Here is a 54,956-nt window from a genome sequence, read left to right as displayed (position 1 = left end):
CGCATCCGACACGGCGCCGCAGAACGAACTCGGCGAGGACGAATACAAGAAGGAACGCCGCCTGAAGAAAGAGGCGGAAGGCAAGAAGGGCGGCTGGTTCGACTGGCTGCCGTCCCTGTAAGAACGGCCACGCGGCCCTGTTCGGGCGGCATGGCGCGGTTCAGTCGCGACGTTCCCTGAAAAAATCCTTCAGCAGCAGGGCCGCTTCGGTCTCGCCCATGCCCGGATAGATGTCGGGCGCATGGTGACAGGTCGGTGAGGCGAAGAAGCGTACGCCATTGACGACCGCACCGCCCTTTTCGTCGGCGGCGCCGAAGTAAAGCCGGCGCAACCTGGCGAAGGAAATGGCGCCGGCACACATCGCGCAAGGCTCCAGCGTCACATAGAGATCGTGGCCGGTCAGCCGCTCCGCCGAGAGTTTCCCACAGGCTTCGCGGATCACCAGCATCTCGGCGTGCGCCGTCGGATCGGCAAGCTCGCGGGTGCGGTTGCCGGCTTTTGCAACGACCGTGCTGCCGCTGGCGATGACGGCGCCGACCGGCACTTCGCCGCGCAAGGCTGCCGCTTCGGCCTCTTTTAGCGCCAGCGCCATGAAATCCGGCCGCTTCACGCTGTTTCCATTCCGATTATCTCCTCGCCACTTAGGCGTGATCCTGTTATGGAGCGCATCAACCCGAAAATCGGACTCGATTTTCGGAAATGATCATGCGCCAAATCAAAGTGCACCAGCGTTCGTTGCGCGCCCGAAGGGATGCGCCACGCTGTAGCAGCGCAAACGGACAAAGGCCACATGGACGACAACGACAAGAAATCTCCGCGCCAAAAAGGCCCGGGCAAGAAACCTGCGGCTCCGCGAGGCGGCGGCAAGCCATCCTTCGGCGCCAAGAAACCTTACGCGCCGCGCGGCGATCGGCCGATGGCCGCCGAGGGCGAGCGCCCGAAGCGCGACTTCAAGGGTGGCGACAAACCGTTCAGCAAGGGCCCACGCCCTGCGGGCAAGCCCTATGAGAAGCGCGAAGGACCGCGCAAGCCCTATGCTCCACGCGGCGACCGTCCGATGGCGGCCGAAGGCGAACGCAAGCCCTATGAAAAGCGCGAAGGACCGCGCAAGCCTTACGCGCCACGCGGTGACCGTCCGATGGCGGCCGAAGGCGAGCGTAAGCCCTATGAGAAGCGCGAAGGACCGCGCAAGCCCTATGCCCCACGCGGCGACCGTCCAATGGCGGCCGAAGGCGAACGCAAGCCCTATGAAAAGCGTGAAGGACCGCGAAAGCCTTACGCTCCACGCGGTGACCGTCCGATGGCGGCTGAAGGCGAACGCAAGCCCTACGAGAAGCGCGAAGGGCCGCGCAAACCCTATGCACCGCGTGGCGACCGTCCGGCGGCCGCCTCGGCAGAGGGCGGCGAAAAACGCTTCGACCGTCCCAAGCGTGATTTCGGCGATCGTCCGACGCGTGACTTTTCTGATCGTCCCAAGCGCGACTTCAGCGATCGTCCCAAGCGTGACTTTGGTGATCGGCCGCAAGGGGCATCGGGCAGCAGCTTCAAGCCACGCCCGCGTCCCGCGGAGGCCACGGAAGAGGCCGGCGAGCGCATCGCCAAGCGGCTGGCGCGCGCCGGGCTCGCCTCGCGCCGCGACGCCGAGGAATTGATCGCCGCCGGCCGCGTCAAGGTCAACGGTCGCGCTCTGACTTCGCCGGCTTTCAATGTCATGCCTGGCGACATCATCCATCTCGACGGCATGGAAATCCCGCCGATCGAACGCACGCGCCTGTTCCTGTTCCACAAGCCGGCCGGCGTCGTCACCACCAACCGCGATCCCGAGGGCCGCAAGACCGTCTTCGACGTGCTGCCGGCCGAATTGCCGCGGCTGATGACCATTGGCCGGCTCGACATCAACACCGAAGGCCTGCTGCTGCTCACCAATGATGGTGGGCTGTCGCGCGTGCTCGAACTGCCTGCCACCGGCTGGCTGCGCCGCTACCGCGTGCGCGTCCACGGCAAGGTCGAGGAAAGCGCGCTCGCCGGCCTGCGCGAAGGCATTGCCGTCGACGGCGTCTTCTATGGCGCCATCGAAGCGAGCCTCGACCGTGAGCAGGGCTCCAATGCCTGGCTGACGATCGGTCTGCGCGAAGGCAAGAACCGTGAGGTCAGGAACATCCTCGGCGCGCTCGGCCTCGACGTGACGCGGCTGATCCGCATCTCCTACGGCCCGTTCCAGCTCGAGGATCTTCCCGAAGGCCATGTGCTGGAGATCAAGGGCCGCGTGCTGCGCGACCAGCTGGGCGAGCGCCTGGTGGAGGAATCTGGCGCCAATTTCGACGCCGAGATAACAAAGCCGTTTTCCAACAAGCCGGTGCGGCGCACTGAAGTTCGCGAGCCGGAGCCCGAGCGGCCGAAATTCGTCCGTGACGGCGAACGCCGGCCGATCGGCGAGGGCGGGCTGATCAAGAACCGCAAGCGACGCGAAGGCAGCCGCGACGAAGCGCTCGGCAAACTGTCGACCAGTCCCGACAGGGGCGAGCGGCCGGAAAAGAGCTTCGGCGAACGCGGCCCGAGGCCCGAACGCGGCGGCTTTGGCGACAAGCCACGTGGCAGTTTCGGCGACAAGCCACGCGGCAGCTTCGGCGACAAGCCTCGTGGCGGCGGCAAGAAATCCGAGCGCGAGGAGCGGCCGATCGAGCCGCCCGGCCAGCGCAAGGCCAATGTCTGGATGGCGCCTGGGGCCAGGCCGATCGGCAAGGGCAGGGCGGAAGCCGACGCCGCCAAGGCGGCGGAGGCCAAGGCGCGCAAGGCCTCGTTCAAGCCATCTTATGGCAAGCCCGCTGGCAAACCAGGCGGCGCAAAGCCGTTCGGCAAGCCGCGTGGCGAGCGTTCCGGCGGCGCCGGTGGCGGTGAGCGGCCGCGCGGCGGTCCCAAGGGTCCCCGCACAAGATGAGAATCGTCGGCGGTGAGTTTCGCGGGCGTCCGCTGGCGACGCCCCGCAGCAGCGCCATCCGTCCGACGACCGACCGCACCCGCGAGGCCGTCTTCAACGTGCTGGCGCATCGCTTTGCCGAACAACTGGACGGCGCGCGCGTGCTGGATCTGTTTGCCGGCACCGGCGCGCTTGGTCTGGAAGCGCTGTCGCGCGGCGCCTCCTATGGTGTCTTCATCGAGGAATCGGCCGAAGGCCGTGGCCTGATCCGCGACAATGTCGAGGCCTTCGGCCTGACCGGCCGCACCAAGATTTTTCGCCGTGACGCTACCGGCCTTGGCGAGGCGGGCACGCTGGCGCCGTTCGGCCTCGTCTTCGCCGACCCGCCCTATGGCAAGGGCCTGGGCGAGCGCGCCTTGCAGTCGGCGAAGGCCGGCGGCTGGCTGCGGCCCGGCGCGCTCTGCGTGGTCGAGGAGACCGCGGCGGTTCCCTTCGAGCCGGGCCCAGGCTTTGCCGTGCTGGATGAGCGCAACTATGGCGAGACCATCATCCGTTTCATCGAAGCTGCCTGATACGCCTGCGTTGCGGCGGCCTCTTTGCCGCCGCCTTTGCCGGCAACAACAATTCACTTTGCTTGTCGCCATCACCTTGCCCTATCGTCGTACCCAAGCAATTCCAGGAAAAGTGCTATGCGGTTTTCCGTCCGGAATTGCGTCAGAACAAGAGATAGAGCAGTTCAGCGTTTCCGTGAAACGATGAACTGCTCTACGAACCGGAGCCATTGATGACATTTCAGGCTGAATGGCTGCGCGCAACACTGCTGGCAACGTCGCTGGCCTTCACGCTCAACGGCTCCGCGCTGGCCGACAGCGCCGTGCCGCCCAACACCAAGCCGGCCGAGTTCAAGGTGACGGATTTCCTGCTCGACAACGGCATGGAGGTGGTCGTCATCCCCGACCATCGCGCGCCGATCGTCACCCATATGGTCTGGTACAAGATCGGCAGTGCCGATGAGCCGCCCGGCAAATCCGGCATCGCCCATTTCTTCGAGCATCTGATGTTCAAGGCGACGACACATCACGCGGCCGGCGAGTTCGATCGCGCCGTCTCCGACATTGGCGGCTCCAACAACGCCTTCACCTCCTACGACTACACCGCTTTCCACGAGACGGTGGCGCCGTCGGCACTCGAGCAGATGATGGGTTTTGAAGCCGACCGGATGCGCAACCTCATCCTCACCGACGACGTGATCAAGACCGAGCGCGATGTCATCTTGGAAGAGCGCCGCTCGCGCATCGACAACAATCCGCAGGCGGTGCTCGACGAGGAGGTCGATGCGACGCTTTGGCAAAACCAGCCCTATCGCATCCCGGTCATCGGCTGGATGCAGGAGATGGAGCAGTTGAACCGCGTCGATGCCACCGCCTTCTATGACAAATACTACCGCCCCAACAACGCCGTGCTGATCGTGGCCGGCGATGTCGAACCCGACATGGTCAAGGCGCTGGCCGAAAAAACCTATGGCAAGGTGGCGCGCGGGCCGGACCTGCCGCCGCGCATCCGCCCGGTCGAGCCGGAGCAGAACACCAAGCGCACCGTCACGCTCACCGACGCCCGCGTCAGCGTGCCGAGTTTCTCGACGCAATGGGTGGTGCCGTCCTACCATACCGGCAAGCCGGGCGAGGCCGAGGCGCTTGATCTGCTGGCCGAAATCCTCGGTGGCGGCAACCGCAGCCGGCTCTACCAGGCGCTGGTGGTCCAGCAAGGCATCGCTTCCAGCGCCGGCGCGTATTTCCAGGGCACGATGCTCGACGACACCAATTTCACCGTCTATGGCGCGCCGCGCGGCGACGCCAAGCTGGCCGATGTCGAGGCCGCGGTCGATGCCGAGGTGGCGCGCATCGCCAGCGGCGGCGTCACCGCGGATGAACTAGAAAAAGCCAAGGACCGCTATGTCAGGTCGATGGTCTTTGCCCGCGACAAGCAGGATTCCATGGCGGAAATCTATGGCTCGACGCTGGCCACCGGCGGCAATGTGCAGGATGTCCAGCAATGGCCGGACCGTATCCGCAAGGTCACGGCGGACGAGGTCAAGGCCGTAGCCGCGCGCTATCTGGTGCTCGCCCGCTCGACCACCGGCTATCTCTTGCCGCAGCAACAGGCGGGGAATTGATGATGACGAACCAGCACCGCGTCTCTTTTCCTTCTCCCACAAGGGGAGAAGGAAAGTCCCTGCGCGCCCTCGCAACCCTCTTCCTCTCCATCCTCTTCCTGGTCCTGCCGGCACTTGCCGCCCGTGCCATGGACATCCAGCAGGTCACATCGCCAAAAGGCATCACCGCCTGGCTGGTCGAGGACTATTCGGTCCCGATCGTCGCCGTCCGCTTCGCCTTCGGTGGCGGCTCGACGCAGGATCCGGTGGGCAAGGAAGGGCTAGCCAATCTGATGACCGGCCTGTTCGATGAGGGCGCCGGGCCCCTCGATTCGGAAGCCTTCCAGATCAAGCTCGACGATGCCGGCGCCGAGATGAGTTTCGAGGAGACCCGTGACGGCATCTACGGCTCCATGCGCATGCTGGCCGAGCAGCGCGACGAGGCCTTCGATCTGCTGCGGCTGGCGGTCAACGAGCCGCGCTTCGACCAGGCGCCGATCGACCGCATCCGCGCCCAGATCCTGTCCGGCATCATCGCCAACGAGAATGACCCCGACACGGTGGCGCAGCACAAATGGGCCCGCGCCATCTATGGCGACCACCCCTATTCGCGCTCCGACCAGGGCACCAGGCAGAGCATCGCCGCCATCACGCAGGACGATCTGAAGGCCCTGCATAAGGCCGTGTTCGCGCGCGGCGGCCTGCATGTCGCCGTGGTCGGCGCCATCGATGCCGAGACCCTGAAGAAGAAGCTCGACATGGTGTTCGGCGACCTGCCGAAGGACCAGGCGCTCACCCCTGTCGCCGATGTCGAGCCGAAGTTGGCGCAGCGTCTCGAGGTCAATTACGATTTGCCGCAGACCTCGCTGCAGCTCGCCTGGCCGGGGGTTAAGCGCAAGTCGGCGGATTTCTTCCCCGCCGTGCTGATGAACGAGATCCTCGGCGGCGGCACCTTCACCTCGCGCCTGTACCAGGAGGTGCGCGAAAAGCGCGGGCTGGCCTATGGCGTCAACTCCTCGCTGGTCAACCAGGACCATGCCGACGCGCTGATCGTCACCACCGGCACGCGTTCCGACCGTGTGGCCGAGACACTCGGCATTGTCCGCGATGTCGCCAGGCAGCTGGCTGAGGACGGCCCCACCGAGGCGGAGCTCGCGGCAACCAAGAAATACCTGATCGGCGCCTATGCCATCGCCAATCTGGACTCGTCGAGTTCCATCGCCGCGACGCTGGTCGAATTGCAGCTCGACGACCTCGGCATCGACTACATGCAGCGCCGCGCCGGCTACATCAACGCGGTGACGCTCGACCAGGTCAAGGCGGTGGCGAAAAAGCTGCTGATCGCCGAGCCGACCATCATGGTGGTCGGGCCGCCGCTGGCCGGGGCCGGCAAGGGATGAGCCCGACCTTCGGCATAGCTTTCGGCGGCGGCGGTGCGCGCGGGCTGGCGCATATCCATGTCATCGAGGCGCTGGACGAGCTCGGCATCCGGCCGGTGGCGATAGCCGGCTCGTCGATCGGCGCCATCATGGGCGCCGGCATGGCCGCGGGCATGACCGGCAAGGACATCCACGACTATGCCCGCTCGATCCTCGGCCGCCGCGCCGAAGTGGCGAGCCGCATGTGGCGCGCCAGGCCGGGCACGATCGCCGAGGCCATGCAAAACGGCATCCGTGTCAGCCAGTTCAATGTCGAGCGCATCCTCAAGGCGTTTCTGCCCGAGGCAATTCCCGAAACCTTCGCCGAGCTGAAAATCCCGCTGAAGGTGACGGCGACCGACTATTTCGGCCACAAGCTCGCCGTGTTCGACGACGGCGACCTGCACTCCGCCCTGGCCGCCTCGGCCGCCATTCCCGCCGTGTTCCGCCCGGTGACGCGCGACGGCAGGCTGCTGATCGACGGCGGCATCTACAACCCCGTGCCCTTCGACCTGATCGAGAACGACGCCGACATCATCATCGGCGTCGACGTGGTCGGCGCGCCCGAAGAAGCCGACCGCAAGCACCCCACTTCCGTCGACCTTATGTTCGGCGCCACGCAGCTGATGATGCAGTCGATCATCGCCAATAAGCTGAAACAGTGCCGCCCCGACATTTTGGTCCGCCCGGCAGTGTCAAAATACCGCGTGCTCGATTTCCTGAAGATCGACGCCCTGATGAACGAGACGGCGGATATCAAGGATCAGCTGAAGCGCGAGGTGGAGCGGGTGGTTGAGGCGCGGAATGGCGCTGCCGTCAAGGGGAGGCGAGGGAAGAAGGCCGGTTGAGCATTGGTCACCGGCAGCGTCTTGTGTCGAGTTCTGCTGTCATCTATGCCTACGATTTCGCCGCCACCGGCGCATATTCCAGCGCAACAACGCCATTGCTGAACGGCGTGGCCGAAATCAGTTCGAGCGGCACCTGTTCACCCAGCGGAAACAGCGGCTTGCCCTGGCCCACGGCGCCGGGATAGCTGAGCAGCCTGACGCGGTCGACCAGCCCATGGCGTAGCAATTCCTGTGTGACGCTGAGGCTGCCATGCACATAGATGTTGCCGCCGCTGCCTTGCTTCAGCGCCCTCACTGCTTCTGGCATCGCACCCCTAAGGAGCTCGGCCGGTTTCCAGTCGAGCGCCTGTAAACTTGTCGAGGCGACGTATTTCGGCAGCGCGTTGAATCGGTCGGCAAAATCTCCAGTTTCCTTGGGCCATGAGCCAGCAAAAATCTCATAGGTCTTGCGCCCCAGAAGCATGGCGCCGCTGTCGGCAAGTTCATCCTCCTTGAACCTGTTCATCTCGTCATTCCAGGTCACGCCAGGCAATTTCTCGACCTCGGCAATGCCGTCGACGCTGATGAATTCGGTGACGATGAGTTTTCTCATGGCGTTCTCCTTTTGCGCTCAAAGGACGAACCGCATGGGTCTATTGCTACATGCCCTGGCAAAATAGCGTCATGCTTCGTTGTTTTAGCCGATGTCAGAGGCAAGCGTCGACCTCAGCCGACCTGATGCTCGGCGCCCTCGGCGTCGCTCATCGCGCGAAGCGGCGTTTGATGCGGTCAACCACCTTCCGGATGCGGGCGGACGCGCGCCGGGCCATCCGGGACATTCTGGCGTCCAGGCGGCCTGCCTTTCGCGTGCGCTCAATCTCCTCGGCCAGCCGGGCGTTGTCGGAGCGCAGGCGCTCCACTTCGGTACGGATTTCGCGCGAATGTACCTTGGCTATGTGCGACCATAGCTCGCGTTGCGAACGCTCCAGAAAAGCCACTCGGTCCAATCCATGGGGTTGGAGTTCATCCCGGACGGCGGACGCGAGCCTGCCGAGGCCCATCACGGCCACGGTGTCCGGAAGGAAGACCGTCTCATGCGCGACGCCGAGATGGTCAAGAAAGCGCTCCGCATTGATGATCGCGTCCGCGATCAGGTTGGCGTCGTGGAAGGAGATGATGCAGTCTGGTTTTGTAAGCTGCAAAACGCCGGCAAAATCGGAAAAACAGGCCCTGTTCGTGTGCTCCCCGTCAATGAACGCAAGCGTGGCTTTGGGCTCCACCGCCCCGGGAGGCACAGCGGAGACGTCACTGTCAAACGTGGTCAGTTTCGCCATTGCGGAAGGAGGAAGCCGTTCCGACAGCACCGCGATCATGCGAGCCGTTGAGTTCTCGGGATAGCGCATAAACTCGGCGCGTTCGTCGGGTAGCGCCGCAGGCCGTGGATCGACTGACACCGCCCCCTGGCAGGCCGGATCAATCAGGTGCGGGAACAGGCTTCCGCCGATATGCGAACCGACCTCGAGGTAGATGTAGCGGCCGAGCGCCGATCGGGCGAGGGTCTGAACCCGCAGGAAACTGGCGCGATCATTAAACGTGCTCTGCGTTTGGACCTGGAAAACGGCGATGTCGAGCGTGCCGATCATGCCCACCGCTTGGTCAGCGGTCAGCATCTGTGGGACTTCAGCGCGGAGTTTGTCCTGCATGCAGTGGCACCGCCCTTCGGCTTGATGTCTGCATCAGCATATTTCGGTTTGAAATGGAGGGGAAAGGCTGCGTGAGCAGGTTCTCCACAGATCCCCCCAAGCAAGGTCATTGCATGCGCGGCACCCAAACGGGGAACCTGGCGCAGACACCTCGAAACTCTCGCCCTCAGTCCTTCGCCCGCTCCACATACGACCCATCGGCCGTCATCACCACCACGCGGGTGCCGGGCGCGATGTGGGGCGGCACGGCGGTGCGCACGCCGTTGGAGAGCACGGCGGGCTTGTAGGAGGACGACGCCGTCTGGCCCTTGGTCGTCGGCTCGGTTTCGACCACTTCGAAGGTGGCTCGCTGCGGCAGGACCAGGGAGATCGCAATGCCGTTGAACTGCGAGACCTGCACCGGCATGCCTTCCTGCAGATAGGGGGCCGCGTCACCGACCACGGCTTCCGTCACCGCCACCTGGTCGTAGGTTTCCGGGTTCATGAAGTGATAGCCTTCGCCGTCGGCGTAGAGGAAAGTGTGCTCGCGCTCCTCGACATAGGCGCGCTCCACCTGCTCGGTGGTGCGGTAGCGCTCCGACACCTTCACCCCGTCGCCGATGCGGCGCATGTCGAGCTGCGTCACGGGCGTGCCCTTGCCTGGGTGGATGTTTTCGGCAAAGAGGATCACATAAAGCTTGCCGTCCTTGTCGACGACATTGCCTTTGCGGAGCGAACTGGCGATGACTTTCACCACGGTTTTTTATCCTGCGAGAGTTGACGGGCGTTTGCCGGCTTGTGGGGCGCTGGTAGCGCATCTTGGCGCGAACCGCCAGCCCCCCAGGGGCGCCAGCACGCCTTCAATCCGCCCATGACCGCCGCTTCGCCCTGGTGGACGCCGCATGTCCATGCCGATCGCCGCCCCCGCCTGATGCTGCGCAACAGCTTGACGGCCGCGCTGCGTGACTGGTTCGCGACCCGAGATTTCATCGAGGTGGAAACGGCGGCCCTGCAGGTCTCGCCCGGCAATGAGGCGCATCTGGCGGCTTTCGCCACGGAGGCGGTCGGGCCGGATGGCGCGCGCGCGCCGCTTTATCTCCACACCTCGCCGGAATTCGCCTGCAAGAAGCTGCTCGCCGCCGGCGAAGAGCGTATTTTCAGTATGGGTCCGGTGTACCGCAACCGCGAGCGCGGCCCCTTGCACCATCCCGAATTCACTATGCTCGAATGGTACCGGGTGGGCGAGACCTATGAGAGCCTGATGCGCGATTGCGCCGATCTGCTGGCGCTGGCCGCGACAAGGGCAGGGGCCAAGCGCTTTTCCTTCCGTGGCCGCGATTGCGATCCGCTCGCCGAACCGGAGAGGCTGACGGTGGCGGACGCCTTTACCCGTCATGCCGGCATCGACCTCCTGGCCACGGTCGCCGCCGATGGCGGCACCAACCGGGATGCGCTTTACGCCGCCTTGACCCACGCCGGCCTGCGCACGGCGCCCGATGACAGCTGGGCCGACCTGTTCAGCCGCGTGATGGTGGAAAAGATCGAACCCAATCTGGGCATCGGCCGCGCGACCATTCTTTGCGAATATCCGGTCGCCGAGGCGGCGCTCGCCCGGCCGAGTGCCGGGGATGCCCGCGTCGCCGAGCGTTTCGAGCTCTATTGTTGCGGCGTCGAGCTCGCCAACGGCTTTGGCGAACTGACCGATGCCGAGGAGCAGCGCCGGCGCTTCATCCTGGAGATGGACGAGAAACAGCGCATCTATGGCGAGCGCTACCCGCTGGACGAGGATTTCCTCGCCGCCCTTGCCATCATGCCGCAGGCCAGCGGCATCGCGCTCGGCTTCGATAGGCTGGTGATGCTGGCGACCGGCGCGCAAAGAATAGAAGACGTGATCTGGACGCCTGTGGCGGCGTCCTGAGACCACCAAACGCAGGCGCTGCCCTTCTTTTGCCGGTCTTGAGCCACAGGCAATCACGCTACTGATTCCGGCCTTCGCCATTGCACAAGCCGGACCGGGACAATAGATGGGTGGGCGCGGCCGCACGCTGGCCGCGACGAGCAGGATCACAGGCATGGCCGACACATCAGACGCTAAAAAATTGATCGACCGCGTCGCGGCGCTGGTCGAGGCCGCCAAAAAGGCAGGCGCCGATGCCGCCGACGCGGTGGCCGTGCGCGGCCGTTCGACGGGCGTGTCGGTGCGGCTCGGCAAGGTCGAGGCCACCGAATCGTCTGAGGCCGAGGATGTCTCGTTGCGCGTCTTCGTCGGCCAGCGCGTGGCAAGTGTCTCGGCCACCGCTGCATCCGATCCGGCGGCACTGGCCGAGCGCGCCGTTGCCATGGCGAAAGTCTCGCCTGAGGATCCCTATCAGGGTCTGGCCGATCCGGCGCTGCTGGCCAAGCAAACGCGCGATCTCGACCTTTTCGACGCCACCGAAGTGACGGCCGACCAGTTGAAGGAAGCGGCCCTTGCTGCGGAAGCGGCAGGGCTTGCCGTCAAGGGCGTGACCAATTCGGCTGGCGCCAGCGCCGGTGCCGGGCTGGGCGGGATGGTGCTGGCCACCTCGCACGGTTTCCTTGGCCACTATGTCGGCTCGCGTTTTTCGCGTTCGGCCAGCGTCATCGCCGGCGAGGGCACCGGCATGGAGCGCGACTATGAGTTCTCCTCGCGCCAGCATTTCGCCGATCTCGATGCGCCTGATGATATCGGCCGCAAGGCCGGCGAACGCGCCGTGCGCCGCCTCGGCGCGCGCAAGGCGGCGACCGGGCCGATCGACGTGGTTTTCGACCCGCGCGTGGCGCGCGGCATCGCCGGCCATATTGCCGGTGCCATCAATGGCGCCTCCGTTGCGCGCAAGACCTCGTTCCTGCGCGACATGATGGGCAAGCAGGTGGCCGCGTCCGCAATCACGGTCACCGACGAGCCGCTTAGGCCGCGTGGCCAGGCCTCGCGCCCGTTCGACGGCGAAGGCGTCGAGGGTGAGAAACTTCTCATGGTCGAAAAGGGCGTGCTCAACCACTGGTTCCTGTCGACCTCGGCCGCGCGGGAGCTGGGATTGATCACCAACGGGCGCGGATCGCGCAGCGGCTCCTCGGTTTCACCGTCCTCCACCAATCTCGCCATCGAGCCCGGCGAACGCTCGCCGGAGGATATGATCAAGTCGCTCAAGACCGGCTTCTATGTCACCGAAGTGTTCGGCCAGGGCGTCGACATGATCACCGGCGAGTACAGCCGCGGCGCTTCCGGTTTCTGGATCGAGAATGGCGAGCTGGCCTATCCGGTCGCCGAAGTCACCATCGCGTCGAACCTGAAGACGATGTTCCTCAACATGGTGCCGGCCAACGACCTCGACCGCAATTTCGGCACGGCCGCGCCAACTCTGCTGATCGAAGGTATGACCCTTGCCGGAGCATGAGCTGACCGCTGCCTCCTCGGGTGCTATCGGGGATCTGCCGCTGTTGCGCGATGCGGCCCGCGAGGCGGGTGTGATCGCCATGCGCTACTTCGGCAACAGCCCGCAGGTCTGGATGAAGGGCGGCACCTCGCCGGTCAGCGAAGCCGACCATGCGGCAGACGCCTATCTGCGCCGCACCTTGGTGGCGGCGCGGCCCGACTATGGCTGGCTGTCGGAAGAGACGGTCGACGACCCGGCGCGGCTTTCGGCGCGCCGAACCTTCGTGGTCGATCCGATCGACGGCACGCGCGGCTTCCTCGAAGGACAGCGAACCTGGTGCGTCAGCGTCGCCGTTGTCGAGCAGGGCCGTACGCTCGCCGGCGTGCTCGAATGCCCGGCGATGGACGAGATCTATTGGGCGCTGCCCGGCCAGGGCGCCTTCCGCAACGGCAAGCGCATTGCGGTGCGCACGCTTGGCGACAAGGCCGAGATTTCCGGGTTGAAGCAGTTGATCGACCTTGTGCCAGCCGGCTGGCAGAAGCGGCTGACACGGGCGCCCTACAGCCCCTCGCTTGCCTACCGCCTGGCGATGATCGCCAACGGCACGCTCGACGCCACCTTCGTCAAGCCGAATGCCCATGACTGGGACATTGCCGCTGCCGATCTCATCCTGCGCGAGGCCGGCGGCCAGTTGCTCGACCCGCATGGCCGCGCGCCGTTCTACGCGGGTGAAGTCACCCGCCACGGCGCGCTCGCCGCCGGCAGCGGTGAATTGCTGGCTGTGCTCGTCGATGTCATTGCCGGGCTGGATGCGTGAAAGCACATTCGCAGGTTCCAAAGTCGGCGGCTTTGGTCTAGACCTGTCACAAACTCACAATATGTGAAGGACCGACATGACCGCGGAAGACGGGAAGAAACAGCTTTTGCATCTGGTGTTCGGCGGCGAACTGAAGAAGCTTGGCGGCACCGAGTTCCGTGATCTCGACGGGCTAGACATTGTCGGTATCTATCCGGACTATCAATCCGCGCACACGGCGTGGAAAGCCAAGGCGCAAGCCAGCGTGGACAATGCCCATATGCGTTATTTCGTCGTTCATCTGCACCGTCTGCTGGATCCCGACAACAAGGCTGTCGGTTGACTTCGATGGAGCATGACCTGGCGAAAGGGCCAGCCAGCGAGGCCGCGCCGACGGGCAGGGGCGGCAGCCGCGCGACCAAGGCGTTCTGGCGCAAGGTGCGTGAACCGCTGGCGCAGTCGCGATTCGTCAAGAACGCCATTGCCAGCCTGCTTGCGCAGTTCGTGCGGCTGGTTCGCCTGACCAGCCCTCTGGTTGCCGGATCGGCACGCTTTTCGGGCGGCGCCTATGCCGAATTCGAGCCCGGCATCATCGCTCTATGGCACGGTCAGCATCTTTTGACGCCGGCCTATTATCCCAAGCGCAAACCGCTGGTCGCCATGGTGTCGCGCAGCGCCGATGCCGAACTCAACGCTTTGATGCTGGAGAAATTCGGTATCGAGGCGGTGCGCGGTTCCGGTGGGCGTGACAATGCCAGGCATCTCGACAAGGGTGGCGCCAAGGCCCTCATCGCCCTCAAAAAGTCGCTCACCGCAGGCAAGAACGTTGCCATGATCGCAGACATTCCGCACGGCACGCCGCGCGACGCAGGGCTCGGTATCGTCCTCCTGGCGCGGCTCTCGGGCCGGCCGCTGCTGCCTGTCGCCATCGCCACCAGCCGCCGCAAGGTGCTGGAGAAGAGCTGGGACAAGACCACCATCAATCTGCCGTTCGGCCGTTCCGCCGTGACCATCGGCCCGCCGATCTTTGTGGCGGCGGACGCCGACGACGCCGAAATGGAGCGCAAGCGCCAGGAGGTCACCACCGCGCTCAATGCCGCGACCGCCGAGGCCTACCGTCTCGTGGATGGCCGGCGATGAGCGGTCGCTGGGCGCGCGCCATGCTGACGGCATACCGTTTCGCCGGTGCCGCGGCCTATCCGCTGGTCGGGCCCTATGTCGCCTGGCGCACCTCGCGCGGCAAGGAGGACCGTAACCGCCGCCGCGAGCGCTACGGCGTCGCCGGCCGCCCGCGCCCCGAAGGGCCTGTGATCTGGATCCATGCCGCGAGCGTCGGCGAGACCATAGCCGTCGTGCCGCTGGTCGAAAGCATTCTCGACTATGGCGTCAACATCGTGCTGACGACCGGCACGGTGACGTCGGCCCAGGTTGCCGACGAGCGGCTCGGCGACCGCATCATCCACCAATACGTGCCGCTCGACCTGAAACCCGCCGTCAGCCGGTTCCTCGATCACTGGCGGCCGGACCTGGCGATCATCGCCGAATCCGAGATCTGGCCGATGACCATCCTCGAGCTTGGTGCGCGCCATGTGCCGCAGGTGCTGGTCAATGGCAGGCTGTCCGACCGCTCGTTCACCTCGTGGAAGAAGCGCGCCAACATCGCCGAGGCATTGTTCGAGAACCTCGCCCATGTCGTTGCCCAGTCCGATGTCGACGGCGAGCGTTTTCGCGCGCTCGGTGCTCGGCCGGTCACGGTGTCGGGCAACCTCAAGGTCGACACCAACCCGCCACCGGTCGACGAACGGGTATTGGCCACCTTGCAGCGGCAGATCGGCGGCCGCCCGACCTGGGCGGCGATCTCGACCCATGACGGTGAGGAAGTGGTCGCGGCGGAAGTCCACGCGACGCTGCACAAGCGTCACCATGGTCTGCTGACGATCGTCGTTCCGCGCCATCCCGATCGTGCGGAGGCCCTTGCCGCGCAGATTTCCGGCATGGGGCTGAAGGTTGCGCGGCGCAGCAAGGGCGACCGTATCGGGCCCGACACCGATATCCTGCTCGGCGATACGATCGGCGAGATGGGGCTCTATCTCCGGCTGACCGAAATCGCCTTCGTCGGCCGCTCGCTGACCTCCGAGGGCGGGCAGAACCCGCTCGAACCGGCCATGCTCGACACCGCGGTTCTCGCCGGCCGCAATGTGCAGAATTTTCGCGAAGCCTATCAGCGCCTGATCGACAGCGGCGGCGCCAAGCTGGTGCGCGACCGCGACATGCTGGCCGGCGCCGTCAATTTCCTTTTGACCAACGAAGTGGCGCGCCACGAGATGATGGCGGCGGGGATCGCGACCGTCGATGAGATGCGCGGCGCGCTGGCGCGCACGCTGAAATCGCTCGAACCCTATATCCAGCCGCTGGTCGTCAAGTCGCGCCTGAAGGGCGCCAACGGGCGCTAGCGTGGCCTCCGAAGCACCACCATTCTGGTGGGAAGAGCCGGACTGGAAAGTCCTGGCGCTGTCGCCGCTGTCGGCCGTCTATGCGCTTGTCGCCGGCCGCGGCATGCGGCGGGCTCGGCGCGAGAAGATCGAGGCGCCGGTTCTGTGCATCGGCAATTTCACCGTCGGCGGCACCGGCAAGACGCCGGTGGCCATAGCACTCGCGCAACAGGCCAAGCGCATGCAGCTGAAGCCGGGTTTCCTGTCGCGCGGCCATGGCGGATCCTTCGCCGAGCCGCATGTCGTCGATGCCTATCACGATGCCGCCAAACATGTCGGCGACGAGCCGCTGCTTTTGGCCGAACATGCCCCGGTGGCGGTGACGCCGAACCGCGCCGCCGGCGCCCGCCTGCTCATCGAAAAGCACGGCTGCGATTTCCTGATCATGGATGATGGTTTTCAGAGCGCGCACATCCACATCGACTATGCGCTGATCGTGGTCGACGCCCGCTATGGCGTCGGCAATGGCCGCGTCATTCCGGGCGGCCCGCTCAGGGCAAAAATCGTCGACCAGTTGGTCTTCACCAGCGGGCTTTTGAAGATAGGCGAGGGCACCGCCGCCGATGCCGTGGTGCGCCAGGCGGCGCGCGCCGGCCGGCCGATCTTCGAGGCCCATACGGAGCCAAGCAGCAAAACGGGGCTTGCCGGCAAGCGGTTCCTGGCCTTCGCCGGCATCGGCCATCCCGACAAATTCTTCGACACGGTGCGCGCGGCTGGCGGCGAGGTAGTTCTCTCAAAACCCTTTCCGGACCATCATTTCTATGCCGAGGACGAGCTTGCCGAACTGGCGGCGACGGCGCACGCCGAAGGCCTAGGGCTCATCACCACGGCCAAGGACGCCGCTCGGTTGCGCCATGGCGCCTCAAAGGACTTTCTCGACAGGCTCGAGGTGCTGGAAATCGACACGGTGTTCGAGCTCGACCACGTGCCCGAACGCATCATCGAGGAAACGCTTGATGCCTGGCGGCAGCGCAAGCTGAGGGGCTGATCGAAGCCCGGCGATCGGTCGCAATCGACGACTATTTACGGCGCCAACACGACTTGAAGCTCATGGCAGGGTTCCAGGAACGCGGCGCGAACAGCCAGGCAGCTCAAGCGAAATTTTTTTAGCGCACCGGTCCGTTTGCCTGCTCCGATTCGTCTTGGTGTCTAGGGATGTAGGTCAGCCGATCCGGCTGGTCGACAACCAGCGCCCCTGTTGCCAGAACCCTGGCGACCTTCTCGAGTAAAGCCGATACCGGAGCCCAATCATGGAAACCACTATTCGCGTCGATCGCGCCGTAACCACGCTCGTCAACATCTTCACGGTCGATCCCGACAGTCAGCCGAAGGTGCTCGCTCTCCTCCGCGAGGGCATTGAGACCCTATTCACCAAGATGCCAGGCTGGATCTCGTCCAACGTCCTTGAGAGCAGGGACGGGAGTCAGGTGATCGTCTATTCGCAATGGCAGGATGCCAGACATATCGATGCCTTTCGCCAGGATGCTCGGATGAGCCCCTATTTCCAGCGATTTGGCGCCTTGGCAAAGCACGAGTCTGCCATCTGCGACGTCTCCTGCAGCTTCCACGCGTGAGTTGAAGGGAAAACCATGGTCGTGCCGGCAAGCAGTTCCAACAGCACGTGGGTGCTCGTGCTCGCTTCGGCCGCGAACCTAATGGTGGGGCTCGACGCGTTGGTGGTCTCCACCGCCTTGACCGCGATCGGGCGCGACCTCGGAGCCTCGATCGAGGCACTGGAATGGACGGTCAACGCCTACACCCTCAGCTTCGCCGCCTTTCTGCTGACAGCCGCGGCCCTGGGCGATCGGTTCGGCCGCAGGCGCCTCTTCGTCGTCGGCCTGATGCTGTTCGTCGTCGCCTCGTGCGCCTGCGCGCTGGCATCCAGCGTTGGTTGGCTCATTGCCGCCCGCGCCGTTCAGGGTGTCGGCGCCGCCATCGTAATGCCACTCGCCCTGGCGCAGATCAGCACGGCGTTTCCGCCCGATCGCCGGGGCTGGGCGCTCGGCATCTACAGCAGCGTCGCCGGGCTCTCGACGGTGCTCGGGCCGATCGTCGGCGGCGTTGTCACGGAGGGCTTGGCGTGGCGGTGGATCTTCTGGGTGAACCTGCCGATTGGGTTGGTTGCCGCTGTGCTGGCGGTTGCGCAGCTGCGTGAGAGCTTCAGCGCAAAGAAGGAGGCCATCGATCTGCTCGGCCTGCTGCTGGCGACGGGCGCTGCCCTCGGCTTGGTCTGGGGCTTGGTTCGTGCCAACATTGCCGGCTGGGAAAGTTCCGAAGTTCTGTCATCATTGGCGGGCGGCGCATTGTCAGTCATGCTGCTCGTGGCTTGGGAGCTTCGTTCCGCCCAGCCGATGATCCCCATGCGCTTCTTCCGCCTTCGCGCCTTCGCGGCCGGCAATGCCGTGATGTTCTTCCTCAACGCGGCGTTCATGAGTGCGATCTTCTTCATGGCACAGTTCCAGCAGGTGGCCCTGGGCGCGGGCCCCCTGATCGCCGGCTTGAGACTACTGCCCTGGGGGGTAGCGGTCATACTCGGTGCGCGCTGCGCCGTCGGCTTCGCCAAACGGTTTGGTGACGCTTGCTTGATCGTGTTCGGCCTCGTGGTCCAGGCGGCGGGCCTGGCCTGGATTGCGCTCATCGCTGACCCGGGCATGGTCTATGCCGAAATGATCCTGCCGATGATCCTGACCGGCGCAGGCTTTGCGGTGGCAGTCACTATCGCGCAGAAGACTGTCATCGGCGCGGTTGCCATGCCCGACATCGGCAAAGCGTCGGGCACGCTCAGCACGATCCGCCAACTCGGCGGTGCCTTTGGCGTGGCTCTCACCGTGGCAGCCTTCGGCCGGGCCGGGAGCCACGCCACACCCATGGCGTTCAGCCAAGGCTTTGCTTTTGCCAGTGGCGTTTCCGCGATGCTGTCCCTTGCTGGCGCCGGGGCCGGGCTGTTTCTAGCCGGAATGCGCGACAAGACACACATTGCGCCGTCGTCTGGCCCGGTCCCTCTGTCGAACCCGGGCGACAAGAGATAGTCTCGAGGCCAATTCCATGGAGGATCGGCTTTGTCGGAAGGCACGATAGGCGATGCTCAATCCGAGGTGCCGCCAAAGCCCCTGCAGCAGCTTTTGGGCGAGCTGAGGCCGAGGCTGCATCGCTACTGCGCGCGGATGACCGGCTCGGTCATCGATGGCGAGGACGTCGTCCAGGAAACCATGCTGAAGGCGATGGAGGCGGCGCCAACGGCAGGGCCGATCGCCAATCCCGAGGGTTGGCTGTTTCGCATCGCCCACCATGCGGCCTTGGACTTCCTGCGCCGACGGATGCGCGAGGAAACCCATCATTCGAACGAGGATTTGGAGATGATCGCGGCCGCAAGGAACCCCGTCGAGGACCGCCTGATCGTGGCCGCCAGCCTCAGCACCTTCATGCGACTGCCGGTATCTCAACGCAGCAGCGTCATCTTGAGCGATGTGCTCGGTCATTCCCTGCGGGAGATTTGCGACATAGTTGGCGGCAGCGTCCCTGCCGCCAAGGCTGCGCTGCAGCGAGGACGGCTCCGCCTCCGCGCGCTCGCCGAGGAGGCCAATGATACGCCCGTTCCCGCGCTGGCCGAACCGGAGCGGACACGGCTCAAGACTTATGTCGAGCGGTTCAATGCGCATGATTTCGACGCGGTCAGGGCCATGCTGGCCGAAGACGTGCGCCTCGATATCGTCAACCGGGTTCGCCTCGACGGGAAGAAGAGGATGGCGCCCTATTTCGGCAACTATGCCACGCGGCCGCACTGGCGCTTCGTTCCAGGTTTCGTCGACCAACACCCGGCGATCCTGGTCCATGACGGTGATGACCCTGATGAGCGGCTGAAATACTTCATCCTCTTGGATTGGGCGGACGGGCAGGTTGTTGGCATCCGCGACTTCGTCTTCGCGCGTTACGCGATGGAAGGCGCCGAACTGGCGGCGATGGACTGAGCCCGGAGGCTGCCCGCTCAACGCCGGCTGCGCAGCTCCGGAAGCATCTCGATTTCGCGGCGCAGCGAGGCGGTGGCGTTGGCGTAAGGTTCCTGCCTGGCGACGCTCCAGTATTTCAGCTCGTCCAAGGGGATATTTTCCCCGGTCACCGCGCAGCGCACGAACGAGCCGGGGCTGGTGACCTGGAAATCGCCATCGAGATAGCGGATGCGGGCTTCCTTGCCGCCCGGGCCTTCGAAACGGTTCATCATGCGGTGGTGCCGAGGTTCATGCTGATTTCATCGCCACAAATCGCCGGCCAGGTCAAGCATGCGACAAGCCTCGGACAATGCTGAGGCACTAGGACAGGTGTGAAAAGCACTTTTATCGGGGGCATGATGGATATTTCTTCCGCCCGCCTGGCTTCCTTGCTCAAGGAGGCGATGACACCGCAACCCGTGCCGTTGGCGAAAGCCGATCCGGTCAGGACGGCGCTGGTCAGGGAACTGGTCCAGCCCGCCGCGCCCTCTCTATTCGCTCAACGCACGGCGCCCGCTCTGCTGGCGATGCCGGCGGCGCCGATGGCCGTCAAATCGCAGCAGATTGCTTCATCCGGCATCGTCGAGGCCTATCAGGCCCAGCTCGACACGCGCGACGAGGCGGTTTTGGCAACGGTCGTAGCGAGGAAAGCAGCGCCCGAAACCGAAACACAGCGCGGCGCCGTGCCGCCGCCTTCGGCGACGGCCAACGACAACGCGCCCGCCAGGCCTGCGGGGGTGTCCTTGCTGTCGTTTATCCCGCCGCAGCCTCCGGTCCCACAAAATGCCGCCCTGGCAACGCCGGCGGGACGGCATAGGCCCGCCAATCAATCCTACGGTGCGGCGCCGAATCCCGAACGTCTGTTGATGAAGATCGGCTTTGTTTCGATAACGTTCGGTTTATTGGGAATCTTGACCGTTGGCTTCGTTCTGCTGTTGCTTCGTTAATCTCTGAATCGACTGATCTTGGGTGGGGCCAGGAGGCCTATCGCTCCGCTTCGATGAATGCCTCGATCTTGTCCGGCGCCAATCCGGCCTGCTGCGCAATGCGGCGGGCAAGGTCGGCGGCGGCAGTGCGTGGCCGTCCCAGCGGCCGGTCGAGCCAGTAGGACACTGGATTGAGCGCGGTACGCTCGTCCACAGCGGTGATGCGGCCCGACTGCAGCTGATGTCCGGTCAGTGGCGGACGCGCCAGCGCGATGCCAAGCCCATAGGCGGCGGCATCCAGCACCAGATTATAGTCCTCGAAGCGCCGGTCCTGCGGGCGCGGGCGATAGTCCATGCCTTGCGCCGCGAACCAGGCACGCCAGCCGGAGGCATCGGAATCGTTGATCAGCGGGAATTTGAGCAGCCGGGCCGGGTCGCCGCGGCCGATCTCGCGTGCCAGTTCGGGCGAAGCGACCGGGAAGACATGCTCCTCGAACAACTGCACCGAGACACGGCCCGGAATGCCGCCGCGCCCGCAGCGGATCGACAGGTCGATGCCTTCATCGGCAAGGTCGGCTTGACGGATGTCGACATCGAGCACGATGCGCAGCTTGGTGGGATTGCTCTCGAGTGCCGCCATGCGGGGCATCAGCCAAAGTCCGCTGACTGAGGGGATCGAGGTCAGCCGCACCACCGCCGTGCCGCGCGGCTCGACCCAGCGGTCGGAATGGCTCGATATCAGCGCGAAAGCCTCCGACGTGCGCAGATGCAGCCGGTTGCCTTCGATCGTCAGCGTCACGCCGCGCGCGCCGCGATCGAACACTTTCAGGCCGAGCCAGTCCTCGAGCTTGGCGATCTGCCGGCTGATGGCGCCATGGGTGATGTTGAGCTTTTCGGCAGCCGCCGAAAAACTGCCGGTGCGCGCCGCCGCATCGAAGGCGCGCAGGGTTTCGAGCGGCACCATTGTCTCTGAGCTGTGATCCATAGTCACAGGTGATCCTCGATTTGGTCGTTTGTCAACGGGCTGGAAAAGGCGTTTTGTGGCTCTCAGGTTGGAAGAACACGAGGACAGTGAGATGAGCGCAATGACGAGCACGTTGAATCAGACACAGCGGATGGACACCACGGCCGCCATCGCCGTGGCGCTGACGGTGGTCGGCTGGGCGTCCGCCTTTCCGGCGATCCGTGCCGGCCTCGCCGCCTTTGGGCCACTGGAGCTGGGCGCCCTACGCTTTGCCATCGCCGCGGTGCCGGCGGCGATCTTTCTTGCCGTCAAGCGTCCGGCATTGCCCAGGCTCGACGAATTGTGGCGCCTCGCCTTTGGCGGCGCCATTTTCGTCGCGCTCTACACCGTCATGCTCAATTTCGGCGAACTGACCGTCTCGGCCGGTGCCGCCGGCTTCATCATCAATGTCAGCCCGATCTTCACCGCCATCATGGCGATGGCGCTTCTCGGCGAGCGTTTCTCAGGGTGGGCCTGGTTTGGCACGGCCATTTCTTTCGCGGGCATCGGCATCATCGCCGTGGCCGACGGGAATGGTCTGCACTTCAATGCCGGCGCGCTGCTGGTGCTTGGCTCCGCGCTCTGTTCGGCCGTCAACACGATCGTCCAGAAGCCGCTGTTTGCCCGCCATCATCCGCTGACCATCTCGGCCTCGAACATGATCCTTGGCGCACTTTGCCTGTCACCCTTTCTGCCAAGCGGCTTTGCACAGGCAGCGGTCGCCAACACAGCCGGCCTCGGCGCCGTGATCTTTCTCGGCATCGTGCCAAGCCTGATTGCCTATGCCGCCTGGGCAACCGCGCTGTCGCGTCTGCCGGCCGCCCGTGCCTCGAACTTCCTCTATCTGGTTTCGCCGATGTCTGCCCTGATCGGCTTCTTCTGGCTGGGCGAAGTGCCGACGCTGCTCGGCATCCTCGGTGGCGCACTGGCGCTCGGTGGCGTCATCGTGGTGAATTTGAAGAGGTAAAACAGAGGGTTGGAGGCGTTCCTTGACTCGAAAAGAGCCCCCCAAAGCGGCTCTTTTCGGACCCCCACCCGGACCTTCGGTCCGACCTCCCCACAAGGGGGAGGTAGGGAGCCCCGCTTTGCGGCATCTCCACAAGAGCGCTGTCGGGCGGGCAGTAGGGCGCTTCTTCACCCTCCCCCTTGTGGGGAGGGTCGCTGCGAAGCAGCGGGGTGGGGGTCTGCGCCCTACGGTCCTCCACTATCTTCGTCCGAACAGCCGCTCGATATCCGCCAGCTTCAATTCGATATAGGTCGGACGTCCATGGTTGCAGGTGCCAGATCCCGGCGTCGCTTCCATCTGGCGCAGCAGCGCGTTCATCTCCTCGGCCTTGAGCAGCCGGCCGGAACGCACCGAGCCATGGCAGGCCATGGTGGCGGCGATCTTGTCCAGCCTTTCCTTCAGTGTCTCGACAGTGTCGTTGTCGGCGATCTCGTCGGCGAGATCGCGCACCAGTTGCTGGACATTGGTTTCGCCCAGCATTGACGGCGTCTCGCGCACCGCGACGGCGCCCGGGCCGAAACGCTCGATGCCGAGGCCGAAGCGGGCGAGCGTTTCGGAGTGCATCGCCAGCCGCTCGGCGTCCTCTTCCGGCAGATCGACGATTTCGGGCAGAAGCAGAATCTGCGAAGGCACGGGGCGCGAATGCAGGGCGTTCTTCAAGGCTTCATAGACCAGCCGCTCATGCGCAGCGTGCTGGTCGACGATAACGAGCGAATCCTTGGTTTGCGCCACGATGTAGTTCTCATGCACCTGGGCGCGTGCAGCACCGAGCACCGTGCCGAGCAGCGTCTCGGCCGCCTCGCTCTGCCCGGCGCGCGCATCGGCGCTGGCAAGCGGGCCGGTGTCGAATGCCGCCTGGCCGGGTTCACCAAAGCCGCCATGCCTTGCGCCGGCGCGTTCGAAGCCCGAACCGAATTGCATGTCGAGCGGCCGCTGCGGCGAACGCAAGGGGTCGAAACCGGCTGAGCCGGACGCACGGTACGCCGCTTCGTAGCTGCGATGGCCGTTGGCAGGGCCGCCATGATCATAGGAGGCGGCACCCGGCCGGAACGCCGCCATCATGCCGGCGGCGCCTGTTGTGGCTGAGCGGATGCCGGCGTCGGCCAGTGCCTGGCGGATGGCGCCGACGATCAGCCCGCGCACCAGGCCCGGATCGCGGAAGCGCACATCGGCCTTGGCCGGGTGGACGTTGACGTCGACGATGGCCGGATCGAGCGAAAGAAACAGCACCGTCACTGCGTGGCGGTCGCGCGGCAGGACATCGGCGAAGGCGCCGCGGATGGCGCCGGCGATCAGCTTGTCGCGCACCGGCCGGCCATTGACATAGGCATATTGCTGCAGCGCGTTGGCGCGGGTGAAGGACGGGATCGACACATGGCCGGTCAGCTGCACGCCTTCGCGCATCGCGTCGATGGGAATCGAATTGTCGGGAAACTCGGCCCCCATCACCTGGGCGACGCGGCGCAGGCTGCCTTCCGGACTGTCGTCGGTCGCCGGCAATTCCAGCGTCGAGCGGTCGGAACCGGCCAGCGTGAAACGTACCGTCGGAAAGGCAATCGCGATGCGCTTGACGACATCGCTGGTCGCTGAGCTTTCGGCGCGCTCACCCTTCATGAATTTCAGCCGCGCCGGCGTGGCGAAAAACAGGTCGCGCACCTCGACCGTGGTGCCGCGGTTGGCTGCCGCCGGCCTGACGGGGAGCACGCGGCCGCCCTCAATGCCGATCTCGGCGGCGCCCTCGCCCGAGGCCGTGCGCGAGCGGATCGACAACCGAGACACCGAGCCGATCGACGGCAACGCTTCGCCGCGAAAGCCGAGCGAGCGGATGTCGTTGATATCCTCGGCGAGCTTGGAGGTGCAGTGGCGCGCGATCGCCAGCGAAAGCTCCGGTTCGGGGATGCCCGAGCCGTCATCGGTAACGCGGATCAGGTTCAGCCCGCCGCCCGACGTGACGATTTCGACGCGTGATGCGCCGGCATCGAGCGCGTTCTCGACGAGCTCCTTGACCACGCTCGCCGGACGCTCGATGACTTCGCCGGCGGCGATCTGGTTGATCATCGTTTCGGAAAGCTGGCGAATGGGCATGACGGCAGTATAGGCGGATTCGTGTCGTGCGGGCGAGGGCGAACTGCGGTGAACCGTGAAACGGTTTTATGCCTGCGCCGCCAGCCAATCCCTGACCTTGCGGGCATTCTCGCTCAGCTCCCGGTTCTTCGGCCAGACGATATAGAAGGCCTTGCCGGTCTTGAGCACGTGGTCCGTCACCTGCACCAGCAGTCCCGTCGCCAGCAGCCGTTCAGCGAGGTGCCGCCAGCCGAGTGCGATGCCTTGACCCTCCATCACGCCCTGGATCACCAGGCCGTAGTCGTTGATGCGCAGGCCGCGCGCAGTATCGCCGAGGTTGCCGCCGGCTGACTGGAACCATTCATCCCAGCTGGCCGCCTCGCGATACGGCTCCTCGAGATGGATAAGCCGGTGCGTGGCCAGGTCCCCGACCGTCCTCGGCATGCCGAACTTGGCCAGATAGCTGGCGCCGGCGACAGGGAATATCTCCTCATCGGCGAGCGGCAGCGAATGGTAATCCGGCCAGTCCCGCGGCTCGCCGCCGCGCACGGCGAGCGGGATGCCTTCGGCGATGATGTCGAGGTCGCGGTCGGCGGTCTGGATGCGCAGATCGATGCCCGGCAATTCGTCACGGAATTGCTGCAGGCGCGGCATCATCCAGAACGAGCCGAAAGCGGTCGACGCGGCAAGCGTCACATGGCCGCCGGTCGCCTGCAGGCGCAGATCCTCGGCCGACTTGCGGATGTGGGACAAGCCGAGCGAGACATCGGCGTGGAAGCGTTCGCCGGCTTCGGTCAGGCTGACCTGCCGATGGCGGCGCTGGAACAGCTTGGCGCCGAGCTGCTCTTCCAGCCCGCGCACCGCGTAGGAGACGGCTGCCTGCGTCATGCCGAGCTCACGCCCGGCGGCGGTGAAGCTCGACAGCCGGCCGGCCGCCTCGAAGACGATCAGGCTGCCGGCGGAGGGCAGGAGGTGGCGCAGGCTTCGCATAAATGCAGCTTATACAAGAGATCAGGATTTTCCAGCGTCACAGCTATATTTCGGGTCGCTAACGTGGGTGGCGGGAAGAAGGAGGCTCCATGAACGCACCAGCCGTCGAATTGACCGAACAGACCCACCGCCGCGGTGGTGGTCGTCTTGGCCGCAAGGCGCTCAGAAGCGCGCCGATCGCTTCCTTTCCGACCTTGGTGCGCAAGATCCCCGTCTATGAGATCGTGCCTGACGAGGCGGTGGAACTGATCCACGAGGAATCACTCAAGATCCTCGAGGAGGTGGGCTGCGAATTCCGCGACGACGGCGCGATCGAGCTCTGGAAGGCTGCCGGCGCCGATGTCAGGGAGACGCGTGTCCGCATCGACCGCGCGCTGCTGATGGAGCTCGTCTCGAAGGTTCCGTCGGAGTTCACGCTCCATGCGCGCAACCCCGAGCGTACGGTGCGCGTCGGCGGCAAGAACTCGATTTTCGTGCCGATGTATGGCGCGCCCTACGTCCGCGATCTCGACAACAATCGCCGCTACGGCACGCTCGCCGACCTCAACAATTTCCACAAAATGGCCTACATGGCGCCGGCGCTGCATTCCTCGAGTTCGGTCATCTGCGAGCCAATGGAAATCGCGGTGCCGAAACGGCATCTGCACATCATCCACTCGGCACTGAAGCATTCCGACAAGCCGTTCATGGGCATCGTGACGTCGAAGGAGCGCGCCGAGGACACGATGGCGATGGCTGGCATCGTCTTCGGCGAGGAGTTCGTCCGCGACAACCCTGTGCTGGTGGCGATCACCAACTGCAATTCGCCGCTGGTATGGGACGCTACCATGATTGACGCCATGCGGGTCTATGCGAGCCACAATCAGCCGCTAATCCTGGCGCCTTTCGCGCTGTGCGGGGCTTCGACCTCGGCTTCCGCCGTCGGCGCCGTGGCGCAGGTCAACGCCGAGGCACTTGCCGGCGTGGCGCTGACCCAGCTCATCCGTCCAGGCTCGCCGCAGCTCTACGGCCAGTTCATGGTCACCGTCGACATGAAGACCGGCGCGCCGATGGGCGGCACGCCGGAGGCCGCCCAGATGATGTATCTGATGGGCGCACTGGCGCGGAAATACCGCCTGCCGTGGCGCACCTCGGGCTTCCATGTCGGCTCGAAGCTGAACGACGCCCAGGCGGGATACGAATCGAACATGCTGATGCATGCCGCCATCCTGTCCGGCGCCAACTACATCTGGCATTCCGCCGGATGGCTGGAAGCCGGCCTCACCTGCGGCTATTCGAAATTCGCGACGGACTGCGAGCAGCTTGTCGGCTGGTACAAATATGCCGGCGGGCTGTCCTTCGACGATTTCAAGGAAGCGATGGCGGCGATCCGCGAGGTCGGGCCGCAGGGCCATTTCCTCGGCACCCAGCACACGCTCGAACATTTCGAGTCCGCCTTCTTCATGCCCTCGATCATGGACTTCAATTCGTACGAGCAATGGAATGCCGAAGGGGCGAAGGACCACGACACACGCGGCCGCGAGAAGGCGCGCAACATGCTCGCCGATTACGAGGAGCCGAAGCTCGATGAGGGCATTGCCGAGGGTCTCAGGGATTTGATCGCGCGGCGCGAAGAGAAGTTGCCCGACACGGTGAGTTGACGAAAGGGCGAAGACCCGACGGGAACCATAAGGGAGGAAGAAAATGACGCTTTTCAGAAGCAATGGCGATCGAGTCCCCGCCGCCATCGAGGCGATGGCGGAAGAAGCGCGTGCAGGCCACATGGACCGGCGCGAATTCCTGGCGCTGGCCAGCGCCTTCGGCGCGTCGACGGCTTTCGCCTACAGCATGATCGGTCTTGCCGCGCCGACAAAGGCCCTGGCCGATGAACCAAAAAAGGGCGGAACGCTGCACGTCGCGATGTCGGTGAAGGCGCAGAAGGATCCGCGCACCTATGACTGGACGGAAATGGCAAACGTCACCCGTTGTTGGCTGGAGCCGCTCGTCCGCTACACCCACCAGTTCACTTTCGAGCCGGTCCTGCTCGAAAGCTGGGACGTCAATGACGACGCCACCGAATACACACTGCATCTGCGCAAAGGCATTACTTGGAACAATGGCGATGCTTTCAACGCCGACGACGTGGTCGCCAATCTGAACCGCTGGTGCGAGAAGGGTGCCTCCGGCAATTCCATGGCTGCGCGCGTCGGCGCGCTGATCGACACAAAGACCGGCAAGGCCAAGGATGGCGCCATCACCAAGGTCGATGACCTCACGGTCAAGCTGAAGCTGGCCGAACCCGACATCGCGATCATACCGGGCTTCACCGACTATCCGGCGCTGGTCGTGCATCGCGACTTCGACAAGGATGGCGCCGATCCGATCAAGAAGCCGATCGGGACCGGGGCTTTCGAGTTGGTGTCCTATGCAGTGGGTTCGAAGGCGGTGGTCAAGCGCCGCGAGAACGGCAAATGGTGGGGTGGTGAAGCACCACTCGACAGCGTCGAGTTCATCGACTACGGCACTGACTTCAACGCCACACTGAATGCCTTCGAGTCCGGCGAGATCGACCTCGATTTCGAAACGCCGGCCGACTTCATCGACCCCCTCGACAAGATGGGTCTGGTGAAATCGGAGGTCGCGACGGCGACCACGCTCGTTGCCCGCACCAACATCACCCACAAGCCTTATGACGACCAGCGGGTGCGCAATGCGCTGCAGATGGCCGTCGACAACAATGCCGTCATGCAACTGGGCTACGCCGGGCTCGGCACGGTTGGCGAGAACCACCACGTCGCCCCGATCCACCCCGAATACTATCCGCTGCCCAAGAAGACCCGAGATGCGGCGGCCGCCAAGAAACTGATGGCGGAAGCCGGACAGGCCGACTTCGAGCACGAGCTGATCACCGTCGAAGACGAATGGCAGAAGAACACCGGCGATGCGATCGCCGGTCAGCTGCGCGACGCCGGCATCAAGGTTAAGCGTACGGTGCTGCCGGGCTCGACCTTCTGGAACGACTGGACGAAATATCCCTATTCGATGACGATCTGGTACATGCGCCCGCTCGGCGTTCAGGTGCTGGCGCTGGGATATCGCACCGGCGAGGCCTGGAATGAGACGGCCTATTCCAACCCGGACTTTGACGCCAAGCTCAAGCAGGCGCTTTCGCTGGCCGACCCAGCCAAGCGCAAGGAGGTGATGAAGGATGTCGAGCAGATTCTGCAGGACTCCGGTGTCATTATCCAGCCGTTCTGGCAGAAGCTCTACTGCCACATGAACAAGAAGGTGAAGAACTACGGGATGCACCAGACCTACGAAATGGACTTCCAGAACGTCTGGCTCGACGGCTGAAAGGAGGCCGGGCAGAGGCTTCATGAGCCGCAAAAAAGCCGGTATGCAGGATGTGTGGTGTTGATTGATTCAAGCCACCAAAAGCCGGAGATTCTGCATGCGACTGACGGTGCTCCTTGCCGCCCTATCGACAGCCTTGCCCGCAGTCGCCTTCGCCGGCCCGGCGTCCGACGCCGTAAAGTTCTTCTATGTTCCGGCGGTCAAATTCGAGGCTGACGCACAATACCGGGATCGCTTCACCGAGCCGGTGACGAAACTGTTCGATCTCAACGACCAGGCGACCAAGAAGAATCCCGATCAGGTCGCCTGTATCGACTTCGATCCCGGTTTGGATGCGCAGGATTTCGACCAGAAGACCGTCTCCAAGACCTTGAAACTGTCCGAGACGGTGGATGGCGACACCGCGCAGGTGGTGGCGAACTTCAAACTTTTTTCGGACGGAGACGATGCGCAGCGTGAAATGCACTGGTCGCTGAAGAAGCTCGATGGCAAATGGAAGGTATCGGACATTGCCTCGAAGACCAGCGACTGGACGCTGAGCCAACTCGAATGCATGGCAGGGCAGGATCCGGAGTGATGCCGTGAGGCTCGGCTGCTCCAGCTGGGGCGTCGAATCAGCCGGTTCATGTCGCTGCTTGCCGTCGTCACGCGCGAGGCCTGCTAAATTTCGTGGAACGTCAAGCACTTCGACTGTAGTGTGAAGGCGATGTAACAAAAGTGTGAAGGCGGCTGCGTAGCTTGGCGTGTCGCCGCGCTCACGAGAAATACAAATTGGTGATCCGGTTTTGAGGTCGCGTTGCTTTTGACGGAGCAACGCGCTAAACTTCCTCCGCTTGGTTGTGAACGAATCTCTTGTTCCATTTAGGGGGAATGATCATGAAAATTCTAGGTTACCTATTATCTTCGCTGTTTCTCGCTTTGGCGATGGCGGTGATCGCGACGCCGGCTTCCGCGCAGGCAACCCGGACATGGGTTTCCGGCGTTGGTGACGACGCCAATCCCTGCAGCCGCACGGCGCCTTGCAAGACTTTCGCTGGCGCGATTTCCAAGACCGCCGCCGGCGGTGAAATCAACTGCATCGATCCAGGTGGTTTTGGCACGGTGACGATCACCAAATCGATCACCATCGCATGCGAGGACGTCGAGGCAGGTGTGTTGAACGCAGGGGTAAATGGCGTCATCGTCAATGCGTTGGCCACTGACGTTGTCGTTCTTCGTGGTCTCGATATCGACAGCACGCCGGCTTCGCCCGGCCTCAATGGGGTGCGGTTTCTTGTCGGCGCCGCCTTGCTTATCGAGGACTGCGTCATTCGCGACAACACCGGTGCCGCGCCGAATGGCATGGGTATCAACTTCGCTCCGTCCGTGGCGGCTGAGCTCTATGTCAACAACACCACGATCACCGGCAACAATGACGGCATCCATGTCCAGCCGACCGGCACCGGATCCGCGAAGGTCACGATCGAAAACTCTTCGATCGAGAACAACAATCTTGCCGGGGTGAAGGCCGACGGCACCGGCAGCACCGGTGGGATCAACATAAGCGTCGTCAACAGCAATGTGTCCGGCAACACAAACTCCGGCATCAGCTTGTTCAATTCGGCCGGAGGTGCGGCAATCATCACCATGGTTGATCGCGTTCTCGCGGCCAACAACGGCGCGAACGGGGGCCTTCGGGCCGATGGACCGAGCACTACGCTGCGGGTCGGCAACTCCACGATCAGCGGCAATACCACCGGCACGGCGATCAACAATGGCGGCGTAATTAACTCTTACGGCAACAACGAGATCAACGGCAACACCAGTGATGGGCCAAATCCGCCCGTCATTCCATTGCACTGAAATGACCTGATGTTGCTCGCCTGGCGCGATATCGATCGCGCCAGGCGAGCAATTCGGATAGCGTGGCCTTGTCTACGCCAACAAACTCTGCATGGTTCTGGATCAGGCCCGAAGGTTGTGTGGCTGGATGTCCAGCCAATCGAATGCATGCCCATCGAAAGGCATGACTGGCCAAAGCCTTGGTGACGTTATGGCCCGTACCTGTCTTCTGGCATTCTCGGTTTTTTTCATACTGGCGTCGGGTTTATGTGGCGTGGCTGCGCAAGGGTTGTTTGGCGCGCCCCCCGCAAACCCTCCCGCCGACGGCGCGCCCTCGGCGAGCGCTCCTGCCGACAGCGGGGCACCTCCCGCCAATGCGCCGGGCGGCGCGGCGGAGCCGGCAACGCCGCCGGTCGCCTGGCCGCCCAGCGAACCTGCCGCACCCATCCAGCCGGGATCGCCGACGGCAGTGGTGCGGCCGTTCTACGATCAGGTTGGCCTGGAGATCGACCCGGCGCAGCGCAGCCATTTCATCGATCCGGCGAAGACCGTGCTCGACAAGAGCGACGCGTTGCGCAAATCCGGGCAGGGCGAATGCCTCGACCCCAACATGGCGCTAGACAATGCCGATTACAACAAGGACGAGATCGACAAGAGCCTGAAGACGCTCGAATCGATCAATGGCGACCAGGCCAAGGTCGTCGTCGCCTTCGTCGTCGCCAGCAACCCGCATCGGCTTGAATGGAAGCTCAAGAAGGTCGAGGGCGACTGGAAGATATCGGACCTGCTTTCGGTGACCGGCGAGTGGGCGCTCAGCCAATATCAGTGCGAATGACGCCCCGTCAGCCGCGCCCGCGATACGGCGCAACACCGGTTTCCGGCAGCCAGACGCCTTCCGGTGGCGCGCCGGTTTGCCAGAACACATCGATCGGAATGCCGCCGCGCGGATACCAATAGCCGCCTATGCGCAACCACAGCGGCTTGGTTGCTGCCACGATGCGGCGGCCGATCATGACGGTACAGTCTTCATGGAAGGCGCCGTGGTTGCGAAATGAGGTCATGAATAGCTTCAGCGATTTCGATTCCACCAGAGCCGCATCGGGTGCGTAGTCGATGACGATATGGGCGAAATCCGGCTGGCCGGTCACTGGGCACAGCGAGGTGAATTCCGGGCAGGTGAAGCGCACGATCGCCGGCGGACCGTCGCCGCGCGTAAACGGCACCGTCTCCAGGACTGCCTGTTCAGGGCTCTGTGGCGTCTCGACGTGCGCGCCGAGCTGGGTGAGAGTTTTGGTATCGATCATGAGCGGGATCTCTTTCAATTTTCGCCGCTCCTTAGCACCGGACCGAAAGCTACGCAGCCGTTTTCGGACGAATCCGATGCCTAAATAGGAACTGGAGCAGCGTGCTGCCCCACACAATTTGAAACAGCAGGAAGACGATGACCAGCAACGACCCGCTTCTCCAGCCCTACCAGCTCAAGCATCTGACGCTGAAGAACCGGGTGATGTCGACCAGCCACGAGCCAGCCTATTCCGAGGACGGCATGCCGAAACAACGCTACCGGCTCTACCATGCCGAGAAGGCCAAAGGCGGTATGGCGCTGACCATGACCGCCGGCTCGGCCATCGTCTCGCGCGACAGCCCTGCCGCCTTCGGCAATCTGCATGTCTATGACGACCGCATCGTGCCGTGGCTCAGCGAACTCACCGAGGCTTGCCACGAGCATGACTGCAAGGTGATGATCCAGATCACCCATCTTGGCCGCCGAACCGGTTGGAACAAGGCCGACTGGCTGCCGGTGCTGTCGGCCTCGCCGGTGCGCGAGCCGGCGCACCGCGCTTTTCCGAAAACCATCGAGGACTGGGACATCGAACGCATCGTTGCCGACTATGCGTCGGCCGCCCAACGCTGCCAGGCCGCCGGCCTCGACGGCATCGAGTTCGAGGCCTACGGCCATCTGATGGATGGCTTTTGGTCGCCGGCCACCAATCATCGCGATGACGAATATGGCGGCTTACTCGACAACCGCCTGCGTTTCACCAACATGGTGCTGGATGCCGTGCGCGCGGCGGTCGGCGAAAAATTCGTCGTTGGCATCCGCATGGTCGCCGATGAGGATTTCGAGAAAGGCCTGTCAAAGGAAGAGGGCGTCGAGATCGCCAGGCGGCTGGCCGGCTCCGGCAAGGTCGATTTCCTCAACATCATCCGCGGTTCGATCGAAAGCGACGCGGCACTCACCAAGGTCATTCCGGTGACCGGCATGCGCTCTTCGCCGCATCTTGATTTCGCCGGAGAGGTGAGGGCGGCGACAAAGTTCCCGACCTTCCACGCGGCGCGCATTTCCGACGTCGCCACCGCGCGTCATGCGATCGCTACCGGCAAGCTCGATATGGTCGGCATGACCCGTGCGCACATCGCCGACCCGCACATCATCAGGAAGGTGATGGAGGGCCGCGAGCACGAGATCCGCCCCTGTGTCGGCGCCACCTACTGTCTCGACCGCATCTATGAAGGCGGAGAGGCGCTGTGCGTCCACAATGCCGCGACCGGCCGCGAGGCCGAGATTCCGCACATCATCGTCAAGACCGAAGGGCCGAAGCGGAAGGTCGTCGTCGTCGGCGCCGGCGCCGGCGGGCTGGAGGCGGCGCGTGTCGCCGCCGAGCGCGGCCATCAGGTCACGATCCTGGAAGCATCGTCGCAAGCGGGCGGCCAGGTACGGCTGGCGACGCAAAATCCGCGCCGCAAGGAATTGATCGGCATCATCGACTGGCGGCTGGCCGAACTCGACCGGCTCGGCGTCGAGATCCGCTACGACACCTGGGCGGAAAAGGACGATGTTCTGGCGCTGGCGCCCGATGTGGTTATCGTCGCCACCGGCGGCCTGCCGCAAAACCCGCCGCTGACGGTGGGCGACAATCTCGTCACTTCGAGCTGGGACATCATGGCCGGCAGCGTCAAGCCGGCCGATAACGTTCTGCTCTTCGACGACAATGGCGGCCATCAGGGCATGGGCGCGGCCGAGTTGATCGCCAACAGCGGTGCAAGGCTGGAACTGGTTTCGCCGGAGCGTTTCTTTGCCCCTGAAATGGGCGGCATGAACCACGTGCCGTATATGCGCGCCTTCCAGGAAAAGGGCGTCACCATCACCATCAACACGCGCCTGCGCTCGGTGCGGCGCGAAGGCAATCAGCTGGTCGCCGAACTCGCTTCCGACTTTGCCGATGGCTGGCGTGGCGAGCGCCGGGTCGACCAGGTGGTGGTCGAGCATGGCACGGCGCCGCTCGACGATCTCTACCTCAGCCTGAAACCGCTTTCGACGAATGGCGGCGCCGTCGATTACGAACGTCTGGTGGGCGGCGGCGATATCTTTCCGGCGCGCAACCCGCAAGGCGGCTTCGTGCTGTTCAGGATCGGCGATGCCGTCGCCTCGCGCAACATCCACGCCGCCATCTATGACGGGATAAGGTTCGGCTTGCGGATCTAATACGGCCCGCTCAGCCTGGCATGTTGAACGGTGTGATGATCTGGATGTTGGACGCGCCCGGCGCGACCGATTTCGGCAGCGCGCCCTGTGCCCGCATGATGTGGAGGCAGGCCGTGCGCATGTCTTGCCTGAGGTCGTGATGCAGCACGGCCGAGATGCGTCGGCTTCGCAGCAAGCTAAGATTGTCGGTATCGAGATCGTGGCCGACGAACACAAGGCAGGGCCGTTTCATGTCGGCGAACGCCTGCACGATGGAGGCGTTTCCGCCGCCGATGGAATATACGGCAGCAATGTCGGGATGATGTGTCAACGCGGTGCGGACCAGGTCGCCCGTCGCGCGATCGATGCCGTGTCCTTCGCTAATGTCGATGATTCCAAGGGCGGGAAAGTTTTCGCGCAAGGCGCGGCGAAAGCCGATTTCGCGCTCCTCCTCGCCCCGGAAGCGGTTGCTGCTCAAGGTGACAAGGACATCGGCACGACGTCCACCTAGCCATGCGCCGATCAGATAGGCAGCCGTTTCGCCGGCGGTGCGGTTGTCGACGCCGACATAGGCCAGCCTCCGGCTGTTCGGCAGATCGGTGACGAGTGTCACGACAGGTATTCCCGACTGGACGACCCGGTCCACCGCGGCCGCTACTTCGGGCACGTCCGGCGCCTTCAGAAAAATGCCGTTGCTGCCGCGACGGGCGATCGCGTCAAGCAGGGAGACAGTGTTCGCGACCGCACGCATCTCGGCAAGGTGGTGGCGCGCCCGGAACACGGCCGGGTGGAGGCCCGGCATCTCGGCCTCCAGCGCGGCGCGCACCGCTTCCGTGAAGCGCAGCGGAGCTTCCATGACGAGGTCGAGAATGAATTTGCGGCCCGACAGACCGAGTTGGGAGCGTTGCGTTTCCAGTTCGTGGATCGCCTGTTCGATGCGGCGGATGGTGTGTTGGCGCACGCCACCGCGCCCATGCAGGACACGGTCGACCGTGGCGATGCTGACACCGGCCTGCTGGGCGATGTCCTTCACCAAGAATGGATGCGACATCAGCCGTCTCGACCGATCTTGAGGTGTTTTTGAGGTGTTTCAGCCGTATGCCACCTCTCAGCCAAAGCTATACTTCCGCCATTCAGTCGAAACAAGACCATGAGGAGGATGCCGTGAAGGCCGACAATTTTGCCAAGCTCAGATCCGATCGTGTCTGGCTAACCGCCGATATGTGCAGCATCGACGATTTCGCGGCGTCGACGCAACGGACCACGAAGCTGGCGGACTATCCGTTTGCGTCCGAGGTGCAGATGAATGTGCTGATCTACGACGGCGCTTCGGTGCGCGCGGCCGCCGGCGATCCGGCCCGGCGCAAGGCGCTTCTTGTCGAGTGGGTCGAGGCGATGACCGACGGCCCGGGTGTCGTCGTCTTTCGCGGCGCCTTCGAGGATGTCGCTCCAGTCGATGCCGCCACCGAAGCCTTCAACGCCATCATCGCCGAGGAGCGCGCGGCCGGGGCAGGCGGCGGTGACCATTTTGCCAAGCCCGGCGCCAACGACCGGGTGTGGAACGCGCTGGAAAAGCTTTGCCTGCGCGATCCCGCAACCTTTGCCTCCTATTACAGCAACGATATTATCGCATTGATCTCGGAAGCTTGGCTCGGTCCAGCCTATCAGCTCACGTCCCAGGTGAACAATGTCAGGCCGGGCGGCGCATCGCAGTCGGCGCACCGGGACTATCATCTCGGGTTCCAGACCGCCTCGGTCATCGAACGCTATCCGGTGCACGTCCACCGGATTTCGCCCGTGCTGACGCTGCAGGGCGCCGTCGCTCATTGCGACATGCCGGTGGAGAGCGGCCCGACGCTTTACCTGCCTTATTCGCAGACCTATCTGTCTGGATACCTGGCAATGAACAGCCCCGAATTCCAAGCCTATTTCACCGAGCACCATGTTCAACTGCCCCTAAAAAAGGGCGATGCTGCGTTCTTCAATCCGGCGCTGTTCCATGCCGCCGGCACCAACCGGTCGGCTGACATCCAGCGCATGGCGAATCTGTTGCAGGTCTCATCGGCCTATGGCCGCGCCATGGAGAGTGTGGACCGGACCCGCATGAGCGCGGCCCTCTATCCAATTGTCCAGCGCATGCTTGGCGACGGCAGCCTGACCAAGCAGGCGGTTGACAATGCCATAGCGTCGTCGGCGGAAGGCTATTCCTTTCCGACCAATCTCGATCGCGACCCGCCGCTCGGCGGCCTTGCGCCGGAAACACAGCAGGCGCTTTTCCATCGCGCGCTGGATGCAGGTTGGGGACCGGCCGTCTTCGTGGAGGCGCTGGAGAAGCAGGCGCGCAAGAAGCTGACCTGAAGGTGGGGCAACGATCCGCATTGGTGGCGCGCGGTCGGACCTGCATACGAGAGCCCGTGTATGCCGACCTGGCCGCGCGCCCGCACGTCATTGGCTCATCGCCGATAGCGTGCGATCTCTGAGTTTGCGGTGCGGGCGATGTTTAGAACATCCTGGCGACAGCCATGCACAGCACCGTGATGGCCAGCAGCCGCGCGGCAATGCGTTCGCCCGTCGCCATTCTCACGCGCAGTTGCGTCTCGGTTTCCGCACTCGCGCCGGCAAGCCGCTGGCTGGGCGCCCTGACCATGGCGCCGAGTACGCCGGCGGCGGCGAAAGCGGTCAGAATGCCAAGCGCCAGGACCATCTCCGTCGAGCCAAAATAGGCGCCGTGGAAGAAATACCACAGCAGCGCCCCGGTCAGGAAAACCATGCCGGCAGCGCCCAACTGAGGCCGGATGAAGCGCTCGGCCCGGATCTCGGGATCGCGCGCCAGCGTGACCGTGGTGCCGGCCCAGAATACGCCTGCCAGGACATGAAGACCGATGACGACGATGTAGACATATTGCATGACCGGATTTCCTCTTTCGTTCGTCATTGCGCATATAGTTAGATATCGAATTATTAGATGTCAATGTATAAACGAGAGCGAGTTCCATCTGCCGGGGACACCGGCTAGTGTCGAGCAATGACGCCTTTTGAACGCCCGCCAGTCGGCATGAATCTCGGCCGCACCGCCAAGCTTGTTGCCCAAGCCTTTGACGCCGCTTTGGTCGAAGCGGGCGGGACATTGCCCGTCTGGCTGACGTTGCTGTCTGTCAAGTCGAGCGAGCTCGCCAATCAGCGCGAACTTGCCGGCATGATCGGCATACAGGGCGCGACGCTGACCCACCACCTCAACGCGATGGAAGCGCAGGGCCTGCTGACGCGCCGCCGCGATCCTGTGAACCGAAGGGTCCATCTCGTCGAATTAACAGAAGCGGGAGAAGCACTGTTCGAAAAATTGCGGCAGGCCGCGCTTGTCTTCGACAAGCGGCTTCGCAAAGGACTGCCCGATGAGCGTCTGGCGGAGTTTGCTCAGGTGTTGGCGGCATTGCGCGACAATGTCGAGAACTAGGAATACCGGGCCATTGGCTCAGTTGTCATAGCTCGGGATCGTTCCAAAGGCGTAGTGGCGCAGCTTCAGCGCGGTGACCAGGCTGGTCAGCTTCGTCTTGCCGTCAAAACTGTCCTGGAACATCTCGTCATGCATCAGGAGGATCAACTTGCCCGGCTTGGCGAAATGGCCATAGCCGAACAGATGATCGATCTCGCTGACCAGATGGTCGACGCTCTGAACCGGCTCGCCGCTGTCCTTGTGCACCCATTCATGGTCCCAGCCATAAAGATAAAAGCCGGAAGCGGCGACGAACTCGTAGTCGAGATCCTCGCGCCCGGCTTGTGCGGGGCCGAGCGAGTTGTCGTCCTTGACATCGAAGGCAGCCGGAACACATCGCGCCCCGGCAGGCGCGCATGCACTGCGGGCTTCAGGCCCAGTACGGCATTCGCCTTGAGCATGTCGGCAACCACGCCTTCCGTGTCACCGTAGAAGTGCCGGTAGTGATTGTAGGCGTGGCTGTAGCTGTGGTTGCCGACCGTCACCAGCGGCATCGCCTTGGCGCGCCGCACCAGCGCCTTGTTGGACGCACTGGCCTCGGCATGCATGCCGACCATGAACAGCGTTGCCGGAACCTGTTCTGCCGCCAGCACGTCGAGGATATTGCTGGTGCCATTCAGCGGGCCATCGTCGAAGGTGAGATAGATGGTGCGATGCGCCGCATAGGCCGGCCATGCGGACATCAACATGGCGGCCAGGACAAACCGAAAGAATGTCATAAGCCGCACATCCGGTTGCACTGGCGACAGGCCGCCATTTCGGCGGTTGGTTGTCAAGCCGGGCCGTTACGCCAGGCTGCCCTGCAAGACCCGTAGTTTGGCCTTCTTCGGCATGCGGGCGGTCAGCCATTCCAGCGCCTTGTCCTGCGGCATCGGGAAGGCGATGGAATAGCCCTGCACCTGGTCGCAGCCGATTGCCATCAGCGAATCGAGTTCGGCTTCGGTTTCAGCGCCCTCGGCGACGATGGAGATGCCGAGGCCGCGGGCAAGCTCGGTGATGGCGCGCACGATCTTCGAGTTGTCGCCATTCTCATGGATGTTCTGGACGAAGCGGCGGTCGATCTTGAGCCGATCGATCTCGTTGGGATTGACGTGGCTGAGCGACGCATAACCGGTGCCGAAATCATCGAGTTCCAGATGGACGCCTGCCGCCCGGATGTGACGCAGCTTCGCCGCTATACCTGTCTTCTCGTCGTCCAGGATGACGGATTCGACGATTTCCAGCGACAGTTTCTGCGGTGGCAGGCCGGCCTTTTCCAGCGTCTCGAACAGAAACGCATCGAAATCGTGCTCGCGCAGCTCGGTGCCCGAGACATTGACGGCAAGCCGGCCGAAGGCAATCCCAGCACGGTTCCATTCGGCGGCCTCGTTGATCGCCTTGCTGATCACGATGCGGCCGATCTCCGGCATGAAGCCGCATTTCTCGGCGACCGGAATGAATTCGCCTGGCGAGATCATGCCACGCTCGTGATGGTTCCATCGCACCAGGGCTTCGATGCCGCTGATCGTGCCGTCGGTCAAGGAGACCTGCGGCTGGAAATAGACCTGGAATGCCCGCTCGGCTATGGCGACCTTGATGTCGTGCTCGAGCTGCTTGCGGTAGTCGAGCTCGCGGCGCAGTTCCTCCGAGAAGAACGAGAAGTTGCCGCCGCCCATTTTCTTGGCGGAGTAAAGCGCCAGATCGGCATGGACGAGCAAGTCCTGCGCATTGTCGGCATCGATCGGATAGACAGCGATGCCACCGCTGGCGCCCGGAAGAATGGTGGTGCCCTGGAAGACGATCGGCTCGTTGATGTGCGCCAGGATGCGCCGTGCGAGCATGTTGATGTCTTCGGTGCTGCCCGCTCCATTGAGGATCATCACGAATTCGTCGCCACCGAGCCGCGCGCACAGATCCGACGCCCGGCAGGAATCGCGCATGCGCTGTGCCGTGACGACCAGGACATAGTCGCCGGCGGCGTGGCCGAGCGTATCGTTGATCTGCTTGAAGCGGTCGAGGTCGAGCTGGACGACGGCCAGGCGTTCGCGCCGGCGATGCGCACCCTTGATCAGCGTGTCGAAATGATCGGTCAGGAAGGTGCGGTTGTGCAGACCGGTCAGGCCGTCATGAACCGCGATGAAGGCCATCGAATTGCGCGCATCGACCAGTTCCCGCGTCTTGCGCAGGATCGCATTGGACATCGGCCTGAAGATGAACAGCGCCACCAGCAAGATGACGCCGAGTGTGGCGTAGAACAGCGTGCGGTGCAGGGCGAGCAGCTTTTCGGAACGCTCGTCGGCTTCGGCGCTGATGCGCTGGCCAAGGGCTGCATAGCCCGACAAGGTGGCATTGGCGACCGAGGCATCGAGGTTCACGCGTTCGGCGCCGCCCTTGTAGCCCTCATTGTCGAGATTGAGTCGCGATTCAAGGGCTGAGATCAGGCGGTCGCCATTGGCGATCAGCCCGACGGAGAAGTAGTCGAGATGGAAGGGCTTGGCGAAAAGCACGCTGTCTATCGACTTCGCATCGAGCTTGGCGGGCGATTCAGGATCCGCGCCGGTCTGCTTGAGCAGCAGGTCGTAGTTGGTCTCGAACTCCGCCGTCGCCTGCTTGAGCGCGCTGACCAGCGCCGGCTGCTTGTCACGCGAGGCGGCACCCGTTTCGCTGGCCAGGAAGACGATGCGCTGCGACAATGTCTTCTGTGTGCCGACGATGTCGAGCAAGGTGTGGTTATGCTGCTGCGTGGCCATCGTCTGCTGCAGCAGGACGAAGGACGCCGCCACCATGGCGGCAATGATCAGCAGCGCCAGCCAATAGCCGGCTTTGATCAGCAGGATAAGCTTGCCTGAAACGGTATGCACCGGCTGCTGCGACATGTTCGGGGGCGGCCCTCTCGCCAACGGATTCCTGTATGAGCACCATTGAACTGCAAACGTTAACAGGACTGGAAACCGGCAGCCGGCCGGCAAGGGGGAGGAGCGGAAAGATCGCGAAATGGTTATCGCCTCCTTTCGCCGCCGGCCTGCATTTGACCATTCGTTACCCCGAGTGTTCCCGGACGGTCGCATGGGTGATGTCCACGGCGCCTCATTGATGCTGCCCAGCCACCCGATCCGGTCGCTTTTGCGATGGATTTTTTGCGCAGGCGGGACGACAGTCTGCCCACGTCAAACGAGGCCTGATCATGACCGCAGCATTCCTCTCCCATATCGACAGCGAGCTTGCCGGGCTCAAAACGGCCGGCCTCTACAAGTCCGAGCGGGTGATTTCATCGATGCAGTCGGCTGAGATCGAGGTCGGCGGCGAGAAAGTGCTGAACTTCTGCGCCAACAACTATCTCGGCCTCGCCGACAGCGCCGACCTGCGAAAGGCCGCCACCCAGGCGCTCGACCGTTATGGCTACGGCATGGCCTCGGTGCGCTTCATCTGCGGCACGCAGGAGGAACACAAACAGCTCGAGGCGACGATCTCTTCCTTCCTCGGCCTGGAAGACACCATCCTCTACGGTTCCTGTTTCGACGCCAATGGTGGCCTGTTCGAGACGCTGCTTGGTGAGGAAGACGCGATCATTTCGGATGCGCTGAACCACGCCTCGATCATCGACGGTGTCAGGCTGTCGAAGGCCAAACGCTTCCGCTACGCCAACAACGACATGGCCGATCTCGAGGTGCGGCTGAAGGAGGCCAGGGATTGCCGCTTCCGGCTGATCGCCACCGACGGTGTGTTTTCGATGGACGGCATCATCGCCAACCTCAAGGGCGTCTGCGACCTTGCCGACAAATACGATGCCATGGTCATGGTCGACGACAGCCATGCGGTTGGCTTCGTCGGCAAGAACGGCCGCGGCTCGGCCGAGCATTGCGGTGTCGAGGGCAGGGTGGACATCATCACCGGCACGCTGGGCAAGGCGTTAGGCGGCGCTTCCGGCGGCTACACCTCTGGCAAGAGCCAAGTGGTCGATTGGCTGCGCCAGCGCTCGCGGCCCTATCTGTTCTCCAACACGCTGATGCCGGCGATCGCCGGCGCTTCGATCAAGGTGTTCGACCTGATCCGCAATGGCGACGCCTTGCGCGAACGCCTCTATGCCAATGCGGCGCGGTTCAGGTCGCAGATGGGCAAGCTCGGCTTCACGCTGGCCGGGGCCGACCATCCGATCATCCCGGTGATGCTGGGCGACGCCACGCTGGCGCAGGAGATGGCGGCGCGCATGCTGAAGCGCGGCATCTATGTCATCGGATTCTCCTTCCCGGTGGTGCCCAAGGGCCAGGCGCGTATCCGCACCCAGATGTCGGCGGCGCATTCCATTGCCGATATTGATAGGGCGGTGGAGGCTTTCGCTGCGGTCGGCAAGGAGCTGGGCGTCATTTCCTGAGCAGCCGGCGCCGAAAAGCGATTCCGGATCAAAGATTCAAGGGACAAAAGAATGTCGAACATGATGAAGGCGCTGGTGAAGGCCAAGGCCGAGCCGGGCATCTGGATGGAAGAGGTGCCGGTGCCGGAGATCGGCCCCAACGATGTGCTGATCAAGGTCAAGAAGACGGCGATCTGCGGCACCGACGTCCATATCTACAATTGGGACCAGTGGGCGCAGAAGACCGTGCCGGTGCCGATGGTCACTGGCCATGAATTCGTCGGCACGGTCGCCGATTTCGGCGCGGCGGTCACCGAATACAAGGTCGGCCAGCGCGTCTCGGGCGAAGGCCACATCGTCTGCGGCCATTGCCGCAACTGCCGTGCGGGGCGAGGGCATCTCTGCCGCAACACGCTCGGCGTCGGCGTCAATCGTCCCGGCGCCTTCGGCGAGTATCTGGCGATCCCGCAGCACAATGTCGTGCCGATCCCCGACGATGTGCCGGACGAAATCGCCGCGATTTTCGATCCCCTGGGCAATGCGGTGCACACGGCATTGTCCTTCGACCTGGTCGGCGAGGATGTGCTGGTCACCGGCGCCGGGCCGATCGGCATCATGGGCGCGCTGGTGGCGCAATGTGTCGGCGCGCGCAAGGTGGTCATAACCGACATCAACCCGGTGCGGCTGGCGCTGGCGAAAAAACTCGGTGTCCAGCATGTCGTCGACGCCTCGAAGGAAAAGCTGCGCGATGTCATGCCGGCGCTCGGCATGACCGAGGGTTTTGACGTCGGCCTCGAAATGTCGGGCGCCGCACCCGCCTTCCGCGACATGATCGACACCATGAACAATGGCGGCAAGATCGCCATTCTGGGCATTGCCCCGACCGGCTTCGAGATCGACTGGAACAAGGTCATCTTCAAGATGCTGCATCTCAAGGGCATCTATGGCCGCGAAATGTTCGAGACCTGGTACAAGATGATCGCGCTGGTGCAGGGCTCGCTCGATGTCTCAGGCCTGATCACCCACCGCATCGGTATCGATGACTTCCAGACGGGGTTCGATGCGATGAGGAGCGGCAGTTCGGGCAAGGTGGTGATGGATTGGTGAGGGGCCGCCTAGCTAGCCATCTTTGCAGATGCTGAATGTGTTTGTGACCTTCATATCAAGCTTTGCATCCCAACTGGTGATCATCAGATTGCGGGCGATATGCGCCAATTCGTAAGATGCTGTCCGAAGCTTGTCGAATGGCAGCGGTGGTAATTCAGCCTGCGTCGGAGCCGGTATGATCTCCCCCAACTTTACCATGCAGCTCTCAACGCGAACGTCTTCGACTAAGCTGAGTGGACCCCAGTAAAGAGTCCAGAAGCGTAAGCGAGCCTTCTTCCAGTCGTCAGGGTCGGTTGTATTTGCCAGTGTCGAAACAGTTTCAGTTGCCTCAAAGAGAAGTCTGGTTTGCTCTTTGAGAAATGGTTCGCGATTTGCCTGAGCCTGTTTGTCGGAGTATTCCAAGATTCCGACAAAAACAGTACCGATGCTTATCACCCAAGGGATAAGTATTTTCCAATCAAAGCGGTCCATCACACACCCTCCAATTAGGAAACTATTTTTCAAATTATAGTTGCGTGAGCGCGAGCATAAATGAATTATTGTTTATTGGTTAATTCAAAAATAACGCTTCGAGGCTCGTAAAGGTTGCAAGAATGAGCGAGCGGTCTGCTGGATCAAGGCGTTCAAACAGCTGCCCCTCAAACGCCTTCGCCAGAGGCACCATCTCACGATAGGCGGCAAGCCCGGCCTTGGTCAGCGCAAGGTGTTCGACACGCCGATCATTCTCGTCCGGCGTACGCGCCAGCCAGCGCCGTCGTTCCAGCGCCGCCACCGCGCGCGAGACCTTGGTCTTGTGCATGGCCGATTGCTCGCCAAGTTCCGTTGCCGTCATCGTGCCGCGCTGCCCGAGCCCGGAAAGCGTGCGCCACTCCGGCCGCGTCAGGCCGTGGCTGTCCTTGTATATTCGGGAGAATTCACGGCTGACGGCATCGGCGAGCCGATAGAGTCGGTAAGGCAGGAAATTCTCCAGATCGAGAATTTCAGGCTCGTTGGAGGTTTCGTTGTTCGTCGCCATTTTTCGAAGTCACCATTGATGGTTACATTTTCGATGGTTACAAATGAAACCAGTTTGGTCAATCCGGGAGGAAGCGATGGCCTTTTCCTACATGCCGGGTTTCGGCAACGATTTCGAAACCGAAACCTTGCCCGGCTCGCTGCCGCAAGGGCGGAACTCGCCGCAGCGGCCGGCCTACGGCCTCTATGCCGAGCAGCTTTCGGGCTCGCCTTTCACCGCGCCGCGCGGCACCAATGAGCGCTCCTGGCTCTACCGCATCCGGCCAAGCGTCAAGCATACCGGTCGCTTCAAGGCGGCAAACTATCCCTTGTGGAAGACCGCGCCCAATGTCGGCGACCACGAGTTGGCGCTTGGCCAGTATCGCTGGAACCCGGTGCCGATGCCGACGGAGCCAACCGACTTTATCCAGGGTATGCGCAGCATCACCACGGCCGGCGACGTGCTCGGGCAGACGGGCATGGCCGCCCATGTCTATGTCGCCAACACATCGATGGTCGACGATCATTTCTTCAACGCCGACGGTGAGCTGCTGGTCGTCCCGCAGGTCGGCGCCTTGCGCGTTGTGACCGAGATGGGCGTCATCGAGCTTCGGCCTGGCGAGATCGCCGTTTTGCCGCGCGGCCTCGTCTTCAAGGTCGAATTGGTCGACAAGGAAGTGCGTGGCTATGTCTGCGAGAACTACGGCGCCAAGCTGACGCTGCCCGACCGCGGCCCGATCGGCGCCAACTGCCTGGCCAACCCACGCGATTTCAAGACGCCTTGCGCCTGGTTCGAAGAGAAGGAAACGCCGTGCCGGCTGATCGTGAAATGGTGCGGCAATTTCCATGTCACCGAGATCGGCCACTCGCCGCTCGACGTCGTCGCCTGGCATGGCAATTATGCGCCCTACAAATATGACCTGGCGACGTTTTCGCCCGTCGGCGCCATCCTGTTCGATCACCCAGATCCGTCGATCTTCACCGTGCTGACCGCGCCGAGCGGCGAGGAAGGCACCGCCAACATCGACTTCGTGATCTTCCCGCCGCGCTGGCTGGTGGCGGAAGATACGTTCCGGCCGCCCTGGTATCATCGCAACATCATGAGCGAGTTCATGGGGCTGATCCACGGCCAGTACGACGCCAAGGAGGAAGGATTTGTGCCCGGCGGCATCAGCCTGCACAATCTGATGCTGGCCCATGGCCCGGATGCGCCTGGCTTCGAAAAGGCCTCGCGCGCGGAGCTGAAACCGGTCAAGCTCGACAACACCATGGCCTTCATGTTCGAGACCCGTTTCCCGCAGATGCTGACCCGCTATGGCGCCGAGCTGGAAACAAGGCAGGACAACTACATCGACTGCTGGGCCGACCTGAAGAAGCGTTTTAATGGCACGCCCGAGGGCGACTGGTCTTGAGCGGCGGGCCAATGCCGGATCGGTTGGTGCTGCTCGGTTCGAAGGGCGGCCCGGCGCTCCGGCCGGGCGGGCCGTGGCCGAGTTCGTCGCTGCTTGAGATCGCAGGGCGAACCATCGTCGTCGATTGCGGGCTTGGCGTGACGCGCGGCCTGGTCGATGCCGGCATTAGCCTGAAGACGCTCGACCTGATCTTCATCACGCATTTGCATTCCGATCATGTGCTGGAACTCGGGCCGCTGATCCACACCGCCTGGACGGCGGGGCTGGCGACGCCGGTCAACGTGTTCGGGCCTGCCGGCACCGGCCATTACTGGCGGCGATTCTGCCAGGCGATGGAATTCGACATCGAGATCCGCATCGCCGACGAGGGCCGGCCCGACATTCGCGAACTGGTTTCGATCGACGAATTCGGCGAGGGTCAGGTGGTCGAGCAGGGCGGCCTGAAGGTTTCGGCGCTGCGCGTCGACCATCCGCCGGTGACCGACTGCTTTGCCCTGCGCTTCGAGCATGGTGGGAAAAGCGTGGTGTTTTCCGCCGACACGGCCTTCTTTCCACCGCTCGCCGATTTTGCCGAGGGTGCCGACATTCTTGTCCACGAAGCCATGCTGGAGGAGGGCATCGAACGACTGGTTGCCAGAACCGGCAATGGCGCGCGGCTCAGGCAACATCTGCTCGCCAGCCACAGCTTTGCCGAGGAGGCGGGGCGCATCGCCAGCGATGCCGGCGTGAAGAGGCTGGTGCTCAACCACCTGATTCCTGCCGACGATGCCGAGATCGGCGAGGCCGACTGGAGCGCTGCTGTCAGGAAAACATGGGCCGGCGACTTGACGATCGCCCGCGACGGCCTTGTTGTGGGGTTTCGGGAGTGACGATGGCCGACGAAGAGCTTTGGGACGAGATGGATAAATCCGCGGCGACGTCCTCGGCGCTGCTCTCCTCGGCCCTCGACAGCGTGCAGGACTTGCCATCCTTTGTCCGGTTCATCGATGCGTTGCGCAAGGATCGTGAGGATGCTGACCGCAAGGAAGCGTTGCAGCCGTCGGGACCCGACATCAGCTGGAATGGCTGGGAAAACAATTCGATAGCCACTTTTCTTGTATCAGCTGTCGCCTGCGTCGAAGACAATGGGAGACATAACCCGGCATTCCTGGCGGATGAAAATCCCTGGAAAGCCGCAGCCAGAATTCTCTATGCCGGTAAATATTACGAATAATCATTGGGAGGACGCATGAAGCTTGCCACATTGAAGGACGGGACACGGGACGGAAAACTCGTCGTCGTGTCGCGCGACCTGACGCAGTACACCGATGCCTCGTTCCTGGCGCGCACGCTGCAGGCGGCACTCGACGACTGGCAGCGAATTTCGCCGCATCTCGGCACAATCGCGGAATCGCTGGAGAACAATGCGGTGCCGTCGGCGCGCTTTCACGAACACGACGCGCATTCACCCCTGCCGCGCGCCTATCAATGGGCTGACGGGTCCGCCTATGTGAACCATGTCGAACTGGTGCGCAAAGCGCGCGGCGTCGAGATGCCGGCGAGCTTCTGGACCGACCCGCTGATCTACCAGGGCGGCGCGGACTCCTTCATTGCGCCGCGCGATCCGATCCGCATGGCAGACGAAGCCTTCGGCATCGACATGGAAGGCGAAGTCGCCGTCATCGTCGACGATGTGCCCACGGGCGCAAGCCTCGATGAAGCACGCGCCGCGATCCGGCTGGTCATGCTGGTCAACGACGTCACGTTGCGCGCGCTCACCGGGCCGGAACTGGCCAAGGGGTTCGGCTTTTTCCAATCAAAACCGTCCTCGGCTTTTTCGCCGGTCGCGGTCACGCCGGACGAACTGGGCGACGCCTGGGACGGCGGCAAGGTCAGCCAGCCGCTGCTTGCGGACCTCAACGGCAAGCCGTTCGGCCGCGCCAACGCCGGCATCGACATGACCTTCGATTTTCCGGCGTTGATCGTCCATGCCGCCAGGACAAGGCCGCTGGTGGCGGGTACGATTATCGGTTCGGGCACGGTCTCCAACAAGCTCGACGGCGGCCCGGGCAAGCCTGTCTCGGCTGGCGGCGCCGGCTATTCCTGCATTGCCGAACTGCGCATGATCGAGACGATCGAGAATGGCGAGCCCAAAACGCCGTTCCTGCGCTTCGGCGACACGGTGCGCATCGAGATGAAGGACAAAACAGGCCATTCGATCTTCGGCGCCATCGAGCAGAAGGTCGAGAAATACGAGAGATAGGGGGACGGAATGACGGGGGAGGCGTTCTATCTGCTGGCCGGCGTCTGGGCGCTTGGGATTCTGGTTGTCTTCATCCTGGCGATCCGGCTGAGCTATCGCATCGAGGCGCGCTCACCGGACCTGACCAACCGCAGCGGCTACCTGCGCAAGGCGATGATGTTCCACACCATCACCAACATGAAAGTGGCGCGGGATCCGGAAACGCAAGTCATGCGTCGGCGCATGAACGGGTTGCTGCTGATCGTTCTTGCGGGGTTCGCGATTATGGCGGCAGGCTTGCACCTGGTGCGGTCAGGGGGATGATCTCATGACCCTGCTTGATCATCTGCGCCGCATGGCCGGCAACAATCTGTGGTCGAACGACCGGCTCTACCGTGCCGTTCTGCAGCTAAAGCCCGGCGAATTCGAAGCCGAGCGCACCAGCTTCTTCCCGTCGATCAAGGAGACGCTCAACCACATCTTGGCGGTCGATCATCTCTATCTCGATTTTCTCGAAGAGGGCGGCGTGGGAGCTGCCGCCTATGACAATTACGTGCCGTTCGATGAGCCGCAGGCGCTGTTTGCCGCTCAGGTCGTTGCCGACCGTCGGCTGATCGCCTTCTGCGATGGCCTGTCGGAGGCCGATCTCGATCGCCGTGTCATCACCGACCGGCGCGAGGACGGCATGATCCCCGAAAAGATCGGCGACATCTTCGCCCATGTTTTCCTGCACGACATCCACCATCGCGGTCAGGTGCATGCCATGCTGTCCGGCACCTCGGTGGCGCCGCCGCAGTTGGACGAGTTTTTGCTCGACTATGATTTGAAGCTCAGGAGGGCCGAGGTCGAGCGGCTGGGGCTATGAACCATCATTTTTGATATTCAGCCCACTCAGAGCCGAGGTTCTCAAAATCTTCTGCGATACGGATACTGCCCTTCAAGGCGCCAATGCGAGGCAAAAGGTCTTTCGTGGCCGGCGACACGAGCCTTGCAACAATTTTCCCATGGCGCGTGAATGCAATATCCTCACCGGCCTCTGCAAGCCTAACGAGTTCCGATAGTTTGGCCTTGGCTTCCGAGATGGATATGTTCATGGCTGGGACCGGTTATAACCTAAAATACGTCATAACCGGTCGAGCCGTAAGCGACTTGTTCGGCCTTAGGCCGCCTTGCCATCCAACTTGATCACGCCGCGCTTGATCTGGTCCTGCTCGATCGATTCGAACAGCGCGCGGAAATTGCCTTCGCCGAAGCCTTCGTCGCCCTTGCGCTGGATGAATTCGAAGAAGATCGGGCCGATCACGGTTTTCGAGAAGATCTGCAGCAGGATCTTGGTCATGCCGCCGTCGACCACGCCTTCGCCGTCGATGAGGATGCCGTGCTTCTTCATCCGCTCAATCGGCTCGTCATGGCCGTTCACCCGATCGTACGACATGTCGTAGTAGGTCTCCGGCGGGCCGGGCATGAATTTCAGCCCGTTGGCGGCGAGCTTGTCGGTGGCGGCGTAGATCTCGTCGGTGCCGACCGCGATGTGCTGGATGCCCTCGCCATTGTACTTCTTCAGATACTCGGCGATCTGGCTGGTCTCGTCCTTGGATTCGTTGAGCGGAATGCGGATCTTGCCGCAAGGCGAGGTGATGGCGCGGCTGACCAGGCCGGTGATCTTGCCGTCAATGTCGAAGAAATGGATCTGCTTGAAGCCGAACAGATTGCGGTAGAAATCCCACCATTTGTCCATCTGGCCGCGATAGACATTGTGGGTCAGGTGGTCGAGGAAATAGAAGCCGACACCTAGCGGTCGTGGATCGCGCGCGCCGAGCCACTCGAACTCGGCCTCGTAAGCCGAACCCTTCGTGCCGTAGGTATCGATGAAATAAAGCAGCGAACCACCGATGCCGACGATCGCCGGCACATCGAGCGCCTTGTCGTCACCTTCGTGGGGCGTGGCGCCCTTCGAGACGGCGTGGTCGAACGCATGCTTGGCATCGACAACCCGCCAGGCCATCGACGCGGCACAAGGGCCATGCTTGTCGGCGAACTTCATCGCATGCGAGCCCGGCTCGGCATTGACGACATAGTTGATGTCGCCCTGGCGCCAGACGGTGATGTCTTTGGTCCGGTGCTTCGCCACCGCCACATAGCCCATGCGGGTGAACAGTTCGGCCAGCTTCTGCGGCTCCGGATGCGCGAATTCGACGAACTCGAAACCATCGGTGCCGGCCGGATTGTCCTTGCTGATCGTGGCGGGCGGGGCGTCGTGCGGGAAGGGACCCATGATAATCCTCCAAAACTGGCTTGGCCTGAAAAGACCATCTCGCACCATCATAGCGCGGAGCCGGCGCATGGTGCTTGCATTCAAACGCTTGAAATGATGATGTCATGCGCGAAGCATGCATGATGAGAGATAAAACCATGGATGAGACGCGTGTTGATCAGTTTGACCGCAAGATAATGGCGCTCCTGCAGGGCGATGCGCGGCTGACCAACAATGACCTTTCGGAGCGGGTGAACCTGTCGGCATCACAGTGCTCGCGCCGCCGCCTGCGGCTCGAGGAAGACGGCTATATCAGGGGCTATCGGGCGGTGCTCGACCGCGACAAGCTCGGCTTCTCGCTGGTCAACGTCATCTCAGTGACCTTGGCCACCCACAACCGCGACAACGCAAGGCGCTTCGGCGAATTGGTGGCGCGGCTGCCCGAGGTGCAGGAGGCGCATGCGCTGACCGGCGAAATGGATTACATCCTGAAGGTGGTGACGCCCGATCTGAAGTCGCTGTCGGAGTTCGTCAACGGCGTGCTCCTGCCACACGAATCCGTGCAGCATGTGAAGACGGCGATTGTGCTGGAGACGCTGAAGGAAACCGGCGCGCTGCCGATTTAAGCTGTGTCGATATTCAGGTGAGGCCGGCCTGCAAATGCCGGCTTTCTGCGCTTCCGGTGCTCACGTACTTTAAGTACGCTCCGCTCCGGTTCTCGGAAGCCATCATTTTCGACTCGGCCTGACCTGAATCTCAGCACACCTTGCGCTGGCGAATTTTCAGCCCTTCGATTGCTGGATCAGCCCATACAGATTCGTGCAGCGAGCGCCGGAGCGGCAATAGGCGAACACCGGGCCTTCGAGCGCGTCGAGCGCCTCGGCCTGGTCCTCGACATTCTCGGCGGTGATCTGGCCGCTGATGACGGGGATATAGCGGAAGGCGAGGCCGGCGGCTTCGACCACCGATCCGATGCTCTTTGCTGAAGGCTGGCCGGGCTGTTCGTCGTCCGGCCGGTTGCATATGACGCTCTTGAAGCCGGCTTCCTTGATGGCGGCGACGTCTTCGGGCTGAATCTGGCCAGAGACTGAATAATCCTCGCTGATTTCGCGGTATTCCATGGCAGCATCCTCGCAATCTGATTTGTCGAGGAGTCTTGCCACTCCCCGACGTGGCCGGCAATCCGCCGGCGGAAATCGTTCTGCAGAGATAGACGTTTCCGGCGAGAATTCCAACTCAGGCCGCCCAGGCCGGAAGCGGATCGGGCAGCGCCCGCCACAGGTCCGGCCGGAAGTCCTCGGCCAAAAAGGCGGAGACTTGCTCCGCCTTTTCGAGAGTGGCTTGCCTCAGCTGCCGAGGATCGCGCCTTTGATCTGTCGGATGTTGTTGTGCATCATGTCGATATAGGTCGATCCCGGGCCATCGGGCTGCGATAGCGCATCCGAATAGAGCGTGCCGCCCACCTTGATGCCGGTCTCGCTGGCGATCTGCTCGATCAGGCGCGGGTTGGTGATGTTTTCGACGAAGATCGCCGCCGCCTTGTCCTGCTTCACCTGCTCGACCAGCTTGGCGACATCGGCGGCCGACGGTTCTGAATCGGTCGAAATACCTTGCGGGGCAAGGAAGGTCAGCCCGTATTCGTGCTCGAAATAGCCGAAGGCGTCATGCGAGGTGATGACGACGCGCTTGGCCTCGGGGATCGACTGGATCGCGGCCTTCACTTCGCCTTCCAGCGCATCGAGCTTCTTGGTGTAGGCGGCGGCATTGGTCTGGTAGCTGACACAGCCCTCGCTGTCGGCCGCGCAGAAAGCCTCGGCGATGTTCTTCACGTAGATCTTGGCATTGGCGATCGACTGGAATGCGTGCGGATCGGTAACGGTCTTGCCGCCGCCGGTGCCGGCACCTTCAGCCGCGTCGGCGTCGGCGAATTCAGGCTTGAAGTCGATCGGCGTCACGCCCTTGGTCAAGGTGATGATCGAGGCCTTGGTGGCGCTGGCATCGACCAGCCGCTGCAAAAAGCCTTCGAAATGCAGGCCGTTGACCAGCACGATATCGGCCTTGGCCATGGCGACCGCGTCGGCCGGGCTCGGCTCATAGACATGGGCGTCGCCATCCGGGCCGACGATGGTGGTGATGTCGACACGGTCGCCACCGACATTTTTGGCGAAATCGGCAATGACCGTGAAGCTGGCGACGACTTTCAGCGGCGCCGCGAGAGCCGACGATGCGCTAAAGGCGGTTAATGTTATAACGCTCATCGCCAAGGCGGCACGGATGGATCTCAGCATAGGCGGGGTCTCCTTTTGAGGGGCGGGGGATCAGGCCGTTCTGTGACGGTGATGGATGATGCGGGCACGCAGAATGCCGCGTGTGCCGAACAGGATCGAGGCGAAGTACACGACGCCGGCCGACAGGATGATGGCCGGGCCGGACGGCAGCGAGGCGTGGTAGGACAAAAGCAGCCCGGCGATGCAGGAGGCAAAGCCGATCAGCACGGCCAGCACGCACATCGGCTCGACGCGCACGGTCCAGAAGCGGGCGGCTGCCGCCGGCAGCATCATCAGTCCGACCGACAGAAGCGTACCGAGCGCCTGGAAGCCGCCGACAAGGTTGAGCACGACCAGGCCAAGGAAGATGAAATGCACCGGGCTGCCCATGCGGCTCACCGAGCGCAGGAACAGCGGATCGAGGCATTCGGCGACCAGCGCCCGCCAGAAGATGGCGAGGCTGACCAGTGTCACCGCGACGATGCCGCCGATCAGCGCCAGCGCTTCATTGTTGAGCGCCAGCACCGTGCCGAACAGTACATGCATGAGATCGACGCTGGAGCCGCGGATCGACACCATCAGCACGCCGATGGCGAGCGAAATCAGATAGAAGGCCGCCATCGAGGCGTCCTCGCGCTGGATGGTGAAGCGCGAGACGGCACCGGCGCCGAGCGCCACGATGATGCCGGCGATCAGGCCGCCAATGGTCATCGGCAGGATTTCCAGCCCGTAGAACAGGAAGCCGGCGGCTGCACCCGGCAGGATGGCATGCGCCATGGCATCGCCCGACAGGCTCATGCGCCGCAGCATCAGGAAGACGCCGATCGGGCAGGCGCCGAGCGACAGCATCAGCGAGCCGAACAGCGCGCGCTGCATGAAACCGAAATCGGCGAAGGGCGCGATGAAAAGACCGTAGATCCAGTCCATCAGGCAGCCCTCGGTCCGGCACCATGGTGATGGTCGTGATCGTGCCCGTGAGTATGGTCATGATGGTCGTGATCGTGGCCATGGGCGTGCTCGTCCGGCTCGCACCACGGCGCGTTTTCCTCCCAGGCTTCATGGAAGCGGCGGGCGCGCAACAGGTTTTCCGGCTTCAGAGTCTCGCGCGTTTCGCCCCAGGCGATCGGCTGACGGGCCAGAAGCAGGGTCTCCGGAAAATTCTGACGGACCAGATCGAGATCATGGACGACGACCATGATGGTGCGTTCCTCGCCATGCCAGCGCTTGATGAGCGCAATCAGGTCGCCGACCGTCTTGGCATCGACAGCGTTGAACGGCTCGTCGAGCAGGATCAGGTCGGCGTCCTGCAACAGCACGCGGGCAAACAGCGTGCGCTGCAACTGACCGCCCGACAGCGTGTCGATCGGCCGCTTCTCGAAGCCGCCGAGGCCGACCGCCATCAGTGCCTGGCTCACGGCCGCGCGATCTTCTGATGTGTAGCGGCCGAGCATGCCGCGCTTCGGCCAGAGACCCAGCGAGACCAGGTCAACAACGCGCGCCGGGAAGGAGCGGTCGAGTTCGGATTGCTGCGGCAGGTAGGCGGCGCGTACGCCGGGCGCGCGGACAACCTCGCCGGCCATCGGCTTCAGCACCCCGACAATGCCCTTCATCAGCGTCGACTTGCCGGACCCGTTGGCGCCGACGACGGCGGTCAGCGAACCCTTGCGGATCGCCCCGTCGAGATGATGGATCGCCGGGTGGCTGTTGTAGCCCAGCGTCAGGTCACGGAATGTCAGGCAGGTCTGGGTCATGTCGTTCCGTCGGGCCGCCAATTTCGGCTGCGGGCAGGGCCGATTGGATATGTGATGTTATTACATTAGTCAACAAGCCAATCGGGCGGAATTACGACCGGCGGCTCAACTTGCCGTGAGTCCCTTGCGCACTGGTCCAAGGGGATTTGGCCCCGGCGGCCTTGCCCGAAGCCCGAGCCAACTCTAAACAGTCGCCACCCATAACAGGAAGGAACCCCCCATGAGCATTCGTCGCATCGATGTTGGCCCGCGCATGAGCCAGATCGTCATCCACGGCAACACCGTCTATCTGGCCGGCCAGGTCGGCGAGCCCGGCGGCAACGTCGCTTCGCAGACCCGCGACATCCTCAAGGCCATCGACGAATTGCTGGCCAAGGCCGGCTCCGACAAGACCAAGATCGTTCAGGCAATCATCTGGCTGGCCGACATGGGCACCTTCGCCGAGATGAATTCGGAATGGGACAAATGGGTGCCGCAGGGCCACACCCCCGCCCGCGCCACCGGCGAAGCCAAGTTGGCTGGTCCGGAATATCTGGTCGAGATTATCGTTACGGCGGCGATTTAAGGCAACGGTGAAGCTGCCAATCTCCCCCCTCGTGGGGGAGATGCCTGGCAAGGCAGAGGGGGGCGCTGTCCCGCCGGCCTTTCGGTTTTGTCATGGCAGGCAAAATCTAGGTTTGCGCTCTACGGCGCCCCCCTCTGGCCTGCCGGCCATCTCCCCCACAAGGGCAGGGGAATCGCATATGGCGATTTTGGGCTTGAAGTTGGTTTGAGAAGGGATTCTTTGGGAAGGCAGTCCACCGAGGAGTGACTGCCATTACCAGCCTTGAGAGCTATTTCGGTACGGTGCCTGA

57 protein-coding genes (1 of these 57 running past the window's edge) are annotated in these 54,956 nt (G+C 63.3%); 36 read left to right on the top strand and 21 right to left on the bottom strand.

Annotated features, from left to right (window positions below):
• Window positions 1-121 carry the 3' portion of a hypothetical protein gene (locus tag CKW40_RS24110; RefSeq protein WP_095202358.1) on the top strand. Its footprint begins 557 nt before the window's first position, so only the last 121 of its 678 coding nucleotides appear in the window; its start codon lies beyond the left edge, outside the window; the stop codon is at window positions 119-121.
• Between the two features lie 39 nt (window positions 122-160).
• Here CKW40_RS24110 and CKW40_RS24105 read toward each other — a convergent pair whose 3' ends face one another.
• The gene (locus tag CKW40_RS24105) at window positions 161-610 is read right to left on the bottom strand and encodes a nucleoside deaminase (protein WP_095202357.1); all 450 of its coding nucleotides are present in this window, start codon (window positions 608-610) and stop codon (window positions 161-163) included.
• Window positions 611-790: 180 nt separating this feature from the next.
• Here CKW40_RS24105 and CKW40_RS24100 point away from each other — a divergent pair, with 180 nt between their 5' ends.
• The 5 genes from CKW40_RS24100 (at window position 791) to CKW40_RS24080 (ending at window position 7,335) form a co-directional block, all read left to right on the top strand.
• Window positions 791-2,938 (top strand): pseudouridine synthase, encoded by a 2,148-nt coding sequence (locus CKW40_RS24100; RefSeq protein ID WP_095202356.1) that lies wholly within the window; start codon window positions 791-793, stop codon window positions 2,936-2,938.
• Window positions 2,935-3,489, top strand: a complete 555-nt coding sequence (rsmD, locus tag CKW40_RS24095) for a 16S rRNA (guanine(966)-N(2))-methyltransferase RsmD (RefSeq protein ID WP_095202355.1) — start codon at window positions 2,935-2,937, stop codon at window positions 3,487-3,489. Before CKW40_RS24100 ends, rsmD begins: the two co-directional genes overlap by 4 nt.
• Window positions 3,490-3,701: 212 nt before the next feature.
• Window positions 3,702-5,090: a M16 family metallopeptidase gene (locus CKW40_RS24090; protein WP_095202354.1), complete on the top strand. Its 1,389-nt coding sequence runs from the start codon at window positions 3,702-3,704 to the stop codon at window positions 5,088-5,090.
• Window positions 5,091-5,092: 2 nt separating this feature from the next.
• Complete coding sequence (locus CKW40_RS24085) at window positions 5,093-6,469, top strand: M16 family metallopeptidase (RefSeq protein ID WP_095202551.1); 1,377 nt, start codon at window positions 5,093-5,095, stop codon at window positions 6,467-6,469.
• Entirely contained in the window at window positions 6,466-7,335 is an 870-nt protein-coding gene (locus CKW40_RS24080; RefSeq protein ID WP_095202353.1) for a patatin-like phospholipase family protein, read from the top strand. The genes CKW40_RS24085 and CKW40_RS24080 overlap by 4 nt, the downstream gene beginning before the upstream one ends.
• A 49-nt stretch (window positions 7,336-7,384) precedes the next feature.
• On the opposite strand, the gene CKW40_RS24075 is transcribed toward CKW40_RS24080, so the two are convergent.
• The 3 genes from CKW40_RS24075 to efp all read right to left on the bottom strand — a co-directional run bounded on the left by CKW40_RS24075 (window position 7,385) and on the right by efp (window position 9,753).
• Window positions 7,385-7,927 (bottom strand): dihydrofolate reductase family protein, encoded by a 543-nt coding sequence (locus CKW40_RS24075; protein WP_095202352.1) that lies wholly within the window; start codon window positions 7,925-7,927, stop codon window positions 7,385-7,387.
• A gap of 148 nt (window positions 7,928-8,075) precedes the next feature.
• Window positions 8,076-9,017, bottom strand: coding sequence for a class I SAM-dependent methyltransferase (locus CKW40_RS24070; protein WP_143748367.1), 942 nt, complete (start codon window positions 9,015-9,017; stop codon window positions 8,076-8,078).
• A gap of 166 nt (window positions 9,018-9,183) precedes the next feature.
• Window positions 9,184-9,753, bottom strand: a complete 570-nt coding sequence (gene efp, locus CKW40_RS24065) for an elongation factor P (protein WP_095202350.1) — start codon at window positions 9,751-9,753, stop codon at window positions 9,184-9,186.
• Between the two features lie 114 nt (window positions 9,754-9,867).
• Between efp and epmA the strand changes: the two genes are divergently transcribed.
• From epmA to CKW40_RS24015, 10 genes are all read left to right on the top strand, one after another.
• Window positions 9,868-10,914, top strand: a complete 1,047-nt coding sequence (epmA, locus tag CKW40_RS24060; protein ID WP_095202349.1) for an EF-P lysine aminoacylase EpmA — start codon at window positions 9,868-9,870, stop codon at window positions 10,912-10,914.
• A gap of 154 nt (window positions 10,915-11,068) precedes the next feature.
• Window positions 11,069-12,412, top strand: a complete 1,344-nt coding sequence (locus CKW40_RS24055) for a TldD/PmbA family protein (protein ID WP_095202550.1) — start codon at window positions 11,069-11,071, stop codon at window positions 12,410-12,412.
• On the top strand, window positions 12,399-13,208 hold the full coding sequence (locus CKW40_RS24050; protein ID WP_095202348.1) for a 3'(2'),5'-bisphosphate nucleotidase CysQ: 810 nt from the start codon (window positions 12,399-12,401) through the stop codon (window positions 13,206-13,208). Before CKW40_RS24055 ends, CKW40_RS24050 begins: the two co-directional genes overlap by 14 nt.
• A 76-nt stretch (window positions 13,209-13,284) precedes the next feature.
• On the top strand, window positions 13,285-13,530 hold the full coding sequence (locus tag CKW40_RS24045) for a DUF4170 domain-containing protein (RefSeq protein WP_095202347.1): 246 nt from the start codon (window positions 13,285-13,287) through the stop codon (window positions 13,528-13,530).
• 5 nt (window positions 13,531-13,535) lie between these two features.
• A complete protein-coding gene (locus CKW40_RS24040; RefSeq protein WP_095202346.1) occupies window positions 13,536-14,327 on the top strand; it encodes a lysophospholipid acyltransferase family protein in 792 nt (263 codons plus the stop codon).
• Window positions 14,324-15,640 (top strand): lipid IV(A) 3-deoxy-D-manno-octulosonic acid transferase, encoded by a 1,317-nt coding sequence (waaA, locus tag CKW40_RS24035; protein WP_095202345.1) that lies wholly within the window; start codon window positions 14,324-14,326, stop codon window positions 15,638-15,640. Before CKW40_RS24040 ends, waaA begins: the two co-directional genes overlap by 4 nt.
• A gap of 1 nt (window position 15,641) precedes the next feature.
• Window positions 15,642-16,667 (top strand): tetraacyldisaccharide 4'-kinase, encoded by a 1,026-nt coding sequence (gene lpxK / locus CKW40_RS24030; RefSeq protein WP_095202344.1) that lies wholly within the window; start codon window positions 15,642-15,644, stop codon window positions 16,665-16,667.
• Window positions 16,668-16,929: 262 nt separating this feature from the next.
• Complete coding sequence (locus tag CKW40_RS24025) at window positions 16,930-17,253, top strand: antibiotic biosynthesis monooxygenase family protein (protein ID WP_095202343.1); 324 nt, start codon at window positions 16,930-16,932, stop codon at window positions 17,251-17,253.
• 15 nt (window positions 17,254-17,268) lie between these two features.
• Window positions 17,269-18,708 (top strand): DHA2 family efflux MFS transporter permease subunit, encoded by a 1,440-nt coding sequence (locus tag CKW40_RS24020; protein ID WP_095202342.1) that lies wholly within the window; start codon window positions 17,269-17,271, stop codon window positions 18,706-18,708.
• Window positions 18,709-18,774: 66 nt separating this feature from the next.
• Window positions 18,775-19,647, top strand: a complete 873-nt coding sequence (locus tag CKW40_RS24015; protein WP_439331006.1) for a sigma-70 family RNA polymerase sigma factor — start codon at window positions 18,775-18,777, stop codon at window positions 19,645-19,647.
• A gap of 17 nt (window positions 19,648-19,664) precedes the next feature.
• Here the strand turns inward: CKW40_RS24015 and CKW40_RS24010 are convergent, their stop codons facing one another.
• A complete protein-coding gene (locus tag CKW40_RS24010) occupies window positions 19,665-19,898 on the bottom strand; it encodes a DUF2093 domain-containing protein (RefSeq protein WP_095202341.1) in 234 nt (77 codons plus the stop codon).
• A 99-nt stretch (window positions 19,899-19,997) separates the two neighbouring features.
• Between CKW40_RS24010 and CKW40_RS24005 the strand changes: the two genes are divergently transcribed.
• The gene (locus CKW40_RS24005; protein ID WP_244571268.1) at window positions 19,998-20,612 is read left to right on the top strand and encodes a hypothetical protein; all 615 of its coding nucleotides are present in this window, start codon (window positions 19,998-20,000) and stop codon (window positions 20,610-20,612) included.
• 37 nt (window positions 20,613-20,649) lie between these two features.
• Here CKW40_RS24005 and CKW40_RS24000 read toward each other — a convergent pair whose 3' ends face one another.
• Window positions 20,650-21,576, bottom strand: coding sequence for a LysR substrate-binding domain-containing protein (locus tag CKW40_RS24000; RefSeq protein ID WP_095202339.1), 927 nt, complete (start codon window positions 21,574-21,576; stop codon window positions 20,650-20,652).
• Between the two features lie 91 nt (window positions 21,577-21,667).
• On the opposite strand from CKW40_RS24000, the gene CKW40_RS23995 reads away from it, so the two are divergent.
• Complete coding sequence (locus CKW40_RS23995) at window positions 21,668-22,561, top strand: DMT family transporter (protein ID WP_095202338.1); 894 nt, start codon at window positions 21,668-21,670, stop codon at window positions 22,559-22,561.
• A gap of 237 nt (window positions 22,562-22,798) precedes the next feature.
• On the opposite strand, the gene mutL is transcribed toward CKW40_RS23995, so the two are convergent.
• The gene (mutL, locus tag CKW40_RS23990) at window positions 22,799-24,685 is read right to left on the bottom strand and encodes a DNA mismatch repair endonuclease MutL (protein ID WP_095202337.1); all 1,887 of its coding nucleotides are present in this window, start codon (window positions 24,683-24,685) and stop codon (window positions 22,799-22,801) included.
• Between the two features lie 66 nt (window positions 24,686-24,751).
• The gene (locus CKW40_RS23985; protein WP_095202336.1) at window positions 24,752-25,654 is read right to left on the bottom strand and encodes a LysR substrate-binding domain-containing protein; all 903 of its coding nucleotides are present in this window, start codon (window positions 25,652-25,654) and stop codon (window positions 24,752-24,754) included.
• A gap of 89 nt (window positions 25,655-25,743) precedes the next feature.
• Between CKW40_RS23985 and CKW40_RS23980 the strand changes: the two genes are divergently transcribed.
• The 5 genes from CKW40_RS23980 (at window position 25,744) to CKW40_RS23960 (ending at window position 31,643) form a co-directional block, all read left to right on the top strand.
• Entirely contained in the window at window positions 25,744-27,294 is a 1,551-nt protein-coding gene (locus tag CKW40_RS23980) for a trimethylamine methyltransferase family protein (RefSeq protein ID WP_095202335.1), read from the top strand.
• Window positions 27,295-27,337: 43 nt separating this feature from the next.
• Window positions 27,338-28,987, top strand: coding sequence for an ABC transporter substrate-binding protein (locus tag CKW40_RS23975; RefSeq protein WP_095202334.1), 1,650 nt, complete (start codon window positions 27,338-27,340; stop codon window positions 28,985-28,987).
• A gap of 97 nt (window positions 28,988-29,084) precedes the next feature.
• Window positions 29,085-29,564: a DUF3828 domain-containing protein gene (locus tag CKW40_RS23970; protein ID WP_095202333.1), complete on the top strand. Its 480-nt coding sequence runs from the start codon at window positions 29,085-29,087 to the stop codon at window positions 29,562-29,564.
• 299 nt (window positions 29,565-29,863) lie between these two features.
• Window positions 29,864-30,829 (top strand): right-handed parallel beta-helix repeat-containing protein, encoded by a 966-nt coding sequence (locus CKW40_RS23965; protein WP_244571267.1) that lies wholly within the window; start codon window positions 29,864-29,866, stop codon window positions 30,827-30,829.
• 190 nt (window positions 30,830-31,019) lie between these two features.
• Window positions 31,020-31,643 (top strand): hypothetical protein, encoded by a 624-nt coding sequence (locus CKW40_RS23960; RefSeq protein WP_095202331.1) that lies wholly within the window; start codon window positions 31,020-31,022, stop codon window positions 31,641-31,643.
• Between the two features lie 7 nt (window positions 31,644-31,650).
• On the opposite strand, the gene queF is transcribed toward CKW40_RS23960, so the two are convergent.
• Window positions 31,651-32,112, bottom strand: coding sequence for a preQ(1) synthase (queF, locus tag CKW40_RS23955; protein WP_095202548.1), 462 nt, complete (start codon window positions 32,110-32,112; stop codon window positions 31,651-31,653).
• Window positions 32,113-32,249: 137 nt separating this feature from the next.
• Here queF and CKW40_RS23950 point away from each other — a divergent pair, with 137 nt between their 5' ends.
• The gene (locus tag CKW40_RS23950) at window positions 32,250-34,295 is read left to right on the top strand and encodes an oxidoreductase (protein ID WP_095202330.1); all 2,046 of its coding nucleotides are present in this window, start codon (window positions 32,250-32,252) and stop codon (window positions 34,293-34,295) included.
• A 10-nt stretch (window positions 34,296-34,305) separates the two neighbouring features.
• On the opposite strand, the gene CKW40_RS23945 is transcribed toward CKW40_RS23950, so the two are convergent.
• Window positions 34,306-35,325, bottom strand: coding sequence for a LacI family DNA-binding transcriptional regulator (locus CKW40_RS23945; protein WP_095202329.1), 1,020 nt, complete (start codon window positions 35,323-35,325; stop codon window positions 34,306-34,308).
• A 113-nt stretch (window positions 35,326-35,438) separates the two neighbouring features.
• Here CKW40_RS23945 and CKW40_RS23940 point away from each other — a divergent pair, with 113 nt between their 5' ends.
• Complete coding sequence (locus CKW40_RS23940) at window positions 35,439-36,632, top strand: phytanoyl-CoA dioxygenase family protein (protein WP_095202547.1); 1,194 nt, start codon at window positions 35,439-35,441, stop codon at window positions 36,630-36,632.
• A gap of 142 nt (window positions 36,633-36,774) precedes the next feature.
• Here CKW40_RS23940 and CKW40_RS23935 read toward each other — a convergent pair whose 3' ends face one another.
• Window positions 36,775-37,182, bottom strand: a complete 408-nt coding sequence (locus tag CKW40_RS23935) for a hypothetical protein (protein ID WP_095202546.1) — start codon at window positions 37,180-37,182, stop codon at window positions 36,775-36,777.
• 147 nt (window positions 37,183-37,329) lie between these two features.
• Between CKW40_RS23935 and CKW40_RS23930 the strand changes: the two genes are divergently transcribed.
• A complete protein-coding gene (locus CKW40_RS23930) occupies window positions 37,330-37,728 on the top strand; it encodes a MarR family winged helix-turn-helix transcriptional regulator (protein WP_244571266.1) in 399 nt (132 codons plus the stop codon).
• A gap of 143 nt (window positions 37,729-37,871) precedes the next feature.
• On the opposite strand, the gene CKW40_RS23925 is transcribed toward CKW40_RS23930, so the two are convergent.
• Both CKW40_RS23925 and CKW40_RS23920 read right to left on the bottom strand, forming a co-directional pair.
• Window positions 37,872-38,486, bottom strand: a complete 615-nt coding sequence (locus CKW40_RS23925; RefSeq protein WP_244571265.1) for a polysaccharide deacetylase family protein — start codon at window positions 38,484-38,486, stop codon at window positions 37,872-37,874.
• Between the two features lie 66 nt (window positions 38,487-38,552).
• On the bottom strand, window positions 38,553-40,622 hold the full coding sequence (locus CKW40_RS23920; protein WP_095202327.1) for an EAL domain-containing protein: 2,070 nt from the start codon (window positions 40,620-40,622) through the stop codon (window positions 38,553-38,555).
• A gap of 308 nt (window positions 40,623-40,930) precedes the next feature.
• Here CKW40_RS23920 and CKW40_RS23915 point away from each other — a divergent pair, with 308 nt between their 5' ends.
• Both CKW40_RS23915 and tdh read left to right on the top strand, forming a co-directional pair.
• Window positions 40,931-42,118 carry a glycine C-acetyltransferase gene (locus CKW40_RS23915; protein ID WP_095202326.1) on the top strand — a complete coding sequence of 396 codons (1,188 nt, stop codon included), beginning with the start codon at window positions 40,931-40,933 and terminating at the stop codon, window positions 42,116-42,118.
• A 51-nt stretch (window positions 42,119-42,169) separates the two neighbouring features.
• Entirely contained in the window at window positions 42,170-43,204 is a 1,035-nt protein-coding gene (tdh, locus tag CKW40_RS23910; protein ID WP_095202325.1) for an L-threonine 3-dehydrogenase, read from the top strand.
• A 12-nt stretch (window positions 43,205-43,216) separates the two neighbouring features.
• Here the strand turns inward: tdh and CKW40_RS23905 are convergent, their stop codons facing one another.
• Window positions 43,217-43,675, bottom strand: a complete 459-nt coding sequence (locus tag CKW40_RS23905; protein ID WP_095202324.1) for a hypothetical protein — start codon at window positions 43,673-43,675, stop codon at window positions 43,217-43,219.
• 79 nt (window positions 43,676-43,754) lie between these two features.
• A complete protein-coding gene (locus CKW40_RS23900; protein ID WP_095202323.1) occupies window positions 43,755-44,219 on the bottom strand; it encodes a MarR family winged helix-turn-helix transcriptional regulator in 465 nt (154 codons plus the stop codon).
• Window positions 44,220-44,295: 76 nt separating this feature from the next.
• On the opposite strand from CKW40_RS23900, the gene hmgA reads away from it, so the two are divergent.
• The 6 genes from hmgA to CKW40_RS23870 are packed head-to-tail and all read left to right on the top strand — an operon-like array spanning window position 44,296 to window position 48,695.
• A complete protein-coding gene (gene hmgA / locus CKW40_RS23895) occupies window positions 44,296-45,609 on the top strand; it encodes a homogentisate 1,2-dioxygenase (RefSeq protein WP_095202322.1) in 1,314 nt (437 codons plus the stop codon).
• Between the two features lie 11 nt (window positions 45,610-45,620).
• Entirely contained in the window at window positions 45,621-46,478 is an 858-nt protein-coding gene (locus tag CKW40_RS23890; protein WP_179298088.1) for an MBL fold metallo-hydrolase, read from the top strand.
• Between the two features lie 2 nt (window positions 46,479-46,480).
• Window positions 46,481-46,822: a DUF7660 family protein gene (locus CKW40_RS23885; RefSeq protein ID WP_095202320.1), complete on the top strand. Its 342-nt coding sequence runs from the start codon at window positions 46,481-46,483 to the stop codon at window positions 46,820-46,822.
• 15 nt (window positions 46,823-46,837) lie between these two features.
• Window positions 46,838-47,851, top strand: a complete 1,014-nt coding sequence (locus CKW40_RS23880; RefSeq protein ID WP_095202319.1) for a fumarylacetoacetate hydrolase family protein — start codon at window positions 46,838-46,840, stop codon at window positions 47,849-47,851.
• 9 nt (window positions 47,852-47,860) lie between these two features.
• On the top strand, window positions 47,861-48,154 hold the full coding sequence (locus CKW40_RS23875; RefSeq protein ID WP_095202318.1) for a hypothetical protein: 294 nt from the start codon (window positions 47,861-47,863) through the stop codon (window positions 48,152-48,154).
• Window positions 48,155-48,158: 4 nt separating this feature from the next.
• Complete coding sequence (locus tag CKW40_RS23870; RefSeq protein WP_095202317.1) at window positions 48,159-48,695, top strand: DinB family protein; 537 nt, start codon at window positions 48,159-48,161, stop codon at window positions 48,693-48,695.
• 4 nt (window positions 48,696-48,699) lie between these two features.
• Here CKW40_RS23870 and CKW40_RS23865 read toward each other — a convergent pair whose 3' ends face one another.
• Both CKW40_RS23865 and hppD read right to left on the bottom strand, forming a co-directional pair.
• On the bottom strand, window positions 48,700-48,924 hold the full coding sequence (locus tag CKW40_RS23865) for a type II toxin-antitoxin system Phd/YefM family antitoxin (protein ID WP_095202316.1): 225 nt from the start codon (window positions 48,922-48,924) through the stop codon (window positions 48,700-48,702).
• 65 nt (window positions 48,925-48,989) lie between these two features.
• The gene (hppD, locus tag CKW40_RS23860; RefSeq protein ID WP_095202315.1) at window positions 48,990-50,105 is read right to left on the bottom strand and encodes a 4-hydroxyphenylpyruvate dioxygenase; all 1,116 of its coding nucleotides are present in this window, start codon (window positions 50,103-50,105) and stop codon (window positions 48,990-48,992) included.
• A gap of 137 nt (window positions 50,106-50,242) precedes the next feature.
• Here hppD and CKW40_RS23855 point away from each other — a divergent pair, with 137 nt between their 5' ends.
• Window positions 50,243-50,710, top strand: coding sequence for an Lrp/AsnC family transcriptional regulator (locus tag CKW40_RS23855; RefSeq protein ID WP_095202314.1), 468 nt, complete (start codon window positions 50,243-50,245; stop codon window positions 50,708-50,710).
• 156 nt (window positions 50,711-50,866) lie between these two features.
• On the opposite strand, the gene CKW40_RS23850 is transcribed toward CKW40_RS23855, so the two are convergent.
• From CKW40_RS23850 to aztA, 4 genes are all read right to left on the bottom strand, one after another.
• Complete coding sequence (locus tag CKW40_RS23850) at window positions 50,867-51,205, bottom strand: protein tyrosine phosphatase family protein (protein ID WP_095202313.1); 339 nt, start codon at window positions 51,203-51,205, stop codon at window positions 50,867-50,869.
• Window positions 51,206-51,430: 225 nt separating this feature from the next.
• The gene (aztC, locus tag CKW40_RS23845) at window positions 51,431-52,372 is read right to left on the bottom strand and encodes a zinc ABC transporter substrate-binding protein AztC (protein WP_095202312.1); all 942 of its coding nucleotides are present in this window, start codon (window positions 52,370-52,372) and stop codon (window positions 51,431-51,433) included.
• A gap of 30 nt (window positions 52,373-52,402) precedes the next feature.
• A complete protein-coding gene (gene aztB, locus CKW40_RS23840; protein ID WP_095202311.1) occupies window positions 52,403-53,278 on the bottom strand; it encodes a zinc ABC transporter permease AztB in 876 nt (291 codons plus the stop codon).
• Window positions 53,278-54,102 (bottom strand): zinc ABC transporter ATP-binding protein AztA, encoded by an 825-nt coding sequence (gene aztA, locus CKW40_RS23835; protein WP_095202310.1) that lies wholly within the window; start codon window positions 54,100-54,102, stop codon window positions 53,278-53,280. Before aztA ends, aztB begins: the two co-directional genes overlap by 1 nt.
• Window positions 54,103-54,322: 220 nt before the next feature.
• Here aztA and CKW40_RS23830 point away from each other — a divergent pair, with 220 nt between their 5' ends.
• Window positions 54,323-54,667, top strand: coding sequence for a RidA family protein (locus tag CKW40_RS23830; protein ID WP_095202309.1), 345 nt, complete (start codon window positions 54,323-54,325; stop codon window positions 54,665-54,667).
• Window positions 54,668-54,956: the final 289 nt, after the last annotated feature.

Origin of the sequence: Mesorhizobium carmichaelinearum (assembly GCF_900199455.1) — a bacterium.
GTDB lineage: Bacteria > Pseudomonadota > Alphaproteobacteria > Rhizobiales > Rhizobiaceae > Mesorhizobium > Mesorhizobium carmichaelinearum.
This window is presented reverse-complemented; position numbering and strand designations above follow the sequence as displayed.

What these genes read in the sequence shown, in the direction of transcription:
- CKW40_RS24100 (WP_095202356.1), top strand. Translation starts at nt 791, where the DNA reads ATGGACGACAACGACAAGAAATCTCCGCGCCAAAAAGGCCCGGGCAAG.
- rsmD (WP_095202355.1), top strand. Translation starts at nt 2,935, where the DNA reads ATGAGAATCGTCGGCGGTGAGTTTCGCGGGCGTCCGCTGGCGACGCCC.
- CKW40_RS24090 (WP_095202354.1), top strand. Translation starts at nt 3,702, where the DNA reads ATGACATTTCAGGCTGAATGGCTGCGCGCAACACTGCTGGCAACGTCG.
- CKW40_RS24085 (WP_095202551.1), top strand. Translation starts at nt 5,093, where the DNA reads ATGACGAACCAGCACCGCGTCTCTTTTCCTTCTCCCACAAGGGGAGAA.
- CKW40_RS24080 (WP_095202353.1), top strand. Translation starts at nt 6,466, where the DNA reads ATGAGCCCGACCTTCGGCATAGCTTTCGGCGGCGGCGGTGCGCGCGGG.
- CKW40_RS24075 (WP_095202352.1), bottom strand. Translation starts at nt 7,927, where the DNA reads ATGAGAAAACTCATCGTCACCGAATTCATCAGCGTCGACGGCATTGCC.
- CKW40_RS24070 (WP_143748367.1), bottom strand. Translation starts at nt 9,017, where the DNA reads ATGCAGGACAAACTCCGCGCTGAAGTCCCACAGATGCTGACCGCTGAC.
- epmA (WP_095202349.1), top strand. Translation starts at nt 9,868, where the DNA reads ATGACCGCCGCTTCGCCCTGGTGGACGCCGCATGTCCATGCCGATCGC.
- CKW40_RS24055 (WP_095202550.1), top strand. Translation starts at nt 11,069, where the DNA reads ATGGCCGACACATCAGACGCTAAAAAATTGATCGACCGCGTCGCGGCG.
- CKW40_RS24045 (WP_095202347.1), top strand. Translation starts at nt 13,285, where the DNA reads ATGACCGCGGAAGACGGGAAGAAACAGCTTTTGCATCTGGTGTTCGGC.
- CKW40_RS24040 (WP_095202346.1), top strand. Translation starts at nt 13,536, where the DNA reads ATGGAGCATGACCTGGCGAAAGGGCCAGCCAGCGAGGCCGCGCCGACG.
- waaA (WP_095202345.1), top strand. Translation starts at nt 14,324, where the DNA reads ATGAGCGGTCGCTGGGCGCGCGCCATGCTGACGGCATACCGTTTCGCC.
- CKW40_RS24025 (WP_095202343.1), top strand. Translation starts at nt 16,930, where the DNA reads ATGGAAACCACTATTCGCGTCGATCGCGCCGTAACCACGCTCGTCAAC.
- CKW40_RS24020 (WP_095202342.1), top strand. Translation starts at nt 17,269, where the DNA reads ATGGTCGTGCCGGCAAGCAGTTCCAACAGCACGTGGGTGCTCGTGCTC.
- CKW40_RS24010 (WP_095202341.1), bottom strand. Translation starts at nt 19,898, where the DNA reads ATGATGAACCGTTTCGAAGGCCCGGGCGGCAAGGAAGCCCGCATCCGC.
- CKW40_RS24000 (WP_095202339.1), bottom strand. Translation starts at nt 21,576, where the DNA reads ATGGATCACAGCTCAGAGACAATGGTGCCGCTCGAAACCCTGCGCGCC.
- CKW40_RS23995 (WP_095202338.1), top strand. Translation starts at nt 21,668, where the DNA reads ATGAGCGCAATGACGAGCACGTTGAATCAGACACAGCGGATGGACACC.
- mutL (WP_095202337.1), bottom strand. Translation starts at nt 24,685, where the DNA reads ATGCCCATTCGCCAGCTTTCCGAAACGATGATCAACCAGATCGCCGCC.
- CKW40_RS23985 (WP_095202336.1), bottom strand. Translation starts at nt 25,654, where the DNA reads ATGCGAAGCCTGCGCCACCTCCTGCCCTCCGCCGGCAGCCTGATCGTC.
- CKW40_RS23980 (WP_095202335.1), top strand. Translation starts at nt 25,744, where the DNA reads ATGAACGCACCAGCCGTCGAATTGACCGAACAGACCCACCGCCGCGGT.
- CKW40_RS23975 (WP_095202334.1), top strand. Translation starts at nt 27,338, where the DNA reads ATGACGCTTTTCAGAAGCAATGGCGATCGAGTCCCCGCCGCCATCGAG.
- CKW40_RS23970 (WP_095202333.1), top strand. Translation starts at nt 29,085, where the DNA reads ATGCGACTGACGGTGCTCCTTGCCGCCCTATCGACAGCCTTGCCCGCA.
- CKW40_RS23965 (WP_244571267.1), top strand. Translation starts at nt 29,864, where the DNA reads ATGAAAATTCTAGGTTACCTATTATCTTCGCTGTTTCTCGCTTTGGCG.
- CKW40_RS23960 (WP_095202331.1), top strand. Translation starts at nt 31,020, where the DNA reads ATGGCCCGTACCTGTCTTCTGGCATTCTCGGTTTTTTTCATACTGGCG.
- queF (WP_095202548.1), bottom strand. Translation starts at nt 32,112, where the DNA reads ATGATCGATACCAAAACTCTCACCCAGCTCGGCGCGCACGTCGAGACG.
- CKW40_RS23950 (WP_095202330.1), top strand. Translation starts at nt 32,250, where the DNA reads ATGACCAGCAACGACCCGCTTCTCCAGCCCTACCAGCTCAAGCATCTG.
- CKW40_RS23945 (WP_095202329.1), bottom strand. Translation starts at nt 35,325, where the DNA reads ATGTCGCATCCATTCTTGGTGAAGGACATCGCCCAGCAGGCCGGTGTC.
- CKW40_RS23935 (WP_095202546.1), bottom strand. Translation starts at nt 37,182, where the DNA reads ATGCAATATGTCTACATCGTCGTCATCGGTCTTCATGTCCTGGCAGGC.
- CKW40_RS23930 (WP_244571266.1), top strand. Translation starts at nt 37,330, where the DNA reads ATGAATCTCGGCCGCACCGCCAAGCTTGTTGCCCAAGCCTTTGACGCC.
- CKW40_RS23925 (WP_244571265.1), bottom strand. Translation starts at nt 38,486, where the DNA reads ATGACATTCTTTCGGTTTGTCCTGGCCGCCATGTTGATGTCCGCATGG.
- CKW40_RS23920 (WP_095202327.1), bottom strand. Translation starts at nt 40,622, where the DNA reads ATGTCGCAGCAGCCGGTGCATACCGTTTCAGGCAAGCTTATCCTGCTG.
- CKW40_RS23915 (WP_095202326.1), top strand. Translation starts at nt 40,931, where the DNA reads ATGACCGCAGCATTCCTCTCCCATATCGACAGCGAGCTTGCCGGGCTC.
- tdh (WP_095202325.1), top strand. Translation starts at nt 42,170, where the DNA reads ATGTCGAACATGATGAAGGCGCTGGTGAAGGCCAAGGCCGAGCCGGGC.
- CKW40_RS23905 (WP_095202324.1), bottom strand. Translation starts at nt 43,675, where the DNA reads ATGGACCGCTTTGATTGGAAAATACTTATCCCTTGGGTGATAAGCATC.
- CKW40_RS23900 (WP_095202323.1), bottom strand. Translation starts at nt 44,219, where the DNA reads ATGGCGACGAACAACGAAACCTCCAACGAGCCTGAAATTCTCGATCTG.
- hmgA (WP_095202322.1), top strand. Translation starts at nt 44,296, where the DNA reads ATGGCCTTTTCCTACATGCCGGGTTTCGGCAACGATTTCGAAACCGAA.
- CKW40_RS23890 (WP_179298088.1), top strand. Translation starts at nt 45,621, where the DNA reads ATGCCGGATCGGTTGGTGCTGCTCGGTTCGAAGGGCGGCCCGGCGCTC.
- CKW40_RS23885 (WP_095202320.1), top strand. Translation starts at nt 46,481, where the DNA reads ATGGCCGACGAAGAGCTTTGGGACGAGATGGATAAATCCGCGGCGACG.
- CKW40_RS23880 (WP_095202319.1), top strand. Translation starts at nt 46,838, where the DNA reads ATGAAGCTTGCCACATTGAAGGACGGGACACGGGACGGAAAACTCGTC.
- CKW40_RS23875 (WP_095202318.1), top strand. Translation starts at nt 47,861, where the DNA reads ATGACGGGGGAGGCGTTCTATCTGCTGGCCGGCGTCTGGGCGCTTGGG.
- CKW40_RS23870 (WP_095202317.1), top strand. Translation starts at nt 48,159, where the DNA reads ATGACCCTGCTTGATCATCTGCGCCGCATGGCCGGCAACAATCTGTGG.
- CKW40_RS23865 (WP_095202316.1), bottom strand. Translation starts at nt 48,924, where the DNA reads ATGAACATATCCATCTCGGAAGCCAAGGCCAAACTATCGGAACTCGTT.
- hppD (WP_095202315.1), bottom strand. Translation starts at nt 50,105, where the DNA reads ATGGGTCCCTTCCCGCACGACGCCCCGCCCGCCACGATCAGCAAGGAC.
- CKW40_RS23855 (WP_095202314.1), top strand. Translation starts at nt 50,243, where the DNA reads ATGGATGAGACGCGTGTTGATCAGTTTGACCGCAAGATAATGGCGCTC.
- CKW40_RS23850 (WP_095202313.1), bottom strand. Translation starts at nt 51,205, where the DNA reads ATGGAATACCGCGAAATCAGCGAGGATTATTCAGTCTCTGGCCAGATT.
- aztC (WP_095202312.1), bottom strand. Translation starts at nt 52,372, where the DNA reads ATGCTGAGATCCATCCGTGCCGCCTTGGCGATGAGCGTTATAACATTA.
- aztB (WP_095202311.1), bottom strand. Translation starts at nt 53,278, where the DNA reads ATGGACTGGATCTACGGTCTTTTCATCGCGCCCTTCGCCGATTTCGGT.
- aztA (WP_095202310.1), bottom strand. Translation starts at nt 54,102, where the DNA reads ATGACCCAGACCTGCCTGACATTCCGTGACCTGACGCTGGGCTACAAC.
- CKW40_RS23830 (WP_095202309.1), top strand. Translation starts at nt 54,323, where the DNA reads ATGAGCATTCGTCGCATCGATGTTGGCCCGCGCATGAGCCAGATCGTC.